The sequence below is a fragment of the Daejeonella sp. H1SJ63 genome, from assembly GCF_029360775.1.
Lineage (GTDB): Bacteria > Bacteroidota > Bacteroidia > Sphingobacteriales > Sphingobacteriaceae > Daejeonella.
The window spans coordinates 1-57,671 of record NZ_JARKMZ010000035.1; the positions used below are offsets into that span (position 1 = coordinate 1).

Sequence of the window (57,671 nt, forward strand, 5' to 3'; positions counted from 1 at the left end):
AATAATATCCATGTTTTAAAGGCCAAAACAAAGTTTTTTTATTCGTTCTAAATTTAACCGGACACTAGTGATCGTTTAATTATTGCAATGCATTGACTCATAAAAGAGTATCAGCAAGCTAATCCGGCAAAAAAATACTTAAATTTGCATTTTATTTACAGGAGCGGGTGTTTGTATTCAGAATAATGCCCCCAACAAGCCATACTATATGTTTAATACCATTGAGGAAGCCATAAGCGATATTAAAGAAGGTAAAGTTATTATTGTTGTTGACGATGAGGACAGGGAGAATGAGGGCGATTTCCTTACTGCAGCATCTAATGCCACACCCGAAATTATAAATTTCATGGCAACACATGGCCGGGGACTGATCTGTGCACCTCTTACAGAAGAGCGCTGCAGGGAGCTGAATCTTGAATTGATGGTTGGCAAAAATACAGCTGCATTTGAGACTAATTTTACAGTTTCAGTAGACCTGATTGGACATGGTTGTACTACCGGTATTTCTGCATCCGACCGCTCCAAAACAATTATGGCGCTGATTAATCCGGCAACTTCAGCTGATGAGCTTGGCCGTCCGGGACATATTTTCCCCCTGATTGCCAAGCGTGGCGGGGTTTTGAGAAGGGCCGGACATACAGAGGCTGCGGTGGATCTGGCAAGCCTGGCCGGCCTGGAGCCTGCCGGTGTGCTGGTTGAAATTTTAAAAGAGGACGGGGAAATGGCACGTCTCCCGGATTTGCTGCTTATTGCTAAACAATTTAATCTGAAGATCATTTGTATCAAAGATCTTATTTCCTACAGACTAAAGACTGAATCATTGATTAAGAAGGAGGTGTCTGTGAAGTTGCCTACTGAATGGGGCGATTTTGAGATGGTAGCCTACACTCAGATCAATACCGGTGATCAGCACCTTGCGCTTATTAAAGGAAGCTGGGATGAAGAAGAACCGGTTCTGGTACGTGTTCACAGTTCATGTATTACCGGCGACATATTCGGATCATGTCGTTGCGATTGCGGTCCGCAGCTTCATAAGGCCATGGAAATGATAGAAAAGGAGGGTAAGGGTGTGATTATTTATATGAATCAGGAAGGCCGTGGAATTGGATTGATCAATAAGCTGCATGCTTATAATCTTCAGGAAAATGGTCTGGATACTGTAGATGCTAATCTGCAGCTTGGTTTCCCGATGGATCAGAGAGATTATGGAATCGGGGCACAGATATTAAGAAGTCTGGGTATCAAGAAAATGAAGCTGATGTCAAACAACCCAACTAAGCGTTCCGGTCTGATAGGTTATGGGCTTGAAGTTGTTTCGAATGTTCCGATTGAGATTAAATCAAACATTCATAATGAACTCTACCTGAAAACTAAAAGAGACAGGATGGGGCATACCATTATGAAGAACAGCTGATCTATTTCTTTTTGATCTTTGTTTCTTCGGGTTTTAATGCAGTGGTGTCAGGTATTGCCTTTGTTTCAGTATTCTGTCTTTCGTCCTTTCGTTTATTCCCGAGCAGGAAGCTTAGTAATTCTTTAAAGCTGTCGAAATCTCTTCGGTACACAAGGCCGATTGCACTGACATAATCATCATAATTTAGATTGCTCATGTTCAGGAAGCTTCTGTTATTAAGCCTGTTTGATGCCCTGAGTACCAGATCTCCATTCTTCTTGATCAGGTAAAGAGCTTCTACGTCACGGGCAATCATATTACCATTGCCCATCATACTGAAATCAGACACCGCTTTATTTCCTCTCATCGTTCGGTCTGTTACACCACCGGTAAGAATCAGCCTGTCATTCAGTAATCTGAAAGAAGCGCTTGCATCGTTCAGCGAACGGATATTAAAGTCGACAAAATTCAGGTTAAGCGATTGGGTCAGAATCGTATTCAACTGGTTGAAAAACAACTCAGTTCCTGCATTGATAAATGTTGATGTTGCCATTCCCCCGATATCTGCCGTTCCTTGTGCAAATGAACGCCTTACAATCAGGCTTAATGCCTGTTGGTTGGTATTATTAACATCACCCAGGTAAGATTGCAATTCATCTTTTATATATGCATTAGCCGGGAAATTAATGTCGAAGGCAATATTTGGAGTAAGAAGCGGACCGCTCAGGTTCATTACAGCTTCAACAGGAACTTTTTCTTCCCTTGCAGGTCTGCCCGCCGCCTGATACAGGGGTGAAGTGCTTGTTCGTACTTCGTAAAGGGCCTTCATGTTGATAGCAGCCTCCATCGGATCGCCGGTCCAGCGGATAGATCCACCCTGATTGATTTTAAAGTTCTTATTGATAAAGTCCTGTGCAGTAAACTGAAATTTACCACTTGAAATCAGGTATTCGCCGTACAGCTCAAAGTCGCCGAGACTAGTAATATTCAAGTTTAATTCCGACTTCCCTCTGCCGCTGAGTTTCCCGAGGTCAGTGAAAATATTGACTTCGGAATTTTCATCTATTTCCAGGTCGAAATCCATCGTCAAACCCTTGAAGGTAGAGAACTGCTGTTTATTCAGGGTAGTGTCTTTGCCAATAAAACTGATAAAGTCATTTTTACTGACTGTAGCCGATGAGTTCAGAGGGATGTTAAATACTGTTCCGGCCTCTGCTTTGGCATCAATAACAATCCGCATATCATTTGTAGGGCCGTTAAATCTGAAAACCCCTGTGCCATATGCCACGCCATAATACAGCGGGTTATCTTTTGCAGTTGTATTTAGGGCCATAAATCTCCTTGAAACAAGGTTTACATGGATTTCAGGATTTCTGAGGTTATTGAGATTTACTGTTCCATTAGCAATGGCCTCATTATTTTTGATATCTCTTAACTTGAGATTGTTTAATTTAATGACCGTATTTTCAACCTCTACCTTATCTGATATCTTATAAGGGGTTTTCAGATAATTGACCGTCATGCCGGCATCTTTCAGGGTAAGGTTGCCATTGATTTGAGGAGTTCTCAGTTTGCCGCTTACTACAAGATCTGCCGAGACACGCCCAAACATATTTGAAACCAGATTTTTTAAAAATGGCTGAAATAATACCACATCGTTATCATACATCAGAACTTTCAGATCCAGCGTATTCTGATCATCATTGGCATTGTAGGTGCCATCAATATCCAGCGTGGTCCCGCCCTTATTTTCAACATCTATTTTAACATTGATTAGTTTAGTGGCATTGTCGAGTCCCGCAGTCATGCTTAGGTTACCTACCGCGATATTATTGTAGTTGAGGCTGTCAATATTAATACCGGCAGTTAGGTTGGGTGTAGCTCCCAGACCTGAAAGTTTGGCATTCCCATTCAGTAAGCCTTTCAATGTAATGCCCGCCGGTTTGGTCAGTGAATTAAATGTAGTCAGCTTGAAATTTTCAAATCCGATCAGAAGTTCATCTTCAGGATTTTTGGATATGATTCCGTTTATGGTCATCATTTGATTGTCTTTGAAAAGCTCAAAACCTTCAATCCTGGTTCTTCTGAATAGGCTGAATTCCTGATCTTCTTCCCTGCCTTCATCGAAGCTGAAGCTCACTTTCTCCTGGATCTTCCAGGTCTCATTATTGATAATTACATCAGATGGCAGAATACTCAGGGCAATTCTCCTGTCTCCGCTGGCATTGAACTCTACCAGAGAGTTTAAGTCGAGCTGGTTGATGGCATTTTTATCTGAAAGTTTAATGTTCAGATTAAGACTGTCTTTCTTTAAGATATTGGCAATGTTAACATTTTTGATGTAAAGACTGTCTGTAAAATTAATTCTGTCTGACGTGATGAAAACGTTCATCGCTTCTTCAGAAGTACTTTCGTCGATGATCAGATTATTAATTTTATACTTCCTGAATTCTACAAGTTTAATGAAGCCGTTAAGGTTAGCAATATTTTCATCCGATACAAACTTGCCGTTGAAGTTTGCCTGCTGCGGGATTTTCATCTGCGGAATAAACAGCATGCTGATCGGGTCGAAATACTTGATGTTCAGACTGAATTCGAAATTCTGTTTCCCCGGAGTGATAAACTTCAAACCCAGAGAAGGGATATACTTATTGGCAACAGATTTGAAATAGGATGGCAGTGTTTTTAAATCATATTCACCGTTTATGCTTGCATCAAGAATGTCAGAACCTATGGTAAGCGATCTCTTTGTACCTCTGCCCATCGCTTTCAGATAAACCGAATCAACGATGAAAGAGTTTTTTGTTCCGGTAAGCTGGGTGTTATTCAATGCAACCACACCCTCAATATTGTCGAGGTTTGAGCCTGAAAAATTGGTGCTGAGGTCTGCATCAAACTGAATGGTGTCTTTAGTTAAGTTCAATTGTTTTAACCTGGCACCACGAATCTTTGCATTAAAGTTAAATTGGGGAAGTTCTTTGTTCAGATCGATATTGCCATCAAAATCGAGGTTAAGGTTGCTGTCATCAATGTTTATCTGACCCTTGAAAACCTTATTGCTGAAGTTACCATCGATGTCAATATTGGTGTAGGTATATGATTTGAATTCCAGATATTTAATTGAACTTTTCACCTGTTCGTTCAAACTGCTGATCTTAAATCCTTTGCCTTTAACACTGGCAGTTAGCGTTGTTTTTCCCAGATATTTAAGTCCCGTAAGTTCTCCAAGATTAAAATCGATTGTTTTAACTGTTCCGCTGTATGCAGGAATTGAATTGCCCTCAATTTTCATATTCAGATCGGTAATCAATCTTCCCGCTTTTGTTTTAAACTCTCCGTATGCTATAAAATCATTGATAAAGCCACTAAAGCGCCCTTTGAAATTTATTGTTCCCAATTTATTGGCAAATTCAGGAATTAAGGATTTTTTGTTAATACCTGCACGGCTTAGTATCAGATCAAGATCCTTTTTATTGGTTGAGATCTGCTCAAAATTCAGATCCATTAAAGTCTGCTTTATATTTGGCAGTCCGCTTAATGCAAAATTTCCCTTAATGTATGTTGCCTGTCCACTTTGAATCATCAGGCTTCTGGCTTTCAGATCGGTTACCCGTCCGGATATCTGTCCGTTTATCTGCAGAATAACCGATGTTGTTGAGAGGTTGGGCGAGAAATAGGCAATATCAGAACTGTTCAGTAAAGTATTTTTGAAATCAGATTGCATCACAACTTTACTGACGAACTGGTTGAAATCTTTGAAAGAGGAATATTTCATCCTGAAATAATCGCCCACTCTGGATTGCGGAGTTTCAATCAGTAATTGTCTGAACTCCATCTGGTCTTTGTCAATAGTAGCAAAGCTGCTCAGGTTCTTCAGGTAGAATCCGCTTTTTTCCCTGAAGCTCATGTTTTTGATCTGCCCCTGAATAATATGTTTTTTTGTATCCAGATTTAGTAAAGTTGTGTTCAGATTTCTGACTTCTATATCGTTAAAGTTTATTCCACGCTTAGGGCTGGTATTATTGAAGTTTTTGTATTTGAAAGAAAGCTCCTTTAAAACAATCTGATTGAGTTCAATATTAAATGGCTTTTTCTTTTTCTGACTTTTGCTCCCTGATTTAAAGTAGTTAAGTATGAAAGAAAGGTTAGTGCTTTTATTTGTGTATTTTTTCAGATAAAATTTTCCGCCATTCAGTTCCAGCGATTTTATAGTGATCTTTCGCTTTTCCAATGAAAAGTAGCTCAGCTTTGCAGAAAATTTAGGGGAGAATAAGAGTGTGTCTTTTTGTTGATCCTGAATGTACAGGCTGTCGAGCACAACGGAATTGAAAGGGACAATATATAAGCCGCCTACTTCTACGCGGGTATTAAGCTCTTTTGAGAGGTAAGCTGCTGCTTTTTTGGCAACATAAGTCTGTACACTCCTGAATTGCAGTGAAAAAACAATCAAAACAAGCAACAATAAAAATGTTGTCAGTGTCCAGAGGCTTATTTTTAGAGCTTTTTTGATAAATTTGTACTTTAAATTATCTACAACAATTTTACAATATAGTTTTGGCAATCATCCTCGGCATTGAATCTTCCTGTGACGACACTTCCGCAGCAATTTGTATAGATGGCAAGATCTGTTCCAATGTGATCGCAAGTCAGGCAGTCCATCAAAATTATGGCGGTGTAATTCCTGAACTTGCTTCAAGGGTTCATCAACAGAATATCATTCCTGCCATTCATCAAGCTATCGATGTGGCAAAAATACACAAAAATGATATTGATGCTGTAGCTTTTACACGCGGACCGGGATTATTAGGATCACTTTTGGTGGGCACTTCTTTCGCCAAATCCTTTGCCCTTGCAAAAGGTCTGCCTCTTATTGAGGTAAATCACATGCAGGCACATATTCTTGCCCATTTTATTGAAGAGAATAAGCCCTCATTTCCTTTCATCTGTCTTACCGTTTCAGGCGGGCATACCCAGATCGTTCTTGTAAAGGATTATTTTGATATGGAGGTTATTGGCGAAACTAATGACGATGCGGCAGGCGAAGCTTTTGATAAAACAGCAAAACTGCTCGGTTTGCCTTATCCGGGCGGGCCGCTTATTGATAAATATGCAAAGCAGGGAGATAAATTTGCATTTAAATTCCCTGAACCTCAGGTCGACGGACTCAACTTTAGCTTCAGCGGCTTGAAAACCTCTATCATGTATTTTGTGCGCGACAGGATTAAAGAAGATCCTGAATTTCTGAAAAATAGACTTTTCGATATTTGCGCATCAGTGCAGGAGCGAATAATTTCCATTTTGCTGAACAAACTGAAGAAGGCATCGGTTCAATATGACATTAAAACTATTGCAATTGCCGGTGGTGTATCAGCTAATTCCGGTTTGAGGACAGCACTGAATGAGGCCGCATTGACCGAAGGCTGGAAGGTGTATATTCCCAAGTTTGAATATTGTACCGATAATGCTGCTATGATTGCTATTGCAGGTTATTACAAATTTCTGAATAAGGATTTTGTGGGGCAGGATATAGCACCATTAGCCCGAATGTTGTTTTAATAATATTTAGCTGATTTAAATAATAAAACACGAGATTTACTTTGATTATGAGTGCATCCAGTATAATTTTCTTTTCCATATTTCTGATACCGCTTACAGGTTTGCTGATCTGGGTGATGCGTCAGGACAAACGTAAGGCCACTACAGGGCTGTTCGTTCTTGCCTTTATAGTTATCATCGGTATCATGTTTATGTACATGATGACCAAAGGTAAATAAACGCTCTGCCTCCCATTCTTTTTTCATTTTTTGCCCTTCCCTCTTTAGAAATTTTCAGCGAAAATAAATTTGCTTTCAATTCTATTAATCCCGAATTTGAGCGGTATATACTGCTTATTTACAGATACAAACAGGATAGTTTTTGATAAACTGAATGTTTGCTAACCCCGATAAATCTAAAAACAATGAAAAAAATCAATCCGGTATTTTTTATTCTTTTCCTGTTCCTTTCTGTCTTTGAAGGTATTGCACAACCTGTAGAGCAAAATGTTAAGGTTATTGTTGCTCCTGATCATTCAGACTGGCAATATAAAACAGGAGAGAAGGTTAAGTTTAATATTACCGTACTTCAGTATGGAAATCCTTTAAAGAATGTGAAGATTAAATATGAAATCGGACCTGAAAAAATGGTGCCTGAATTGAAAGATTCGCTTCTGCTTGCCAATGGAGTACATATAATCAATGCCGGTACAATGAAGAATCCCGGATTTTATCGTTGTATTGTTACTGTCGAAGTAAATGGGAAGAAATACAGAGGTCTTTCTACTGCCGGGTTTGAGGCTGCTCAGATCAAACCTGCTTCTGAAAGCCCGGTAGATTTTGCACAGTTCTGGGACGCTGCAAAAGCTGATCTGGCAAAGATTCCTGTTGATGCCCGTCTGACTCTTTTGCCTGAAAGAAGTACAGAAACTGTAAATGTTTATCATGTTAATATGCAAAATTTCCGTTTAGGGAGCAGATTGTACGGTATTTTATGTATGCCTAAGAAGCCCGGTAAATATCCTGCATTGCTGCGTGTTCCTGGCGCAGGTGTAAGACCTTATAACGGAGATGTTGCCACTGCCGAGAAGGGAGTGATTACTCTTGAAATCGGAATTCATGGTATACCGGTGAATATGGATGCCGGAGTTTATGCTAATTTGCTTGCAGGTGCCTTGTCTGGTTATCCTATGTTTAACCTTGAAGACAGAGACCGGTATTATTTTAAACGGGTTTATATGGGATGTATAAGAGCGAATGACTTCTTAACCTCATTGCCTGAGTTTGACGGAACTAATTTAGGAGTTACCGGAGGCAGTCAGGGAGGAGCATTATCAATCATTACTGCAGCTCTTGATTCCAGGGTTAAATTTCTGGGAGCTTATTATCCGGCTTTAAGTGATCTTAGCGGTTACACGATTGGACGTGCAGGCGGATGGCCACATATGTTTGTTAAGGATGATGTAAATGCCGGCAGTACTCCTGATAAGATTAAGACTGCAGGATATTATGATGTAGTAAATTTTGCCAGATTGCTGAAAGTTCCGGGCATGTACAGCTGGGGTTTTAATGATGAAACCTGTCCGCCAACCTCTATGCATGCTGTATACAATGTCATTAAGGCTCCTAAATCTTTGTTTCTCGCGCAGGAGACCGGGCACTGGATGTATCCCGAACAAAGGGAGAATATGGATAACTGGCTTCAGAAGCAGTTAAAAGTTAAATAAGTATTTTGGTCATATAAAAAGCCCGCTTATATTATATTATGTAAGCGGGCTTTTATTTTAGATTCAGGAATTTATTTACTTTTCTTCGAGATGATTGGCTGTTACTGTTGCTTTAATTTTTGCTTCCAGTTCATCCATCAAATCAGGGTTGTCAAGCAATAATTGTTTCACTGCATCGCGTCCCTGTCCAAGTTTGGTGTCTCCATAGCTAAACCATGATCCTGCTTTTTTGATGATGTCAAAATCAACACCCAGATCGATAATCTCACCTGCTTTCGAAATACCTTCTCCGAACATCACATCAAATTCGGCGATGCGGAAAGGCGGAGCAAGTTTGTTTTTTACAACTTTTACTTTAACCCTGTTTCCTGAAACCTCATCTGAATCTTTGATTTGTGAAATTCTGCGGATATCTAAACGTAATGAAGCGTAGAATTTCAGGGCATTACCTCCGGTTGTTGTTTCAGGGCTGCCGAACATTACTCCGATTTTATCACGCAGCTGGTTGATAAATATACAGCAGCATCCTGTTTTGGATATTGTTCCGGTTAATTTTCTGAGTGCCTGAGACATTAAGCGGGCATGAAGACCCATTTTTGAATCGCCCATTTCACCTTCAATCTCAGCCTTTGGCACCAAAGCCGCAACAGAGTCGATTACGATGATGTCTATAGCGCCGGAGCGGATCAGGTTATCAGCGATCTCAAGTGCCTGCTCTCCGTTATCAGGTTGCGATATTAAAAGGTTTTCGATATCAACACCCAGTTTGCTGGCATAAAATTTATCAAAGGCATGCTCTGCATCGATGAATGCAGCAATACCTCCTTTTTTCTGAGCTTCTGCAATCGCATGAATTGCCAGAGTGGTTTTACCTGAAGATTCCGGGCCGTAAATTTCAATGACACGGCCTTTTGGAAAGCCTCCGATTCCCAGCGCGATGTCCAGGCCTATAGAACCTGTGGAGATTGCCTCAACCGGTTCTACAGCATTGTCGCCAAGCTTCATAACGGTGCCTTTACCGTATGATTTTTCAAGTTTATCCAGCGTAAGCTGTAAAGCTTTTAATTTATCTGCGTTGCTCATTATTTTAGTTTAATATGATCAAAATTAGAATAAAAAATTAAAAATGCTAAAAAAATTAGAAAAAATATATTTCTGTTTTTCTCAACTCTGAAGTTATTTAATAATTATCTCAAAAAATTATAGTGGATAATTACTTTGCAATGAATCTTTTCAACATTGCTGCGGTTTGTGTTGCCTGTTTTTTCTTTTTTAACTCTTTAGCTTTTTTCAGCTGAAGACTTTCTGCTTTCTTTAATGCAGTTTCTGTCTGGCTTTGAGCGTAATACTTGCAAAAAGAACTCAGCGGGCATATTGAACATTTGGGATTTCGTGCAATGCAAACATATCTGCCGTGAAGGATAAGCCAGTGATGGGCGATATGTATCTTATCTTCGGGAAGAAACTGAACCAATTGTTTTTCTACGGCCAGGGGTGTTTTGGCATTTCTAGTCAGGCCTATCCGGTTGGCCACGCGGAATACATGCGTATCAACTGCCATTGCCGGAGCACTGAATATGACAGAGGCAATCACATTGGCAGTTTTTCTGCCAACTCCCGGCATTTTCTGAAGATCATCGATGTCGGATGGAACTTCGCCATGGAACTCAGAAATAAGTTTTTGAGCCATTCCTACCAGATGCTTTGCTTTATTATTGGGATAACTTACACTTCGGATGTATTGAAATACCTCATCCGACGTAGACGCGGCCAAACTTTCCGGAGTGGGATAACGTTCAAATAGACGTGGTGTAACCAGATTGATTCGTTTGTCTGTGCATTGGGCAGAGAGAATTACGGCAACCAGCAATTGGTACGGGTTATCGTAATGCAATTCGGTTTCTGCTTCCGGCTGGTGGGAAGAGAAATAATCTACAAAGGCTTTATACCGGTCTTTTCTTAACACGCAACAAATATAGCTCTGATCAGTGTATCCTGGTATAGTAAAGATCAAAAAGCCAAATGGATATTTGTGCCTGAATAATTCTTAAAGAGACCTGGAGTATTCGAGTATTCTTCTGACTGATTCCTTAGCCGGTTCAGAAACAATCGAATTCAGCTCCGGCTTGATGGACGTGTAGAAAGATTGTTCTTCTTCCCCAAGGTCTTCAGTCCGAAAACTGCTTTCGGCTTTAATTTCCTTTAATGAACTTGTTTTATGTGTAGATGTTTCTATCATAAGCAGATTAAATTTTTACTTTAAACGTACTTATGTATTTAATGTTTTACAAATAAATTTTTTTTTGTTCTTTTTTTCAGATGTTCTTCAGGCTTAATTCTTTGGTTAACATCATTTTACGCAAATTGCTTAATGCATAGCGCATTCTTCCTAAAGCAGTATTAATACTGACATCTGTAATATCAGCAATTTCTTTAAAGCTCAGATCTCCATAATGTCTCATAATAAGAACTTCCTTTTGTTCTGAGGGGAGATGATGGATCAGCTCCCTGAGATCGCGATGGGTCTGGTCGCGGATCAGCCGGTCTTCAGCACTTTCATCATAAAACTTCAAAACTTCAAAGATGTCGAAGCCTTCGGTAGTAGTAACCAATGGGGTGCGTTTCTCTTTTCTGAAATGATCAATAACCATATTATGGGCAATGCGGATTACCCATGGAAGAAATTTACCTTCTTCATTATATCTGCCAGCCCTCAGAGTGTTGATTACTTTGATGAAGACATCCTGAAAAATATCCTCTGCCAGGTATGAATCTTTAACCAATAAATATATAGATGTGTAAATCTTTGATTTATGTCTTCGGATTAATTCCTCCAGACTTTGTTCATGACCCTGAATATACTGATGTACTAAATCCTGATCGCTGACCGTTTGAATATTTATAGCACTCATACTTATAATCCCTCTTAATGTAAAATCCCGAAAAATGTTCAAGTAGAGTTTATCCGATAGCCTGTCTCCTTTTTGATTGAAAAATAATTGGTCCTTGTTTCAAATGAAACAAATATTTTGCCAAAATCAAAGAATATTTCATCAAGCCAATGTAATAAACTACTTATAGCCGTATTTTTGCAATTCTATTCATAGCCTTTATATAATATACGTACAACACAGCCCTGACTTTTAGAATGAATAAAGAATCGGAAAAAGACCCTAAAAAATATATCATCATAAAAGGTGCCAGAGTTCACAACCTAAAAAATATTGATGTAGCTATACCGAAGAACAAGCTGGTTGTAATTACCGGGATGTCGGGCTCTGGTAAATCTTCACTGGCATTTGATACCCTGTATGCAGAAGGGCAGAGACGTTATGTTGAAAGTCTTTCTTCATATGCCCGACAGTTTATGGGCCGGATGAATAAGCCCGATGTAGATTATATCAAGGGAATAGCACCGGCCATTGCTATTGAACAAAAGGTTATTACCAGCAATCCCCGTTCAACGGTTGGCACATCTACTGAGATTTATGATTATTTGAAGCTACTGTTCTCCAGAATTGGTAAAACGGTTTCGCCGGTTTCGGGAAAAGAAGTAAAAAAGGATACGGTTACCGATGTGATCAATTTTATTGGCAGTCTGGAAGCAGATAGCACAGTAACCATACTTTGTCCATTACACGCACACAATAACCGTTCTTTGAAAGAGGAACTTGCCGTTCTGCTTCAAAAGGGCTTTACACGTATCCTGATGGATGGTACACTGGCTAAAATTGAAGATATTCTGGAAGATAAATCTACCGGGAATAAAAAATCAGGAACAGATACAGAAATCAAAATAGTGATCGACAGGGTGAGGGTGAGTGATGATGAAGAAACTTTAAGCCGGATTGCAGATTCTGTTCAAACTGCCTTTTTTGAGGGCAGGGGCGATTGTCTGGTGGATGCAGATGGCGAGATTCATGTGTTTTGCGACAGGTTTGAGCTGGATGGAATTCGATTCGAGGAGCCAAGCCCAAACTTTTTCAGTTTCAATAATCCCTTTGGTGCCTGTAAGCGTTGTGAGGGTTATGGAAAGATTATCGGGATAGATGAGGATCTGGTTATCCCGGATAAAAGCAAGTCTGTTTACGATGGGGCGATAGCACCGTGGCGGGGCGAGAAGATGGGCGAATGGTTAAATAGTCTGGTCAGAAATGCAATCAAATTTGATTTTCCGATTCATCGTTCATATAGTCAGCTGACTGATGAGCAGAAAAAATTATTATGGACCGGAAATTCTTATTTCAGCGGGTTGGATGATTTTTTTAAAGAGCTTGAAACGCAAACGTATAAAATACAGTACAGAGTGATGCTTTCACGATACAGGGGGAAGACAAACTGTCCGGAGTGCCTGGGAAGTCGCCTGCGACAGGATGCCTCTTACGTAAAGATCGAAAGCCTTTCAATTACTGATATTGTATTAATGCCTTTGGATAAGGCCCTGCAATTTTTTCAAACACTTGAGCTTGATCCGTCACGGATGAAAATTGCAAAACGTCTGTTGATGGAAATCAGCAACCGGCTTAAGTTTTTGAATGATGTGGGTTTAAGTTACCTTACTCTGAACAGATTGAGTAACACCCTGTCGGGAGGCGAATCGCAAAGGATCAATCTGGCAACTTCTCTGGGAAGTTCATTGGTTGGATCTGTTTATGTTTTGGATGAGCCGAGTATAGGTCTGCATCCAAGAGATACACAGCGTTTGATAGAAGTGCTGAAATCATTGAGAAATGTGGGTAATACAGTGCTTGTTGTTGAGCATGAAGAAGAAATTATGCATGCTGCCGATCATATTATTGATATTGGTCCGGAAGCGGGAACACATGGCGGCAATCTTGTATTTACCGGTACTTTCGATGAGATATTAAAAGATAAAAACAGTCTTACCGGTCAGTACCTTAGCGGAAGACAATCTATTGCAATTCCTGAACATCGCCGCAAATGGAATGATGCTATTGTCATCAGAGGGGCAAGGGAGAATAATCTTAAAAATATTGATGTAAGCTTCCCTCTGAATGTGCTTTGTGTTGTTTCGGGTGTATCCGGTTCAGGAAAGACATCATTGGTAAAACGTATTCTTCAGCCTGCTTTACAAAAGGCTTTAGGTAATTATTCAGGAGAGCAGACCGGAGCTTATGATTCTATCGAAGGCGATTTTGGAAGAATTGAGCAGGTTGAAATTGTCGATCAGAATCCGATAGGGCGGTCGTCACGCTCCAATCCTGTTACTTATGTGAAGGCCTGGGACGAGATCAGAAATCTCTATGCATCGCAGGGAGCGGCAAAAGCTGCCGGTTTGAAACCATCGGCCTTTTCGTTCAATGTAGAAGGCGGACGCTGTGATACCTGTCAGGGAGAAGGTGAAGTGAAAATAGAAATGCAGTTCATGGCTGATATTTTCCTTCCCTGTGAAGCCTGCGATGGAAAAAGATTTAAACAGCATGTGCTTGACATTACCTATAAAGACAAGAATGTATTTGAGGTACTTGATATGACCATTGATGAAGCTCTGGAGTTCTTTGACAAGGAGCCTAAGATCTTGTCTAAAATCAAACCTCTTGCTGATGTTGGCCTTGGTTATGTTCATCTCGGGCAGTCGTCAAACACGCTTTCAGGAGGCGAAGCCCAGCGTATCAAACTTGCATCTTTCCTTGTAAAAGGTAATAACAGCAGCAAGACTCTGTTTATTTTTGATGAGCCTACTACCGGACTGCATTTTCATGATATTAAAAAGTTGCTTAAATCATTTGACGCATTGATAGAGCAGGGTAATTCAATTATTGTGATAGAGCATAATATGGATGTGATCAAATGTGCCGACTGGGTAATAGATATTGGTCCGGAGGGTGGTGATAAAGGCGGAACCCTGGTATTTGAAGGTGTTCCTGAAGACCTGATCCGGGAAGGTAAATCTTATACCGGACAATTTTTAAAGGAGAGGTTCAAATAAAGATATCATCAGCAGATAAATACCAGATATTCATCTGCTGATGATTAGCTTATTATTTGATTTTCAAATAGTTTTTATCAAAATTCTCTATCAGGTAATCAGCCATTCTCATAAAACCGAGGTCGGTCATGTGAACACCATCAACAGTCGCTTCATTATCATATCCAATTGCTCCATTATTGTTAATATAATGCAGGTTCTTCATCCCGCTTTTTCTGAGTTTCTCAAATTCTGTTTTCAGCGCATTATTCTTGTCGTTGATCAGGCTTTTGGTCTTCTCTTCATAAAAGGACTTGGAATAGACAATGTTTTCTACAAATACGATCGGGGTGTTTGAATTTTTCTCTCTTATTTTCGTAGCAAGTGGTGCCACCCTTTGCCGGACTTCTTCCACCGTCATGTTAGGCAGGCAGTCGATTACGTAAAATGAAGCATTAATTCCGGCAATCACATCAACAACCGGATCTTCCATTTTTCCATTACCGCTGAATCCTAAATTAATGCAATCGACATCCATCTTGCGCGAAATGATGGTTGTATAGGCCATCGCCGGACGGGATGCACATCCGCCCTGAGTAATGCTGGTACCGTAAAATACAATTGGCAGAGTTCTGGAGGGTGCAGGTTTTTCAATACTTGCCAATGTGTCGATACCAATTTCAACTTTGGTTACACCATCGTAAAGTGGCAGCCAGACTTTATATTCACGTTTTTCGGGTGAAAGTGTACTTACGAGCAGTGCCTCATTATTCTTTGCAGTAGGTCTTCCTGTATTCACATATAACCATGAACCATTTACCCTGGTATAAAGATCAACGCCTTTGATGCCGGTTTCAGCCATATGATTCATTTTAGTATCGTTCAGCAGCTCCCATTTTATTTTAATCAGACTTGAATTTGAAAAGAACCTTACTGTAATGCCCGCAGAGTTTTTGGAAAGGTCCCATACTGCTTTTCTTACTTTATCTTTAGAAGAGGCAGGCAGTCTGTCATATGGACTTTCTTTAGCTGATTCTGCAACACCGGTTCCTTCAATAATGAAGTGTTCCTTGTCAAAATATTTTACATTTTCCTTTTTTACTGCTGTTTCCTGTGAGAAAACAGAACTGCTGAATACAGTCAGTATCAGCAGGTATAAAACTTTACGCATGGCCTTAATTTTATGTGTTTAGTAAAGATATAAGAACAAAGGATACGGAACAAGGTTCAGACCCTACTGAGCGAAATATGTTAAAATTTAATCGGTATATTGCCTGCAACGTTATCTGGAGGTAATATATTCCTGAAATGTAGCTTAAAATGAATTCCGGTACTTCAGTTAATCATGCAAAGTTTAGTGCTTACGAGATCTTCGTGATCCTGTTGCTTACTTTGACCCAATTTACGGTAGTACTCGATTTTATGGTGATGTCTCCGCTGGGAGACCTGTTAATGAAGTCAGTTGGCCTCAGTACTACTCAGTTTGGCTTAACTGTTTCTGCATATGCTTTAAGTGCCGGAATATCTGGTCTGCTGACCGCCGGCTTTGCCGATCGCTTTGACCGTAAGAATTTATTACTGTTCTTCTATGTTGGTTTTATTATCGGGACACTTTTTTGCAGTCTGGCCGATTCTTATCTGACTTTACTGTTTGCAAGAATTTTTACAGGTTTGTTTGGAGGCGTAATAGGCTCGATATCTATGGCAATTGTTACTGATCTTTATCCGATAGAGAAAAGAGGCAGAGTTCTTGGATATCTGCAGATGGGTTTCGGCGGAAGTCAGGTTCTGGGTATTCCGATTAGTTTATATATATCCAATATCTGGGGCTGGGAATCTCCCTTTCTGATGATTGTTGTGTTGGCAAGCATAATCTGGTTGTTTATTTTACTGAAGTTAAAGCCAGTAAACGAGCATCTCGTGTATAAAAGCGAGCACAATGCTATTGGTCATCTATGGAATACTTTGGCAAAGCGCAGGTATAGAATTGGATTTCTGGCCACAGCTTTTTTGTCATTAGGCGGCTTTCTTATGATGCCATGGGGCAGCGCTTTTGCCATCAATAATCTCCATGTCACTGCTGAGCAGCTTCCTTTCCTTTATATGTTTTCCGGGATCTGTGCACTGGTAATTTTGCCCCAGGTCGGTAAACTCAGTGATCGCTTCGATAAACTGATGATTTTTACTGTGTCGTCTGTATTCCTGAGTATTGTAATTGTTATTTACACTAACCTTGGACCGGTGCCATTTTGGTTAGTCTTATTGCTCAATTTAGCATTTATGCTTGGCATCATGAGCAGAATGGTTCCGGCAGTGGCACTTAATTCAGCTTTATCTGAGAAACATGACAGAGGAGCTTTTATGGGAATCAATTCTTCGCTTCAGCAAATCGCCGGCGGTATAGCAGCTGCTTTGGGCGGTTTGATTGTTGTACAGAAGGATAAGCTTAGTCCTTTGGAGCATTATGACACCATTGGTTATATTATAGTTGTTATTTCTGTGCTGTCAGTCTTTTTGCTTTACAGGGTAAGTAAACTTGTTAAATCTTCAGGGTAATTTTGCATTACTCTTCATTTTAAATTCTCAGGCATTTTTATATCTTCATCAATTAATGGAAATGATCTTTATCATTTATTTCATAAAGTTTTTCCGTTAATTTGCTTCTTTAGTTAGAATTAGATTTAAATATGCTTTCCAAGAAAACCCGCTATGCCTTAAAAGCCCTTGTTGTTCTGGGCAAGAACTTTGGTGGAGCACCTATGCAGATTTCCAAGATCGCATCGGAGGAGCATATCCCCAAAAAATTTCTCGAGCAGATTTTGCTCGATATGCGGAACGCCGGCTTATTATACAGCAAAAAAGGTTCAGGTGGCGGATATGGTTTGGTAAAGGATCCCGCTGAAATTTATATGGTTCAGGTATTAAGATTAACCGGCGGACCGGTAGCATTGCTTCCATGTGTCAGTTTGAACTTTTACCAGAAATGCGATGAGTGTACAAATGAAGCAACCTGTGGTGTACGCGATGTTTTTGTAGAAGTAAGGAATGCAACTTTGAAAATATTGAGCGAAACAAGTATTGCCGATGTAATTAATCGTGAGGAGATTTTGATCAAAAATTTTGAAGAATAAAAAAAATTTAAATAAAAGACTACTAAATCTATATACTTTATATTATATTTGTCCGATGTTAATGCAAAGCCTGTATATGATGAATATGATAACAATGCATAATTGTTGCAGGGGTAGGTCGTAACATTGAAGAAGATTAGATATAAATGATTTATACATAAACCTCTTCAACCATGGTAGAAGAGGTTTTTTTTGTTAAAGTTTAATGAACAGTTTCAGAACAGAATTAGAGGATCCAATCGTCCAGAAGGATATTATTGATCTCGAGAGAAAGATCAGGGAATTTCGTGAAGGTAAAATTCATGATGAAAAATTCCGTAGTCTTCGTTTGGCACGCGGCATTTACGGACAGCGACAGCCTGGTGTGCAGATGATCAGAATAAAGCTTCCTTTTGGGAAGGTTACATTCAGGCAGATACTGAGGATAGCTGATATCTCTGATGAGTATGCAAGCAGTAATCTGCATTTGACTACCCGTCAGGATATACAGATTCATTATGTAAGTCTTGACCGTACCCCTGAGCTTTGGGCTAAGCTTGAGCAGGATGATATCACTCTTCGCGAAGCATGTGGTAATACAGTCAGAAATGTGACTGCCTCGCCAACTTCGGGTATTGATCCGAATGAGCCTTTTGATGTTTCGCCGTATGCACATGCTACCTTTAAGTATTTTCTGAGAAACCCGATCTGTCAGGAAATGGGCAGAAAGTTTAAGATTGCATTCTCCTCAAGTGATGCTGATACGGCATTCAGCTATATACATGATCTTGGATTTATTCCAAAGCAGATCATTAAGCAGGGTAAAGAATACCGTGGATTTAAGGTATTGTTTGGTGGCGGTCTCGGAGCCCAGCCTTCCATTGCCCACATGGTTAATGAGTTTCTGCCTGAGGATGAACTCATACCTTTTATTGAGTCGACATTAAGGGTATTTGATCGTTATGGCGAGCGAAATAACAGAAATAAGGCAAGAATGAAGTTTTTGGTGGCCAAGTTAGGCTTGGAGGAGGTCCTCAGACTGATAGAAGAGGAAAAGCTTGCCAATAAATCCAAAATATATACAATTGATCGTGGTGCAGTTGATCTGCCTCAGATTCCTGAACCACAACTATTGCCTGAAGCGATAATTTCAGACCAGTTCATGTATCAAAGATGGTTGGATACCAATGTTTTTGAACAGAAGCAGGAGGGTTTTTACGGAGTTTATATTAAGGTTACTACCGGCGATATTCCTACTTCAAAGGCAAGAAAATTTATTGCGGCAATCAGCGGACTTGTAGCTGATGAGATTCGTGTAACGATCAATCAGGGTTTGCTGCTTAAATATGTAAGGAAAGAAGCACTTCCGGTTTTATTTGAAAGACTTAAGGAATTGGATTTTGTTAAGCCCGGTTTTGACAGCGTAGCTGATGTGACCACTTGTCCGGGAACAGATACCTGTAACCTTGGAATTTCAAACAGTACAGAGCTTGCCCGTGTTCTGGAAGATCTGATTGCAGATGAGTATGATGAACTGATCGAAAATCAGGATATAAAAATTAAGATCAGCGGCTGTATGAACAGTTGTGGTCAGCATGGACTTGCACAGATTGGCTTTCACGGAAGTTCATTGAAGGCTGCAGGAAAGGTTGTTCCGGCGGCACAGGTTTTACTCGGAGGGGGTACACTTGGTGATGGTGCAGGTAGAGCAGCAGATAAAGTGATTAAGGTTCCAAGTAAAAGAACAAAAGATGTGGTACGATTTATTCTTGATGATTTCAGTGAAAGGAAGATCGGGGACGAACTCTTTAATGATTTTTATGATCGGTTAGGGAAAGATCATTTTTATCAGTTGCTGAAACCGCTCGCCGATCTGAGTACCTTAAGCCCTGAAGAGTTTGTAGACTGGGGGCATGAAGAGACCTTTGAAACGGCTATCGGTGTTGGAGAATGTGCAGGTGTAATGATAGACCTTGTCTCAACTTTATTGCTTGAGGCCGAAGAAAAGCTGCAATGGGCTGTAGATTCATTTGAAAGCAAGGCGTATGCTGATTCAATTTATCATTCATACAGTGTATTCATCAGCAGCGCAAAAGCCATGCTGCTTGATAAAGGAATTAACAGCAGCACTCAGGTTGGAATTATTCGTGATTTCGATGAGCAATTTTCAGGAAATATTGTGCCTGCAGAGTTTGCAAGTTTCAATGAACTGATACTTCAGATCAATAAAAATGAACCATCGGCAGAGTTTGCCGGGAAATATCTGGAGTCAACAGTTGATTTTATTAAAAGGATTAAAGAATATAAGGAGTCAGTGCAATTATGATACTCAATCAGATAAAAAAGGAAATTAAAGAACCAAGGATTACTTTGGTAGGAGCAGGTCCGGGTGATGCGGAGCTGATCAGTCTGAAAGGCGTTAGGATACTAAAATCAGCTGATGTAGTATTATATGATGCTTTGGTGAACAGTGAATTACTTGATTTTGCACCCGAGAATGCTATTAAAGTGTACGTTGGAAAACGTTCAGGTGATCATTCTTATTCGCAGGCTGCTGTAAATAAGCTGATGATTGATTATGCACTCAATTTTGGGCATGTTGTTCGTTTAAAAGGTGGCGATCCCTTTGTGTTTGGCCGTGGTTTTGAAGAACTTGAAATGGCGGCATCATACAGTATTCCGGCAGAGGTTGTGCCCGGAATTTCGAGCAGTATTTCTGTACCTGCACTGCAGGGAATACCGGTCACACATCGTGGGGCGAGTGAAAGTTTTTGGGTAATAACCGGTACAACAAGCTCCGGAACAATTTCAAAAGATCTCTATACAGCGGCTAAAACCGATGCTACTATTGTGGTATTGATGGGTATCAAAAAGCTGAAAGAAATCGCTGAGATTTTTGTTGCCGAAGGGAAAAGCCGTTTGCCGGTAGCAGTGATACAGAATGGTTCAATGGAAAACGAAAAGGTGGCTGTAGCTACTGCAGGTACAATTTTCGAGGCAGCCCAGGATAAAAAAATAGATTCTCCGGCATTAATAATATTCGGTGAAGTTGTGGGTCTGCATTCTTTGTTTCAGCCGATTAAAGCATTTTATGAGCTCTCAGAGCAGGAATGATATTGAATCTGAATCAGGAAATCAATTATTTCCGGTATTCCTTAAGCTGAATCAGCTTAGGGTTTTACTGGTTGGAGCCGGCAATATTGGCTATGAAAAAATCAGGGCCTTGCTGAGTAACAGTCCTGAAGCATCTATAGATATCGTTGCAGAGACTTATTTGCCGGAGCTTCTTGATTATGTGTCATTATTTCCAAAGGTTAAGCTTCATTTTAAAAGGTTTGAAAAAAGTGATTTGTCAGGGCATGATTTAGTGATCATTGCAACAGGGAATAATGAACTGAATGTAGCCATCAGAGAGTCGGCCAGAGAACTGAATCTTCTGATAAATGTTGCCGATAAACCTGATTTGTGCGATTTCTATCTCGGTTCTGTTGTTAAAAAGGGCAACCTGAAGATTGGTATTTCTACCAATGGGAAATCGCCTACGATTGCAAAAAGATTAAAAGAGCTTTTTCAGGAAAGCCTGCCTGATGAACTGGATCAAACTCTGGATCAGATGAATAAGTTAAGAAATAATCTGAAGGGTGATTTTGCTCATAAAGTAAATGAGCTTAACAAAGTAACTTCGGTTTTGATTAGTGAAACAGCAGCGAAAAATAAAGCCAAAAGCAAATGGTATCTGATGCTTGCACTGTTATTTGCAGGCCTTATTTTATCTGGCTTAGTACTATGGTAATTTCTTTGTCGAAAAAATCTGCATTTTAAATCAGTAATGAACATCTGTTATAATTTATTTAATTAAGTATTTTTGCCGAAACCCATCTTAAAAATGAAACAACAATCCAAGCTTATCCGGACTCAGGCAAACAGATCTTATAACAGAGAGCATTCAGTGCCTTTATATTTAACATCGAGTTTTGTGTTTGATGATGCAGAACATGGCAGGGCTATGTTTGCTGATGAAATTGAAGGCAATATATATTCACGATATTCCAACCCAAATACCACTGAATTCATAGAAAAAATCCGTGAGTTTGAAGGTGCAGAAGCTGGTTTGGCCTTTTCATCGGGAATGGCGGCAGTTTTTGCATCCATTGCAGGACTATTGCGCAGCGGAGATCATATTGTGGCATTCCGCTCTATTTTTGGTTCCACACATCAGCTGTTTACTCAATTACTTCCGCGCTGGGGTATCACCACAACTTATGTGGATGCATCCAGACCTGAAGATTTTGAAGCGGCATTACGCCCTGAAACGAAAATGGTATTTCTGGAGACCCCTTCAAACCCGGGTTTGGAGCTGGTTGATCTGGAATGGCTTGGTAAGCTTAAGCAGAAGCACAATTTTATACTTAATGTGGATAATTGCTTTGCAACCCCATATCTGCAAAATCCAATCAAGTTTGGGGCCGATCTGGTAAGCCATTCAGCTACAAAATATATGGATGGACAGGGAAGGGTTCTGGGAGGTGTGGTTGTAGGCCGTCAGGATCTGATGAAAGAACTGATGTTTTTTATCCGTCATACAGGTCCGGCGATGTCGGCATTCAATGCCTGGACAATTTCAAAGAGTCTGGAAACACTCGGTGTAAGAATGGACCGTCATTGCAGTAATGCTTTGAAAGTAGCCGAAACGCTTGAACAGCATGCCGAAGTAGAGGTGGTTCGCTATCCTCATCTGCCTTCGCATCCTCAGTATGAATTGGCTAAGCGTCAGATGAAACAGGGTGGAGGTATTGTAACCTTTATTGTTAAAGGTGGTTTTGATCGTGCCAAAAGATTCATGGATGAATTGAAGATGATCAAATTGTCGCCAAATCTTGGAGATACCAGATCGATTGTTACTCATCCGGCATCAACCACACATTCTAAATTAAGTGATGCAGAACGTGCCCAAATAGGAATTTATCCGGGTAGCATAAGAGTTTCGGTAGGTATTGAAGATATTGAAGATATCCTTGCAGATATCACAGGTGCATTAGATAATTCTAAATAAATGAACAGATCAGAGGAAATACTAAAGGAGATTAAGGGATTTGGAATAGAGCAAAGCCTTGAATATTTTGCTTCACAGTTTCCTGAACAAGTTGTATTCTCAACCAGTTTCGGATGGGAAGATCAGGTAATTTCTCATATGATCTTTTCAAATAAACTCCCGATCAAGGTCTTTACCCTTGAAACGGGAAGATTGTTTCCTGAAACTTACTATGTCTGGAATCGCACCCTCGAAAAATATGCTACTCATATTCATGCTTTTTATCCGGATACGGAGGCAGTAGAGAAAATGGTTAGTACTAAAGGTCCGAGCAGCTTTTATGATTCAGTTGAAAATCGTAAGGAATGCTGTGGGATAAGAAAGGTAGAGCCTTTGAAAAGGGCTCTTGCCGGAAATTCATTATGGATTACCGGGATCCGTGCCGAACAATCTATGAACAGAGAGCATATGCTTTCTGTAGAATGGGATGAAGCTAATCAGATTCATAAGTTTCACCCTATTTTCGACTGGACACTCGATCAGGTAAAGGAATATATTAAAGAACACAATATCCCTTATAATCCTCTGCATGATAAAGGTTTCCCAAGCATTGGATGTGCTCCATGTACCAGAGCGGTTAAGGAAGGAGAGGATTTCAGGGCAGGCCGTTGGTGGTGGGAGGATCAGAGTAAGAAAGAATGTGGATTGCACTCTTCCTGATACAATAGAATTTATCGCAGATGATGCGCTATTTATATATAATTTATGACTAAACAAGACACTACTTATTTAGACCAGCTGGAGGCCGAAGCAATTTATATATTGCGTGAGGTTGCCGGCCAGTTTGAAAAGCCCGCATTATTATTTTCGGGTGGAAAAGACTCTATTACCCTGGTTCGGCTTGCCGAAAAGGCATTCAGACCGGGAAAATTTCCATTCCCGCTGGTTCATATTGATACCGGACATAATTTCCCGGAAACAATCCAGTTCAGGGATGATATGATTGAGAGAATTGGAGAAAAACTAATCATTGGCCATGTTCAGGATTCAATTGATCAGGGAAAAGTGATTGAACAGACAGGTAAAAATGCCAGCAGAAATGCTTTACAGACGGTTACTTTGCTGGATACAATTGCAGAGAATAAGTTTGACGCCTGTATCGGTGGTGCACGCAGAGACGAGGAAAAAGCACGCGCCAAGGAAAGAATTTTTTCTGTACGTGATGAATTTGGTCAGTGGGACCCTAAGCGTCAGCGCCCGGAACTTTGGAATATTTACAATGGAAGAATTCATAAGGGAGAGAATGTAAGGGTATTTCCGATCAGTAACTGGACTGAGCTTGATGTTTGGAATTATATCCGAAGGGAAAATATTGATCTGCCTTCAATCTATTTTGCACATGAACGCGATGTGATTACCCGTAATGGTCAGCTAATGGCTGCAGCAGATTGTTTGAATATGGATGCAGATGATATCATTGAACGCAGGAATGTTCGTTTCAGAACAGTTGGTGATATGACCTGTACTGCTGCCGTTGAATCGGATGCTGATCAGATCGATGATATCATTGAAGAAATAAGAATGTCAAAAATTAGTGAACGCGGAGCCAGAATGGATGATAAAGTATCTGAGGCTGCCATGGAAGACCGTAAGAAGGGGGGATATTTTTAATATGGATTTACTTAAATTTTTTACCGCCGGAAGTGTTGACGACGGAAAGAGTACATTGATTGGAAGATTGCTGTATGACAGCGAATCTATATTGGCTGATCAGCTGGAGGCTTTACAACAGTCGAACAGAAAAAATGATGATGGTACCATCGATCTTGCGATTTTAACTGACGGACTTAAAGCTGAACGTGAGCAGGGAATCACTATTGATGTTGCATACAAATATTTCCAGACAGACAAAAGAAAGTTTATCATTGCAGATACTCCGGGGCATATTCAGTATACCAGAAACATGGTTACCGGTGCTTCTAACTCGGATCTTGCAATTATTCTTGTTGATGCCCGTAATGGTGTGGTTGAGCAAACCATTCGTCATTCGTTCCTTGTATCATTACTAGAATTGAAGCATGTGGTGGTATGTATCAATAAAATGGATATGGTTGATTACAGCGAATCTGTTTTTAATACCATCAAGGATGCATATTCTGATATTGCTGCCAAATTAAAAATCAAAGAAGTAACCTATATTCCTGTCAGTGCGCTGAAAGGGGATAATATTGTTAATAAATCAGAGCGTATGCCATGGTTTAGCGGTAAAAGTCTGCTCGACCATCTGGAAACAATCGAAGTTAATGAAGCTGAACTTTCAGCTCAGGCACGTATGCCTGTTCAATGGGTTATCAGGCCTCAGACAGATGAACTGCATGATTATCGCGGCTATGCCGGTCGTGTATTGAGCGGTTCTTTTAAGGTTGGCGAGAAGATTACTGTGCTGCCTTCGGGTATTCATTCTGAAATCAGCAGGATTGAAACTTCCCTGAAAGATCAGAATGAAGTTCATAGCGGAATGTCTGTGACATTACATCTGAAAGATAATATAGATATCAGTCGTGGTGATATTGTTGTGAACTCATCAAATGAACCAATGGTTTCTCAGCAAATTGAAGCAGATCTCTGCTGGATGGATACCAGAGCTCTTGATCCATCCATAATGTACCTTGTTCAGCACAACAGCAAGCTAAGTAAGTGTAAAGTACAGGAGATTCTTCATAAAGTAAATATTAATACCCTTGAGAAAATCGATGCTGATGCATTTCAATTGAATGACATTGGCCGTATTATTCTAAAGACTGCTGAACCTCTGGCATTTGATCCTTATCAGGACAATAAGCTGAACGGTGGGGCAATTCTGATTGATCCGCGTACAAACCTTACTGTTGGTGCTCTGATGTTCAGGGCTAATGCCGGATAAATACTCCTGATTATTTTCAGGCAAAGCACCTGCTCATCTATTGAGGAGGTGCTTTGTGTTTATATGAGCATTTTATTGCAGGGAGCTAATGCCTGAATAAGGCAATATTCACTAACTTTGCATAAATATTTCAAACCGTGAAAGTAGAATTAAAAAGAGTGAATGATGCGGTTCATTTCGAGGCATCATCACCGTCATCAACAGTAAAAGTACATATCGATGGTTCAGCTGAAATTGGCGGACAAGGATTAGGTGTTCGTCCGATGGAAATGGTGCTGATGGCGCTGGGTTCCTGCAGTTCACTCGATCTGGTGTCAATTCTAAAAAAGCAAAAACAGGAGATTAAGGATTTTTCAGTCACAGTTGAGGCTGAGCGCAGAGAGCAGGTTCCAAGTGTTTTTACGAAGATTCATATGAATTTTAAGCTTACAGGAGAAATCGATACTGCCAAAGCAGATCGTGCTGCTGAGCTTGCAGTTAAAAAATATTGCTCTGTACATGATATGCTGGTTGCCGGAGGAGTAGAAATCAATTACTCTCTGGAAATAAATCAATAATAAGATTTGCGTATCTATCTGATTTAACCTTTCCATTTTGTTCAGAATATAAGCTATTCCAGCCAGCCGGGGGTACTCTTTAGAATCCCCGGCTGGTTTATGCATTTCCCATTTCGTTGAATTGCATCTCTGTTATTTTCCTCCCTCATCGGGACTTTAATTACCTCTGATTGCATGTGATTAACAAATGACTTTTCAATTACATGTTTAAACATCTATTTGTTTTACCTTTGTATCATCAAATCAAAATCAAACAAATGGAATCAGCAGTAAAAACTAAATGGGTTATAGATCCCTTACACTCAGAAGTTCACTTTAAAGTAAAACACCTTGTAATTTCAACAGTTACCGGAACTTTCAAATCATTTGACGGAAGTCTGGAAACAGAAGATGCCGATTTTCAGAATGCATCTATTGAATTTACCCTTGATGTAAACAGTATTGATACTAATCAGGAACAGCGTGATGTACACCTTAAATCAGCAGATTTCTTTGATGCAGAGCAGTTTCCAAAAATTTCATTCAAATCTGCATCCTTCACTAAGGATGGTGATGATTATGAATTAAGCGGAGATCTTACGGTAAAGAATGTAACTAAACCGGTTAAATTGAATGTTGAATACGGCGGTACTGCTACTGACTTCTACGGAAATGAAAAAGCAGGTTTCGAAGTTTCCGGAAAGATCAGTCGTAAAGAATTCGGACTTACCTGGGACGGTATTACCGAAGCGGGTGCGATTGTTGTTGGTGATGATATCAAACTGAACATTAATATTCAGTTAGCAAAGGAAGCATAATAACCAATTATATAGTGAAAGCCATTCTGAAAAGGATGGCTTTTTTTATGCCCTTTAATTAATATCTGAGCCTGAACTAAAGAGGGGAGCTATCTTAAATTCTTCATTCCATATCACTTAACCTGATCTGCCGGATCCGGATTGGAGCATTGCTGAATATAAAATAGAGATCAACAATGCCTGTCGCTTCACTTAAAATTGTTTTTATCCGGGCCTGTTCATTAGCTTCTACAGTAAATGTGCCAAGTAATTTCCCTTCGGGGGATCCGGAGCGGACTTCTATTTTAGCCTGAGGAGGAATTGGAGTTCTGCCCCGCAATGCAATAATCTCAATTTGCTTTACTGAGGTAAGATCTACATTATTGAATTTTAAGAAGCTACCTGTGGCCGAAGTGGTGGCTATTGTTTTATCACCATTAAAATTTACATCTTTCACCTGCTCGGCATCAGCAACAGAAAGCTGTGGACTGCGCAAAACAAGCACTTTTTCAGTCATCTGTCCTGCAATTCCGTTTGCGCTCCGATCGGTATAAGCAGCGCGTATGATAAAACTTCCGTCAGTATTTTCGCCTTCAGGAACAACAGTGGTAAAGCTGCCCTGTGCAGGCAGAGTTTTTGCACTACGGGGAGGATAAGCCATACTTAAAATATAACTGGTGATGGTCTTTGCATCATTTTCAGTCATTGTAGGATGTGCGGGCATCATAGTATGACCCCAAACCCCTGATCCGCCGTTAATGATCTTTTTTATCAGGTTTGAAGGCGCCATAACATCGCCTTTATATTTTTTTGCGATCTCTACGAATGCGGGACCTAATGATTTGGTTTCCTTAGCATGACAGATATTACAATCGCTTTTATTGATCATTGCCATAGCGCCAGCAAACTGGGCCGTAACATCAGTGCTGATTTGTTTTTGCGCTACATCCGTTAAATTGAATCCTTCAGAGAGGTAGTTTGCACTTACAGATACCTGTGAAGGCGATATCTTTTTATTCAGCAGGCTGCCATCTTCGGCATCGTTAACACTTACTGCATATTTAATGGACTTTCCCGGGAAAAAGAAACTTTTATTGCCGCTTAATACCGCCAGATTTACTTTAGGGGGTTCGTTTCCGGCCTTAATTTCCAGAGACTTAGAATTTTTAGCTCCGGTCTGATCTGTTACGGTAAGTGTGGCCTTGTATGTGCCGGGGCTAATTAAAGTTAGGGCAGGAGTAGATTGATTAAACGTTTTATAGGCTGCGCCGTTCCTTGTGACTTTCCATTCATATTTTAATTGGTCCCCCTCGTCAAAATCGCGCGTACCTTCAGAAGATAAGGTAACTTTCAAAGGAGTAGCCCCCGCAGTTTTACTTGCTGAAGCCTGAACCTGCGGTTTCCTGTTGCCTCCGTTATACTCGATCCGTATGAGCTCTGCTTCCGGATTATTCTTAAAATATCCGTTACCATATTCAATCGCATAGAGATCCCCTTCAGGTCCAAATTTCATATCCAGAGCACCGTTCAACTTAATGTCCGGAAGAAAGCGTTCCATAGATTTATACTCTCCATTCTCATCTAATTCTATCACATTTATCCAGCCGCGTGCGAAATCAGTAATAAACCATTTCCCTTCATAGTAAGCAGGGTAGGGTCGCTTTGCATCTTTAAAATCCCCAAGCCTGTATATCGGGCCTCCAACGGCACTGTTACTTCCGCTTCCTAAAAGCGGAAATTCTGTGCTTATGCCTTTTCCATACCAAACCATAGCCGGTATAGCCGCAGGCAGGTTTTTCATTCCAGTATTGTTGGGAGACTCATTCTTTGTATTTGCCGGATCAAAGAATTCGCCGGAAACTTTTGTATCGAAATTATAATCGCGGTAAGCTTTATTGTTTCCTATAAAATAAGGCCAGCCATAATTTCCGGGTTTTTTAGCGATATTAAATTCATCATAAGATTGCGGACCACGCTTTTCCATATCATCTCTTGATCCGTCAGGACCCACCTCACCCCAGTAAAGCCAGCCTGTTTTACTGTCTATGGTAAGTCTCCAGGGGTTTCGGTTGCCCATAGTATAGATCTCGGGGCGTGTTAAAGGAGTTCCCTGAGGGAATAGATTTCCTTTGGGAATGGAGTATGTGCCATCCTGTTCAGGATGTATGCGTAATATCTTTCCCCGAAGATCATTGGTATTAGATGAACCCTTTTGGGAGTCTTCGCCAGATTTACCAGGCCGCTCATCCAGGGGCGTAAATCCGTCTGATGCTCTTGAAAATGTATTATCGCCCGTACTAAGGAATAGGTTCTTGTCTTTATCAAAAAGCATACCTCCGCCTACATGGCAGCATTGTTCACGCTGTACAACAACATCCAACAAAACTTTTTTCGAGTCCATGAGAAGTTCTTTGCCATGCCATACATAACGTTCTAAGACATTTTTCGCTTCAGTTCCTGCCGGTGAATAATAGACATAGATCCAATGATTTTTCTCAAAATCCGGATCCAGGATCACTCCCTGCAATCCATCCTCACCTTCGCTGACCTCGCCTGTTTTACTAACATATTGCGTGCTTACAGGAAATTTTGCTACAAGATTTACCTTACCTGTAACAGGATCATAAACTTCAAGTTTACCATGACGTTGGGCAAAGATGACCCTGCCATCCTTGAGTACCTGAAATTGCATAGGCTCTTCCAGACGCTGAGCTAAAACTACCTTGGTGAACCTGTTGTCTTCTGGCTTTTTATTGGTTTGCGCATGTAAAGCAAGGCTGCACGAGAGAAGTAAAAAAAAAGCAGAAATCGATTTTAAAAGCATAATGATAATATTCTGAAATAAAGAAGATAAAAATGGGTAAGTGAAAATGGGTAAGAGAAAACTAGGCTCTGATCCTTTCCAAATAATCCATATTATACTTCATACTTTCTATAGGATTCTTTGCATACTCTTCCTGCTCGATAAAAAGATATTTTAAGCCCGATTCTCCCTGATGCTGCAGGATCTTTGCAATATCCAATCCCCCTTTACCAAATTCTGTACTTTCTTTTTTCTGAAGGTTCATATCTTTTAAATGCCATAATGGGAAACGTCCCGGGTATTTAGAAAAATAATGGAAAGGGTCTTGTCCGCTGGCAATCACCCATCCAAGATCCAGTTCCATGTAAACAAATTTTGGATCTGTATTATCCATCAGCACATCATAAAGAATTTGTCCGTCTACTTTGTCGAACTCATAATCATGATTATGATATCCAAATTTCAGGTTAAGTTTCCGGCATTCTTCACCATTCTTGTTAAATATATCGGCTGTTCTTTTGTAATTATCAAGTGTTTGTCCAGAGCTTGGCATACTAGAACAGATCAGATATTCCTGGCCTGATTCTGCAGCTTCCTCCATGGTTTGCTGCCACTTAGCATCTACCCCGACGTGTCCGCTGCGTAAAGTCATTCCAAGATCTTTACAGGCTTGTTTCATTTCCTTTGCGGTGAGACCGTAATAATTGCCTTTGGCGCTTCTGGCAGATTCTATCTGCTTAATTCCCAGGTCGGCAAGTTTTTTTAAGGTACCGTGCGCATCCGCAAGCATTTCGGCGCGTACAGTATATAATTGTATACCCGGGTTTTTAATCTTTATCCTTGCTGAAACTAATGATGGCAATATCATTGAGCCAAGAGCTACGGTCCCAACTGTTTTTAAAAAATGACGGCGTGTTTTCATGCGTGTTTTATATGGGCTTTAATTTAGGAATTTGGGAGGAGATATGGAAACTTTTTGTTGTGTTGGTGCGATTAAGTGTGGGTGGGCAGGCTTAGGCAATCTCATTTCAGAGAATCATGAATGTAAGTAGAATACTCCTTTTCTTATTTGCTTAAATCTTTTATAAATTAACGTGAGTTCGATATAAAATAATAGAGATTTAATAAGAAAGTAGTGGATAATTTAGTATATTTAAGTGCTTGGTATTTAAATAGTTAACTAAAAAATAGCTATACTTTCAACAGATAAAATTACCGAAATTTTTGTTTCAGTCGATGACTTTTGTAAACATTTTGAGACTTTTCTAGCTAAGAAGCTCATCGGCAAAGCCAAATTAAGGAATAAACCTACCAACCTTTGTATGTCGAGGGCATGACCATCCAGATCGCTTTTCACCATTCAGGCTTCCGCACGTTTAAAGACTTTTATCTGGGCTACGTATGTAAGCATCTCAGGAGCTTTTTCCCCAATACCGTCAGTTATAACCGGATGGTCGAACTTGTTTCGGGTAGCATGTTGCACTTATTTGCTTACCTGAAAAGCTTTGGATTGGGTGATTGTACCGGGATAGTTTTGTAGATTCAACCCCTCTTAGAGTATGTCACAATAAGCGGATCCATCACACAAGACCTTTAGAAATATTGCTCAGAGAAGGCAATGGGATTAATCAGGCGATATATCAGGGATATTTATGACAATGAGAAAAAAACTCTTCCGATTGAAAATTTAAAATTTTCAGGAATGGTGATCTTCAGGTTTCGTAATATAAAAGATTACCGGAGGGTTAAGTAGATTCTGCTTCAGCCTGATTTTCTGGATAAGATCAGATATGGCCTTTTTAAAAATGGAGCCTATCCTGATTATCAGGGTAATTTGTTTAATTGAAAAGTCGCACAAGGCATGCAACCTCCTTTCTATGGCTTTTGTTTCAATTTTAATTTAGCCAAGGCAGATTTTTTACAAGATAGGAATTATACTGGCAGGTATAGAACGCTACGGGCTGCTGTTTCGTCTTTGATCAGTTGTTTTCTGAGTTCTTCGAGCGAATTGAACTTCTGGTCATCGCGCAGATATTCAAGGAATCTAACTCGTATGATTTGTCCGTAAATTTCTTTATCGAAATCAAAGATGTTTACTTCAATGTTACGGCTCATGCCATTAATTGTTGGTCTGTGGCCAATATAAGCCATGCCGGTAGCATGTTCATTTTTCATGCTATCATCCATAAATTCCAGCCTTACGGCATAAATTCCATCTGAAGGGATCAATTTATAGTTCTCTTCAATAAATAAATTTGCTGTAGGGAAACCGAGTTTTCTGCCTATCTGATCGCCTTTGATCACTTTTCCTGTTAGCTGAAAAGGATAGCCGAGAAAGTCCTGTGCAGTTCTTACATCTCCGCTAAGGATCGCATTCCTGATTTTGGTCGAACTGACGGCAACATCATTGATATCCTGTTCAGGGATTTCTTCAACCTCAAATCCGAAATCTGAGGCATAATGCTGAAGTTCCTCAAGCCCGCCTTTACGATCTTTACCAAAGCGATGGTCATATCCGATGACGATCTGTTTGGTTCCGATTTTTTTGACAAGTATTTCGTTGATATACTCCTCCGGACTGAGATTCGAAAAATCACGGGTAAATGGCGTAATGATCAGGTGATCAATCCCAAGTTCAGCAAGTCTTTCTGCTTTCTCATTAAGGGTGCTGATCAGTTTGATATTCTGATCGTCGGGATGAAGTATCATCCGGGGATGAGGGAAAAATGTAAGAATAACAGTCTCCCCGCTATTTTGTGCCGCAACCTCCTGCAAACGGCTGATGATCTTCTGATGGCCAATATGTACGCCGTCAAAAGTGCCAATAGTTACAACGGCATTTTTGATCGGTCTGAACTCATCAATATGGTTATAGATCTTCATTATTTCTGAGAGCGTACAAATTTAATTATTTATTATCAATCAGCTTTCCCTGCTCTTTGAGCTTACGGATGTGATTAACAAGCTCCATAACCTCAAAAGCATTTTTTACTTCAAAATTGCCACTTTTTGTCCGGCGCAGCGCACTCAGGTGTGCAGCATTGTCCAGAGATTTTCCAAAGTCATGTACAAGTGAACGGATATAGGTTCCCTTGCTGCAAACTACTCTGAAATCTATTTCCGGAAGTTCTATTCTCGTAATTTCAAATTCAGAGATACTTACCTTTCTGGTTTTTAATTCTACTTCTTCACCTCTGCGGGCTTTCATGTAAAGTCGTTCTCCGTCTACTTTTACTGCAGAATGTGCTGGCGGATACTGATCCAGATCTCCGAGAAAATTCAGTGTGTTTGCTCTGATCTTTTCTTCAGTTATATGGCTGATGTCAAAGCGTTCATTGATTTCTGTTTCCAGATCGTAAGAGGGAGTTCCTGCCCCCAGAACCATAGTTCCGGTGTACTCTTTCTGCTGTGCCTGGTATTCGTCGATTTTCTTGGTCATTTTTCCGGTGCAGATGATCAGAAGTCCGGTGGCCAATGGGTCAAGAGTGCCGGCATGCCCGACTTTTAATTTAAGGGGTTTAAAGGAGTTACGGATTTTTCCTACCACATCAAAACTCGTCCATTTATAGGGCTTGTTGATAAGCAGAAGTTCGCCTTCGGCAAAATTGAACTCCGGAAATTCTTTTTCTGTTTTTTCGTTCATCAGATCACGTGAAGGTCGTATCCGGCAGCAAGCAGCACTAAAATAATGCCACCTACAATGATGCGGTACCATCCGAATATTCTGAAACCTCTGGTTTGCAGAAAGGTGATAAAGTAACGGATAGCGAGCATAGCCACTATAAATGCAGCAATATTGCCAATAATCAGCAAACGTGTCTCATCAGCACTGATCACATAACCATCTTTATAAAAATCATATAACTTCTTAGCTGTAGCCCCAAACATAGTTGGAACAGCAAGGAAAAATGAAAATTCAGCGGCCGCTTTACGGCTCAGTTTCTGAGACATACCTCCAACAATGGTTGAAGCAGACCGGGATGTTCCCGGAATCATGGAAAGACACTGGAATAGCCCGATTTTGAAAGCAGTATTATAACTTATCTCATCAGTATTGTCAATGTTGCCTTCCCTGAACCATTTGTCAACAAAAAGCAGAATAATACCTCCGATAAGCAGAGCAATAGCAACACCAAGAGGGCTTTCAAGCAATTGGTCGATCTTATCACTCAGAAGTAATCCGAAAAAGACTGCAGGTATAAAAGCAATCAGTAATTTGAAGTAAAAATCAAGCGACTGGAAAAATCGTTTGAAATAAAGAACAATTACAGAAAGAATTGCCCCCAGTTGAATTGCAACGGTAAATAGTTTAACGAAGTTGTCTGACTGGATTCCCATCAGGGATGAGCCTATGATCATGTGCCCGGTAGAAGAGACCGGCAAAAACTCAGTAAGGCCCTCAATAATAGCCAGAAAAATAGCCTGAAAAGTATTCATTACTTATTGCCGGCAGGCTTCTTTAGAATTGCATAAAAGCCTATGCCAAAGCCTGCAAGGACAACAAGCGGAGCAAGCACGATCTTACGTGAACTGTAAATGTCTGTTTCGCCGGTCATTAGTACAAAGCCGATAATTACAACTGCGATACTAAGGATCATCATAGTATAATTGCTTTTTTCGAACACAAATGCCTGTTCTTCTTTTTCTTCCTTAATAGGAGTGTTTTTTTGTGCCATTATTTATAGAGGTCGTAAATTTTTAAACGAAGAAACTTGCTAACAGCAAAATAAGTGCTTAGTCCGGATATCAGAATTCCGATACCGATAACTGAAATAAATACAATACTGAACTCAGTCCAGTTACGAAGAATAATCATTTCAGGAACCTGTTGCTGTGCAAAGTATAATGTGATGAGCAATAGTATTACGGCTATTAATCCGCCTAAAAGCCCGTGCAGAATACCATAAGTTAAAAATGGTTTACGGATAAAATTCTGCGTTGCACCCACAAGCTGCATACTTTTAATCAGGAATCTCTGTGAGTAAATAGCAAGGCGTATTGTATTATTGATTAGTGCAACAGCGATAATCAACAGGATAGAAGCAAAGGCCAGTATCACAAGCCCTATCCCTCTTATATTCTGATTCACCATATCAATCAGTGATTTCTGATAAATTACTTCTTTAACCAGAGTGTTTTGGCTCAACTGTGAAGTAAAGGTTTGAATACTTTCGTTATTTGCATAATCTGCTTTCATGTACACATCAATTGATGAAAGCAGAGGGTTGTATCCAAGAAAATCTACAAAATCCTCTCCAAGATCTTTGGTCAGGTTTCTGGCTGCCAGTTCTTTACTTACGTATTGGGTTTTTAATACATAGGGATTGGAATCCAGTTGCTTCTGCAGGGCGGTGATATCCACTTCCTTGGCTCCTTCATTTACAATAATGTTCAGAACAATATTTTCTTTGACATATTTTGAAAGGTTTTTAGCATGAACCAGAATGAGTCCTAAAAGACCTGTCATCAATAGAACCAGTGCAATGCTGATTACAGTTGAAACGTAAACGGTCTTGGTTTTACCTGCGGATGTACTTCTTTCAAATTCTTCCATGAGCAATTTATGTGTTGCGAAAATAAAGATTTCAGTCTGTAAAGGTAAAAATTATATGTACCTATATGCTCTGAATTCAAGTTAAACTTTGTTAAAAATAAGAGATATGTCTGATATTGATAAATAAAGGATAGTCAGGTTTTAGCTTATGCTTCAATAAAATCGCAGATTTTAGTATTTTCGCAGCTTATCAGATTTTAAGATGGACTATCAATTCAGGGATATAGAGCAGAGGTGGCAGAAATTTTGGGCAGATAATCAGACGTTTAAAGTAGAGAACAATTCTGAAAAGCCTAAATATTATGTTTTGGATATGTTTCCTTACCCTTCAGGGGCAGGCTTGCATGTCGGTCATCCGCTCGGATATATAGCTTCCGATATTTTTTCACGTTACAAGCGTCTCAAAGGATTTAATGTGCTGCACCCAATGGGATACGATTCATTTGGATTGCCGGCAGAACAATATGCAATTCAAACCGGTCAGCATCCGGCAATTACTACCGAGGCCAATATCAATCGCTACCGCGAGCAACTGGATAATTTAGGTTTTTCGTTTGACTGGAGTCGTGAAGTACGTACCAGTGATCCATCCTATTATAAGTGGACTCAGTGGATATTCATGATGCTTTTCAATTCTTGGTATAACCTTGAAAGTGACAAAGCTGAGAGTATTGAGGTACTGGTGAAAAAGTTTGAAAGCAATGGCTCGGAAGGAATTAAGGCTGTAAGTGATGATGATGTGGCCGTTTTTACAGCCGATGAGTGGAAGAATAAATCAGATGCAGAGAAGCAGAACGAATTGCTGAAATACCGTCTGACTTATCTGCGTGAGAGTACTGTGAACTGGTGCCCGGCCCTGGGAACTGTTCTGGCCAATGATGAAGTGAAGGACGGATATTCAGAGCGTGGCGGACATCCGGTAGAGCAGAAGAAAATGATGCAGTGGAGTATGCGAATTACAGCCTATGCTGATCGGATGCTTCAGGGATTAGACTCGATCGACTGGCCCGAGCCTTTGAAAGAAATGCAAAGAAACTGGATCGGTAAAAGTGTTGGGGCTTTGGTTAAATTTAGCCTCACCCCCACACCCTCTCCGAAGGAGAGGGGAGAACCGGGCGGAGAACAACCGGGTTATATGACGGCTGATCCTGCTATTTGGGATATTCTGAAAGAGCACTCAAGGCAGCATCGCAAAGATTCAACTCAGGCCGAAGATATCCTGTGGCAGCATCTCAGAAATAGTAAAACCGGTTATAAGATCAGGCGTCAGCATGCTATTGGGACATATATAGCAGACTTTATCTGTTTAAAAAAAGGCCTGATAATTGAAGTGGATGGGGGCTATCATACCGAAATTAAAGATCAGGATGAATTAAGATCCGAAGCCTTGAATAATCTCGGTTTTGAAGTAATCCGATTTTCTAATGAACAAGTTGTTTCTGATCCAACAGGAGTTAGCGGAAAAATTAAAGAAAAGTTAAATACACTACCTGACCGGATTTTAGGCGATTCAGACTCCCTCTCTCTTGGAGAGGGGCGGGGTGAGGCTTATATAGAAGTTTTTACCACTCGTGTTGATACCATTTATGGTACAACTTTCCTTGTTCTTGCCCCGGAGCATGAACTGGTTGAAGGTTTAACTACTCCTGATCGCAAAGAGGAAATTCAGAATTATATCGATCAGACCAGGAAAAAGTCGGAGCTCGACAGAATGGCTGATACAAAAACAGTTTCAGGAGCCTTTACCGGAAGTTATGCCAAACATCCGATAAGCGGGGAGCCTGTACCTGTATGGATTGCAGATTATGTACTGGCAGGATATGGAACGGGTGCGGTTATGGCTGTTCCATCGGGAGATCAGCGCGACTGGCTTTTTGCAACTAAATTCGGCTTGCCAATCGTAGCTATTTCAGATGCTCAGGTTAATCTTGACCAGGAAGCTGATCCAACTAAAGAAGGTAAATACATTAATTCAGGCATTGTAAACGGACTTACGTATAAAGAAGCTACCGGGGTGCTGATTGCAAAACTCGAGGAGCTCGGCGCCGGTAAAGCGAAAGTGAATTATCGTTTGCGGGATGCTATTTTTGGTCGTCAGAGATATTGGGGTGAACCGGTTCCGGTTTATTTCAAAGACGGACTTCCTTATCTGATTTCAATAGAAGACCTTCCATTGCTTTTACCCGAAGTAGATAAATATCTGCCTACAGAAAGTGGTGAACCGCCTTTGGGAAGAGCAGAAAACTGGAAATACAAGGGCGAACTGGAGTATGAGCTAAGCACCATGCCCGGATGGGCAGGTTCAAGCTGGTACTGGTACCGTTATATGGCTTCTCCTGAAGACAGGAAGCAGGATGTTTTTGCTCCGGCAGATGCTATTGCCTACTGGAAAGATGTGGATCTGTATATTGGTGGGTCAGAGCATGCTACAGGACATTTGCTGTATAGTCGTTTCTGGAATAAGTTCCTGAAGGATCTTGGATATGTGGTGGAAGAAGAGCCATTTAAGAAGTTGATCAATCAGGGGATGATTCAGGGAAGGTCGAATTTTGTTTACAGAATTATCGATGAAAGCGGACGCGGAACCAATAAGTTCGTTTCCCATGGACTGAAGTCTCAGTATACTACCTCTGCAATCCATGTGGATGTGAATATTGTGTATAATGAGATTCTGGATCTTGAGAAGTTCAAAGCTTTCAGGCCTGAGTTTGCTGAGGCTGAATTTATCCTTGAAGGAGGTAAATACATTTGCGGTGTTGAGGTTGAGAAGATGTCGAAATCTAAATTCAATGTTGTAAACCCGGATGACCTCATCGAACGTTACGGAGCAGATACCCTAAGAATGTACGAGATGTTCCTTGGTCCGCTGGAGCAAAGCAAACCATGGAATACCAATGGAATTGAAGGTGTATTCAAATTCCTTCGTAAGTTCTGGAAACTTTTCCACGATGATGAGTTTAACTTCAGGGTGTCAGATGAAGAGCCTTCAAAAGCAGAATACAAAGCATTACACAAGATTATCCGTAAAGTTGAAGAAGATATTGAACGTTTTTCATTCAATACTTCGGTATCAAGTTTCATGATCTGTGTAAATGAACTGACTGACCTGAAATGTAATAAGAAACAAATACTGGAACAGCTTGTGCAGGTTCTTGCCCCATACGCTCCGCATATTACAGAAGAGCTCTGGACATTACTCGGAAATCCTGCAGGTTCATTATCAGCATCTTCTTATCCGAAATTTAATCCTGAATACCTTGTAGAGAATGAATTCTCCTATCCGGTTTCAGTGAATGGAAAGACCAGAATGAATCTTAGTATTTCGCTAACACTGACTCAGCCGGAAGTAGAAGAGATTGTTCTGGCTAATGAAGATCTAAGAAAATATCTTGAGGGTAAGAGTCCGAAAAAGATCATTTTCGTTAAGGGTAAAATAATCAATGTGGTAATTTAAGTTTTTTAAATATGGGAAGGCTGGCAATTTTGTCGGCCTTTTTTTGTTTAAGTCTGTAATTGTTCTGCCTGTCATTCAGTCTGATAGGAACCTGTTTTACTTTCAGCTAACAATTCACGACGCTTTTACTGTAACATTCGCTGTACTTTCGCGACTAATTCGAAAACCAATTTCATGAAACGTATTTTATTGCTTTTAACTTTATTTTCCGGAATTTCTTTGGCCTCGGCACAAGGTATTGGAGGAGCGGCTGCTTCATCAGTAACAGGAAGAATTTCCGGGGTCATTTTAGATTCTTTAACTAAATCTCCAATTGATTATGCAACCATTTCACTAAGTCGTGCAGGTATAGCCAAAACCACTAACGGATCAGTATCTGATGAAAAGGGCGTATTTAAGATAGATAATATTGCCGCAGGAACATATCGTATTACCATCGCTTTTCTTGGATATCAGACTAAAATCCTGGATTCAATCAAAACAACCTTGCAAAAGCCCGACTTAAACCTGGGCCGTATTTATCTGTCGCCAAATAAGCAAATGCTGAATGAAGTAATTGTAACCGGAACAACTCCTGTTGTTGAGAATAAGATTGATAAACTGGTTTACAATGCAGAGCAGGATGTGGCTATTGCCGGAGGTAATGCAACTGATGTATTGCGTAAGGTACCATTGCTTTCAGTCGACTTTGAAGGTAATGTTTCACTTCGCGGAAGTCAGAATGTAAGGGTGCTGATTAATGGAAAGCCTTCGGGAGCTATGGCCAGTAATATGGCAGATGCATTAAAGGCAATCCCGGCAGATCAGATCAAGAATGTGGAAGTAATCACATCGCCTTCCGCAAAATATGATGCAGAAGGTACTTCAGGGATTATAAATATTATTACCAAAAAGAATAATCTGGCAGGTGTTAGCGGTTCTGTAAACGGGGGTGTCGGAACACGTCAGAATAGCGGGAACGTTAATTTAAATGCCAAAACCGGCCGTTTAGCAGTAACAGCAAACGGAGGCGGTTTTTATTCTTGGCCTCAAACCAGCACCATATCATTTAAAAGAAGCAGTAATGATGGCACGCAGGTAATCAGTCAGATTGGTCAGAGTAAGACCGATCGCCTTGCTGCAAATGGATCAATAGGAGCTGACTATGATTTCAACAGCTTTAATTCCATTAGTACAAATGTGCGTCTGAATGGTTTTAATACCGGTGCAGACGGGAGTAATTCCAATCAGAATTTATTAAATGGTTCGGCAGTTAATTTTACACGTTTGAGTGATAATTCGATGCACATGAACGGAGTGGATTGGAGCAGTGATTTTCTTCATAAGTTTAAAAAGAAAGATCAGCAGATATCTATCGCTTATCAGCTTACCAATGGAAAACAGAGAAATTCTTACATAACTGATATTTCAAATACGGTGCTTGATGAGTACGGTAATAACGATGCTGATAATACTGAAAATACGGTTCAGATAGATTATACTCATCCATTCAAAAAAGTAACACTCGAAACAGGTATCAAGGGAATTCTCAGGGATGTTGTCAGCGATAACCGTACACGAAACTTCAATTCTCTGACCAGTATTTATTCTCCGATCAGCTCCCGGACTTATGTTTATGATTATAATCAGGACGTTTATTCTGCTTATGCTACCTTCGGCTTTACTTTAGCCAAGAAGTTTGGCATCAGGGCAGGAGCAAGGTATGAGGGAACAGAGATCAATGGAGATGCCAGATCAGCAGGAGCAGCCGCTTCACCATTCAGCAGCAGTTATAATAATCTGGTTCCTAGCTTTGTAGTATCACGAACCTTTAAAAACTTTTCTACAGTGAAGTTAAGCTATAATCAGCGCTTACAAAGACCAAGTTTGTTCTACCTTAATCCTTTCCTTAACAGTGCTGATGTTTACAATCAGTCGCAGGGTAACCCAACACTGAGACCTGAACTTTCACATAATATTGAGTTTAACTATTCAATGTTTGTGAAGACCTCAGTATTGAACACATCGGTTTATTATCGCCGTACGAATGATATCATCGAGAGCTTTGTAATGCCGGTTTCAATAACAGATCCCTCAAGCGGGAATATGGCTACAGGTTCCAGAACAACCTTCAGAAATGTTGGTAGTAATAATTCAGTAGGCTTTAATTTCTTCGGACAGATTAATCCGGTTAAACCGCTAACCTTAAGAGGTAACTTCAATATGTTTACCTATGATATCAATGCAAACAACGGATTAACTGTCACCAATACAAATACACAGTTGATTTACAATGCGTTCCTGAGTGGTTCATACGCATTTCCAAAGGGTTTGACTTTTGAAACTTTCCTCATTACCAATTCTCCCAGACGTACTTCACAGGGTAAAAATCCATCTTTCAATATGTGGAACTTAGGATTGAAGAAAGAGGTGATGAAGAAGAAAGGTAGTATCGGACTGACCATAATTGATCCATTCAATGAGAGTAAGAATTTCCGTTCGAGTATTGTGGGGGCTGATTTCACTCAGAGCAGCAATTTCTCTGTTCCTTTCCGTTCGTTCGGAACAAGCTTCAGTTACCGTTTTGGAAAACTGTCAATGCAGGCACCAAGGAAAAAGCGAGGTGTTACTAATGATGACCTGAAACAGGGTGAGCAGAATAATGGCAATCAGTAAAATCTGAAATTTCAATACAAAAGCCTGGCAATTACAGCCGGGCTTTTTTAATATTTGTACATTTGCCGAAATTCTGATCAATGCCTGAACAAAGAATAATATCGCTTCTTCCTGCCGCTACCGAGATCGTTTGTGCATTAGGCATGGAGCATCAGTTGGTTGGCCGTTCACATGAATGTGATTATCCGGAAAGTGTCAAAGTGCTACCCGTTTGTTCTTCTGCTAAATTCCTGTCAGGATCAGACAGTGCAGCTATTGACAGACAGGTAAAAGAGATCCTCTCTGAAACTCTATCGATTTATACCATTGATAAGGAACTGATCAGAAAGCTTGCTCCTGATGTAATTATTACCCAGGCACAGTGTGAGGTCTGCGCAGTTAGTCTGAGTGATGTTGAACTGGCTCTTAAAGATTTGCTGGATAAGGAGTGCAGGATCATCTCACTTTCTCCGAATAGTCTGGAGGATATATATAATGACATCAGTTACTTAGCAAAGCAGCTTGGGGTAGAAAAAGCAGGGGCTGAATTGCTTGAGCTGGCTGAAGAAAGAACAGATATTATCAGGCATAAGCTCAAATTTATTGTTCAGAAACCGAAAGTAGTTTGTATTGAATGGCTTTCACCATTGATGGTTGCCGGAAACTGGACTCCGGAAATTATTGATATTGCCGGTGGAACTCCCGTTCTGTCTGAAAAAGCCAAACATTCGCCTTATGTTGATTTTCAGTCGATCAGAGAAGAAGATCCTGATATTCTGGTGATTATGCCTTGCGGATTTTCTGTTCAGAGAACTCTGCAGGAGATCAGTCTCCTTTTGGAATTGCCGGGCTGGTCTGATTTAAAGGCTGTTAAAGATCAGCGGGTTTATATTGCTGATGGTAATCAGTATTTTAATCGCTCCGGTCCCCGTATTACTGACAGCATCGAAATTATGGCCGAGATTATAAATCCCAAACAGTTTATTTTTGGATATGAGGGAAATGGCTGGCTATCTTTTAAAGCTTAAAAGGTGATAAAATTCTCAATTTGCTGATTCACAAATTTCAGTGTATCCTCTTTGAAAAGATCTCCGTGTTCATCAAACTCCCTGCTGATAGCCGGTATGTGTATGCGGAGAGGCAATACATGTAAGTTTACATAATGGCAAATGCCGGTAAAGTGTTCAACGCCGCGGATGTTACCGTATTTCCCGGTGGATAGCCCCACAAGCGCTGCTTTCTTACCGAAAAAACTTTCCGGGAAAGTGCAGGCATCGATAAAGGTCTTCAGTACACCGGGAAAGCTTCCATTGTATTCAGGAATAATAAACAGGAATTTACTTGTTGCAGAAACTTTATCCTGAATAATTTTAAATGCATCGCTGCGTTTACCATACAGATCAGTGAAAATCAAATCATGAGGCAAATTACAAAGTGAAAACAACTCAGATTCAAAACCTTTTACTTTTAATTGCCGCCTGTAATATTCAGCGAGCCTCAGTGTATTACTTCCTTCGCGGTTGGTACCTGATATAATTGTTATCATTTTTGTTGATAAGATGTGCAAAACGAATATCGCCTGAAGGCGTAATTAGTTTTAAGTTTGTATCTTTAAAATTATTTGAAAAGCCTGTTAAATCAATTCAAAAGTACTGTTTTCATCTGTTTTGAATTGGTTTTGAAACGTTTTTAATATCACATATTTGTAATTATTTTTTGTAAAATGAGTAAAATCATCGCATTAGCTAACCAAAAGGGGGGCGTTGGAAAAACTACTTCTTCCATAAATCTGGCAGCCAGCTTAGCTGTGCTTGAATATCGGACATTATTGGTTGATGCGGATCCTCAGGCAAATACAACGTCAGGTATAGGTTTTGATCCCCGTACCATCAAAGCAAGTATTTATGAATGTATTATTAATGAGATAGATCCTGCTCAGGCAATTCAAAGTACAGATACCCCTAATCTGGATCTTTTACCGGCACATATCGACCTTGTTGGTGCCGAGATCGAAATGATCAATATGACAGACAGGGAGTACAAAATGAAAGCTGTACTGGATAAGATCCGCCATAATTATGATTTCATTATTATTGATTGCTCACCTTCTCTCGGACTAATAACCATTAATGCTTTAACAGCTGCTGATTCGGTAATTATTCCTGTTCAATGCGAGTATTTTGCTCTGGAAGGACTTGGTAAATTATTGAACACGATTAAGATTGTTCAAAGCAGGCTTAACCCAAATCTGCAGATTGAAGGGATTTTACTGACAATGTATGATGTTCGCTTACGTTTATCGAATCAGGTTGTTGAAGAGGTGAAGACGCATTTCCAGGATCTGGTTTTTGATACGATCATACAAAGAAATACACGACTTAGTGAGGCTCCAAGTTATGGTATTTCGGTTATTATGCACGACGCCAGTTGTAAGGGTGCTATTAATTATCTGAATCTGGCTCGGGAGATCATACGTAAGAATGGGTTGGTATCCAATGAGGAAGCTGCAAAACAAGCATTAGTATAATATGATTTATCAGAAGAAAACCGGATTAGGTAAAGGGTTAAGAGCACTGTTGGATGATTCGGATCTGCCTGATAATGACAGGCAGCAGATCAGTAATGAGAATCCATCTCTGGGATCTATCAGTACGATTAAGATCAATCAGATTGAGGTAAACCCTTTTCAGCCAAGAACTGAGTTTGATCCCGAAGCTTTGCAGGATCTGTCTGATTCCATAAAATTACAGGGGCTTATTCAGCCGATTACGGTTAGGCAGGCCGGTCAAAATTCATATCAGCTCATATCGGGTGAACGTCGTTTGCGTGCCTCAAAACTTGCCGGACTCACTGAAATACCCGCTTATGTTCGTACTGCGAATGATCAGCAGATGCTGGAAATGGCTCTTATCGAGAACATTCAGCGTGAAAACCTGAATGCGATTGAGGTTGCACTGAGTTTCCAGCGGATGATTGATGAATGTAATTTAAAGCAGGAAGAGCTTGGCGACCGTGTCAGCAAGAACCGTTCAACAGTAACTAATTATCTCCGCTTACTGAAATTACCTCCGGCAATTCAGGCTTCCATTCGCGACAAGGATATCTCAATGGGACATGCAAGAGCATTGATATCTGTTGAGGATCCGGTTAAGCAATTATATATTTTTCAGGAGATTATTAAAAACGGACTATCTGTAAGAAAAGTAGAGGAACTGGTTCGTGAAGTACAGAAATCAGGGAAACCGATGAAGTCGCCAAAGGCCGACGGTATTTCATTTCAGTATATGAAGGTTCAGGATGATCTGGCGTCGAAGTTCGGTACCAGAGTTAAACTGAAATTACGTGATAAGGGTACGGGATCAATCGAAATAGCATTCATGTCAGATGATGATTTGAATCGTATCCTGGAAATGTTAGACTGGTAATGTGTGTAAAAATCCTTTCAGGGTTAATTTTTGTGTGCCTTTTTGCGCATTCAAATGCCTTTTCTCAGAATAATACTATTCCTGCCAAACGGGATACGAATATTATTGCTCCGAAGAAAACAGAAGTTGTTAAGGATTCTGCAAGGCTTGCAATAGAAGAAATGCCGCGTATTGCAGCAAGAAGGTCGGCAATACTTCCCGGATTAGGTCAGATTTATAATAAACGCTGGTGGAAGGTTCCTCTGGTTTATGGCGGTTTCTTTGGAATCGGACTGGTTTATGAGTTTAATCAGAGAAATTATAAGATATTTCTTAAGGAAGCTCAATTTCGTCAGGAAAACCCGGGTGAAACACAGAATCCACTGTATGCGCCTTATACAACAGAGGGAATTATCAATATTAAAGATGCTTACAGGCGAAATCGCGACCTTTCTATTCTTGGAGGATTGGGATTTTATGCAATAAACATTATTGATGCCTATATTGACGCAAAGTTTTTTAGGTTTGATTTATCAGATGAACTGAGCATTCAGATTAAGCCCTCTGTAAACCAGACGCTTCCTGTACATGCTTCAGCCTCCGGTACAGCTGTTGGACTGAAACTTAAGATATCATTGTAAGCTGATTTTATTATAAAGTGTTAATTAACAAGTATATATAAATGAAAATAGCCATCCTTGGATATGGTAAAATGGGCCGTATCATTGAACAATTCGCTTTTGAAAGAGGGCATGAGGTTGTTTTAAAGGTGAATGTAGATAATACAGAGGATCTGAATATTGCCAATCTTAAGCTTGCTGATGTGGCGATTGATTTCAGTACACCTGATTCTGTTCTTAGTAATATTGATCTTTGCTTTGCAGCAGGGGTGCCGGTTGTTGTTGGTACTACCGGCTGGTATGCCAAATTGCAGGAAGTAAAGGATAAATGCACTGAAGGTAACAATACCTTATTATACGCGTCTAATTTTAGCGTTGGGGTAAATGTGTTCTTTTTTGTAAATAAAGTACTTGCAAAGATCATGAACCGTTATCCTCAGTATGAAGTACAGGTTGAAGAAATTCATCATACTGAAAAACTGGATTCTCCGAGTGGTACCGCAATGACCATTGCAGAGGGTATTTTAGGAGAACTGGAACGTAAAAATGAGTGGGTAAATGAACTGATAGGTTCAGGTGAAGAAGTAATTGCAAAACCGGAGCAATTATTGATCGAATCGCACAGGATTGAGGAAGTGCCAGGTACCCATACGGTAATTTACAGTTCTGAGGTCGATGATATTGAGTTTAAACATAAGGCTCACAGCCGGGCCGGTTTTGCGTTGGGAGCAGTGATTGCCGCTGAGTGGCTGGAAAAGAAAACCGGATTTTTTAATATCACTGATATGTTTGATTTTAGTGTATAAATAGATAAAATAGCAGCATGAATCTGAATTTGAAAAAGAGTACAGCTAAAGACAATAAGGCTAAGGTTAAAAAGAGTGCCGGAAGGGAATGGTTTGATGCCATAGTTTTTGCTGTTATTGCAGCAACCCTGATCAGGGGTTTATTTATCGAAGCATATACTATTCCAACAGGCTCTATGGAGAAAACATTGCTTGTTGGCGATTTCCTTTTTGTCAGTAAAGTAAATTATGGAGCACGTCTTCCAATGACACCTGTTGCATTTCCCTTTGCGCATCATACTATGCCAATTACCGGAACAAAAGCATATTCAGAGGTCATAAAATGGGATTACCGTCGTTTGCCCGGATTAAGTGAAGTTAAAAGGAATGATGTTGTTGTTTTTAATTATCCTATGGATGCAGATGCTCCGTTTAACCGTCCAGTTGATAAACGTGAGAATTATATCAAACGCTGTTTAGCAATAGGAGGTGATACGGTCAGTATCAAAGATGCCCGTGTTTATCTTAATGGAAAACCTGCAGAAATACCACAGTTTGGTGAGAAATATTATTATGTGAAATCTGACGGGACAGATTTTAATCCACAGGCTATTGAGGATATGAATATTGAAGCACAGCGTTCATCTTCGGATGAATATATTTTCAATATGACCGCAGAGGATGCCGCAGTAATCAAAAAATGGTCGAATGTTAAGACGGTAAGCCCTTATATCAGACCTGCAGGTGAGTTCGATTCTCAGATCTTTCCTCATGACTCTCAGTTTAAGTGGAATTCTGATAATTTCGGTCCATTGATTATACCTAAAAAAGGCTGGACCGTAAAACTCGACAGTACCAATTACGCATTGTATCAGCGAGCGATTTCAGTATATGAGAACAATACAATTGAGCGTCAGGGTAATGACATTCTCATCAATGGTAAAAAGACTGATTCTTATACTTTTAAGATGAATTACTACTGGATGATGGGAGATAATCGTGATAACTCTCTGGATTCGCGTTATTGGGGTTTTGTTCCAGACGATCATATCGTGGGTAAAGCGTTATTTGTATGGATGAGCTGGGATGCTAATGGTTCTTTTCTTAACAAAATCCGTTGGAGCAGAATACTTGACGGGATTAATTAAGTAATTAGTATTTAGACAGATAGTTTTGAGGGTTAGTAAGATTAATTGATCTTACTAACCCTCTTTTATTTATATAGCTTTGAAGCAGTGGCTTATATTTTTTCTTGATTTTGGTGCCGGGAGTATTCAGATTACTAAAATTTCGTAATTCGCAAATGAAAAGTATTGCGAAGTGAGTATTGCGTATTGAGATGATAAGCTTCTATGTTTGAAATTAGCTTCCCTCATCCAGATAACTGAAATTTCGTAATTGGTAATTGAAAAGTATTGCGAAGTGAGTATTGCGTATTGAGATAATAAGCTTCTATGTTAGAAATTAGCTTCCCTCATCCAGATTACTGAAATTTCGTAATTGGTAATTGAAAAGTATTGCGAAGTGAGTATTGCGTATTGAGATAATAAGCTTCTATGTTAGAAATTAGCTTCCCTCATCCAGATTACTGAAATTTCGTAATTCGCAATTGAAAAGTATTGCTAAGTGAGTATTGCGTATTGAGATAATAAGCTTCAATGTTAGAAATTAGCTTCCCTCATCCAGATTACTGAAATTTCGTAATTGGTAATTGAAAAGTATTGCGAAGTGAGTATTGCGTATTGAGATAATAAGCTTCTATGTTAGAAATTAGCTTCCCTCATCCAGATTCCTGAAATTTCGTAATTCGCAATTGAAAAGTATTGCGAAGTGAGTATTGCGTATTGAGATAATAAGCTTCTATGTTAGAAATTAGCTTCCCTCATCCAGGTTCCTGAAATTTCGTAATTCGTAATTGAAAAGTATTGCTAAGTGAGTATTGCGTATTGAGATGATAAGCTTCTATGATTGAAGTTAGCTGTCCTCATCCAGATAACTAAAATTTCGTAATTCGTAATTTTTAATTCGTAATTCTTAATTATTACTCCACCTTATACCGGTAAATAAACCTTGAAAGATTACCATCAATATCTGTTCCTTCAACAACGGCTTTGTAAGTTCCCTTGTTATCACCATTATAGAACTCAAAGTTAAATGTTCCGTTTTTGTCAGTAAACACTTTTGGATTCCAGTAAACTGTACTTCGGAAATCAGATCCTGCAGTTTTGCTTGCCGTTGTCAGATATTTTGGGGTATAAAATTCTTTAGTTTTAGCATATCCCTGTGGGTTAAAATTCAGGACATTATTTTGAGGGAATAGCTTTTTTAGCTCATCCGGAGTCAGGGCGGAACCCTTTGCCGCTTTTTTGGAGTTAATAACGAGAATCCCATTAGTATTGTATGTACGACTGACCATGCCCAGTTCGTCCTTGAGAAATACCTCTACATTGTCAACATCTGCCGGAATAATGTTATTCAGATAGTTAGCATCAACCGGCATCCCATTGTAAAAGATCTGAACAGGTACCCTCAGACCACTGTTATAAACCCGGGTTACATAAAAATTATTATCAGCATAGGTTAGTCCGGTAGCTGCCGACTGAAGACAATTCAGGAATACATTACAACCCTGGAACCGGTCAGATTCTATCAGATGATCAGGCATTGTAGCAAGACCCGAAAGTGCTGCATGATCCATATGACTTGGCTTCTTAATGGCAGTTGCTTTTACAACAACCTCCTGAAGCATTTGGGTAATCAATCGGTATTGCCGCTTACTGTTGTCCAAATAGGGGGCAAGCACACTGTCGATATTCAGTTTCTCATCAGCCCTGTTTATATTTTTGGTTACCACAGGAAATGCAGTTCCATCGAGGATAATCATCATGTTTTTTGCCGCAGTTGTACTTCTTGCACTGATGGTGACCTCTGCCGAGTCTGGAACGATCACCTTTTCAAATTTAAATTCACCTTTCAAATTCGATTTGGTTTCAGCATAAAAGCGGCTCGCAGGAACTACCAGTTTCAGACTTCCGTTTGATACAGGCATTCCATTAGAGGTACGCAATATGCCGCTGAACTCTATACCCTGCTCGGGAAGCATATTGATTACAGGTTTTTCATCTTTGAGTATTGCTTTATAAGAATATTTACGGTATCCCTGTGTCAGCATTAATAAGTCGAGATCAGCAACTTTCTTTTCACTGACCTGATTGAAGTAGTAGTTAGGTTTTTCTATGTATCCCTGTAATTCCGAAGAGATCAGGAATGAGCTCAGGATGGTAGGGAATTCATCGTCATCATGCGGAACTTTTGATTCATTGATAACTGCAACTGAGAAATTGCCTTCAACAGGTACATTTTTTGTCTTGGCTGTTACGTTCATCTTTACCGCTTGTCTCGTGCCGTAAACCTTTTTATCTGAGCTGAGGCTTAAGCTTGCGATATCATTATGCTTAACAAATACTAGGCGTTCTGTGAGAGGTTCGCCCGAAGTCGAGAAAACAGTAATCTGTGCAATTCCATCAGGGAATTTATTTTTTGGCATTGATGCACCAACAGAAATTGTACTTAATTTGGTTTGTGCCGCAAAGCAGATCACTCCCTTACTTCTGGCAACCAGATAATAAGTCTTATCCAGATTAGCGGCAAAATATGCCTGATTGCTGGCAATTTGCAGTAAAATATTAGTTGGAGTTGAGTTAATTACTGAAAGTGCAAGTCCGCTGGCTTTTGCCTTTGGAAGTGTAAATGATTTTTTAATTCCATTTGCAAAAGTAATATTGGCTGTATAGGTCTTACCTGCTTCAGGATTCAGCTTAAACGCACCCATACCCAAATGCTGGGATTCGATTTTACTGATCAGTTTCCCTGTATTATCAACAATTTCACCTTTTATATCAATGCCTTTCCCTTTTTCCTGGATTGCTTTAAATGCTACCTTGGAGTTCAGCCCTTCTATCAGATCACCACCTTCAGGGAAGAACTGAATGTCTGCTTCTGAAAATGAATTTTTTAGCGGGAATAGTGAAGTGATCGTTTTTTCTGTCTCTGCTTCAAGTACAGTTTCCAGAACTCCGGTATCAAGGGCAGCTTTTTCTGATGCAGTTAATTTTAGCATAACCGAACCTGTTGCATCGGTTGTTTCTCTTCCTCTGGCAATGGATTCAAACCTGGAAATGACTCTCCAGTTAATTTTTTTGTTCGCAAACGGAACACCTTCCGGATCTTTAAAAACGATTAGGGCATTAATCAGGGCAGAACTCCCTGAACTTTCGCCCTTAAGGCTGATATTGGTTATAATTTTTTTGTTGATCGCATCTCCTACAGGGATATTTCTGGTAAAGAAATATTCGTCACTGAAGTTCAGCATCCAGTAAGTATAAGCCCTGATCCGGTAGTTTCCGGGTTTGTAAATTGTTGGATCAAGTGTTATGCTGCCATAGGCTGAAGTATTAACGACAGGTAATTTCATCGATCTGATCAGACTGTCCTTTTCGGTAATCAGGTCAACATAAAGAACTTTGCTCAGGTCTGAAGGTATATCCTGTCCGGTTGCTACATAAGCCTTGTACCATATTGTATCACCCAGAGCATAGTAAGGTTTGTCAAAGTGAAGGTAAACCTTCTCCATTGGGTATTCTTCTACCAGTTTTTGGGTCTTGCCTACAAGAGTGTTAATGCTGAGGGTATCCTGAGCTAAAAGCCCGGGAGCTTGAAAAATGACAAGAATTGCAATAAATATGTATCGGAAAATTTTCATTTGCTCTGAATATGGAATATAATGCTAATATAGAGCAAATGAAGATTTAATCACACAGTTATCCGGTTTTTGAAATTTAAGTTTGAATATAGATACAGGGGTTCGTATTGCAGCTTAGTTTAAGGCAGATAAATCAGCAATTGACTGATCAGTATCTGTTTAAATAAGGGGTTCAATCCCCAGCTTCATTGCAACTTCATTCAGGTCTTTGCAAACCTCATCAATCAGAGGAATACCAAATGCAGACCGTTCTTTTTCAGCAAGGAATTCCGGCTGTCCCGGAATAATGACTTTTTGATCGGCAGAGATCTGTTTAGCAGAGCTGAACCGGTCTACCCAATTATCCAGATGAGATTTAAATTCATCAAGCGGTCTGAATCCATCTACCCGCATAGCACCCAGAAAGTGACCTATTCCCAGACCAACAGGATTGGCAGAAGGCTCCATGAATGCAACAAAAGGTGGAACCCAGGGGCCATAATTAGCTCCCGAAAGCACTGCAGATAAAATATCGACAGTTGCACTTAGTCCAAAGCCTTTATGACTTCCATGTTCACGGTCGCTTCCCAATGGAAGGAGTGAGCCGCCTTTTTTTAATTCATGCGGGTCAGTTGAGGGTTGGCCTTCAGAGTTTTGAATCCATCCGTCAGGAACCGGTTTCCCCATTCGCTGAGCAATCTCCAGCTTGCCATTAGCGGCAGCTGAGGTTGCCATATCAACAATTACAGGAGGATATTTACCCGCCGGAAAAGCATAGCACATTGGGTTTGTTCCCAGTAAGCGTTCGTTGGCGAATGTTGGTGCTACCAGCGGACTCGCATTGGTCATTGCAAATCCGATCATATCTTTTTCAACGGCCATCATGGTATGGTATGCTGCAATTCCGAAATGATTGGAATTTCTGACAGATACCCAGCCTGATCCATATTTTTCTGCCTTTTCAATTGCAACTTTCATCGCAAAGGGAGCTACAACCAAACCCAGACCTGCACCGCCGTCAATAGTTGCGGTTGTTGGGGTTTCGTGAACTATTTTGATATCCGGTTGCGCATTGATCCGGCCTTTCTCCCAAAGGCGAACATATCCGGTAAGCCTTGCAACACCATGTGAATCAATGCCTCTCAGATCCGACTTAATCAGTACATCAGTGGCAAGTTCAGCATGTTCTGCTGAACAACCCATTTTTTTGAAAATGGATTTCGTAAATTCTCTTAGTTTACTTTCGGTGAATGTATGGTAAGTCATGTAATTTCTACTCTTCAAGGATGGTGAATTTCAAGTCCAGCGGTTTGAAGTTTTCAATTAGAATTTGAATGAAGTTCTTCCCATGTTTAACATAGAAAGTGCCAAAATTCTCTTTTCTTTCCTGTAAACCTCCATTAGGGAATAGTTTTGTCTTAATCGTATCGATCTGTGAAAGTGCATCAGAAAAATTTCTTTTCTCTGCCTTCATTAATTTCGATTCCAGATTTTTGAATGCTTTTTGTAAGCGGACTTTAACAGCTTCTGCACTTGGGCCAAGGGTCGGATCTATTTTATAGGTCCGGAGATTGATCTTTTCAAAGATTGAGTTAATTTCCTGCCATTCATCGTGCAGGTTAAGGCTATGACTGCTATGATTCAGCACCCATTCCTTTTTCAGTATTTCAGACTCCTTGAAAATATCTTTAAAACTCAGATCAAGACGGTTGAGTTTAGCATTCAGGTTCATGCCTGTGATCATGGCCGAGTTTCTCAATAATAATATCGGGAAATCAATGCCATAATGATCGAAGTTCTGTTTCAGTTGAAGCCAGTAAATGATCTCTGCACCACCACCGATATAGGCAAGGTTAGGAAGAATTACTTCCTGATACATTGGGCGCATGACTACGTTCGGACTGAAACGCTCGGGATGCTCATTGATTTCCTGCTTTAATTCCGCTTCATTAAAGCTGATTTCAGAATTAAGCACTTTATACAATCCATCTTCAAAAACGATCCGCTCTCTGAGTCCGTCCAGTAGGTAAAAGAAATTAATCTCCCTTGGATTTACCTGCGCTTCAATTCCTTTCTTGAGGAGATTCTGATTGGTTTCAGTTATATTCTTAAAACTGCTGCGTTTGATAATATCTTCAGTAATGACAGGAGAGAATTGCTTCTTTAGTCTCGCATCATCGGCATCCAGAATCACCAGTCCATATTCTTCGAATAAGGTGTTCACCAGCTGCCGTGTAGCATCAGCCAGATTTTTGTTTCCTGTATATGCAGATCTGATCAGATTGCCTAAATATTCAGCATTTGCTGATAAACCCAGTATTCCGGTGTACTCTTTAATAGCATTTTCAATTCCCTTTATCTCTAATCTTCCGGTAGCACCTGATGCCGCATGCAGCCAGCTTATTTTTTTATCGGAGATATAGGTATGATTGATTTCGGCAAAGTCGTGATCTTCTGTTGCCATCCAGTATACAGGTACAAAATTTTTATCAGGGAAATTGCTTTTCAGTTCTTTGGCCAGATTAATGGCGGTAACGATCTTAAAGATAAAATAGAGCGGGCCGGTAAAAATATTCAGCTGATGCCCGGTGCAAACAGTATAAGTATTATCCTGAAGCAATGATTCAATATTCGCGCTAACCTGCTGATGAGCTTTTGAAGGCAATTGTGAATATTGTTCTTTAAGAACGTCAGCGAGGATAGTCCTTGAGGAACTGAATTTTTTGTTTTGCAGCAAATCATGGAAACCTTTAATATCGGCTCTGTATGACCGGAAGTCATCAAGTTCAGGGTCGTTGGCTAAAAAGCGGATCAAAGCTTTTGAAAAACTCTGGGTTTCGCTGTAATCAATATAAGTTGCCTTCATCAGAAACGAAATTAGAGGAAATTACGGAATTCCTCTTAACAGATCTATATTTTGACAATCTGACCATACAGATCAAAGTCTTCTGCACGGTCAATTTTTACCTGTACAAAATTTCCGGGAGTGGAGTAGCTGATTCTTGCGTCAATCAAAACTTCATTATCTACTTCCGGAGAGTCGAATTCAGTACGTCCTGTCAGGTAATTACCCTCCTTCTTGTCTATCAGTACTTTGTAGGTCTTGCCTACTTTATCCTGATTAATATCAAATGAAATGGCCTGCTGAATTTCCATAATGGCATCTACACGCTCCTGTTTTACTTCTTCAGGAATATTATCGTTCAACTGGTAAGCATGTGTTTTTTCTTCATGCGAATAAGTGAAGCATCCCAAACGATCGAATTTTGTCTCAGCTACCCATTCTTTCATCTCTTCAAAATCTTTCCCGGTTTCTCCGGGATAGCCGCAGATCAATGTTGTACGAAGTGCAATTTCCGGAACTTTATCACGTATTGAATTAACCAGATCAATTGTTTTTTGTCTGGTAATTCCTCGTCGCATGGAGCTAAGCATATTATCAGAGATATGCTGAAGAGGCATGTCCAGATAGTTACAGATATTTGAACGTTCATTCATCACATCCAGAATATCCATCGGAAAACCTGATGGGTAGGCGTATTGTAATCTGATCCATTCTATGCCATCAACATCTGAAAGATTGCGCAGAAGATCAGCCAGATTACGTTTATTGTAAAGATCAAGTCCGTAATAAGTCAGGTCCTGGGCAATCAATATCAATTCTTTGGTACCGTTCTTCGCCAGGAACTTAGCTTCTTTCACCAGATCTTCAATTGGCTTTGAAACATGTTTCCCCCGCATCAGAGGAATGGCGCAGAATGAACAGGGGCGATTACATCCCTCTGCGATCTTGAAATAAGAGAAATGGGAGGGCGTTGTTAGCAAGCGCTCTCCAAGTAATTCATGCTTATAGTTTGCACCTATAGATTTAAGCAGATCCGGAAGATCATTGGTCCCGAAATAAGAATCTACATTCCTGATTTCGGCCTCCAGTTCTGGTTTGTATCTTTCTGAAAGACATCCGGTTACAATAACCTTGGCCACCTTTCCCTGTTCTTTCAGTTCGCTGTACTGTAAAATGGTATCAATTGATTCCTGCTTGGCATTGTCGATGAATCCACAGGTATTGATGACAATAATGTCATTTTTGTTTAGTTTTTCAGCTTCATGAACAACATCCATACTGTTACCCCGCAGCTGTCCCATTAAAACTTCTGAATCGTGAATATTTTTTGAACAACCCAGTGTAATGACATTTACCCTGGGCTTTACCTCTTCCGCCTGCTTACTGCTCTTTGTCTTCATTATTCTTTAGCCCTATCATTTAAAAAGGGAATCCACAAATTCTTTTTTGTTAAACAGTTGCAGGTGTTCAATACCCTCACCTACACCGATGTATTTCACCGGAATTTTAAACTGATCAGAAATTCCTATCACCACTCCGCCTTTGGCAGTGCCGTCTAGTTTTGTTAAAGCCAGTGCATTTACTTCAGTTGCCTGAGTAAATTGCTTGCATTGTTCAATGGCATTTTGTCCGGTTGAGGCATCAAGTACCAAAAGGATCTCATGCGGTGCACCCGGAACCACTTTATTCATTACCTGCTTGATCTTGGTCAGTTCGTTCATCAGGGCAATCTTATTATGTAAACGACCGGCGGTATCAATAATGGCAACATCTTCACCATTAGCTACAGCAGATTGCAGCGTGTCGAATGCCACAGATGCAGGATCTGAGCCCATTGGCTGTGCAACAACACGAACATTCACACGTTCTGCCCAGAGTTTCAGCTGATCAACTGCCGCAGCACGGAATGTATCTGCAGCTCCTAAAACTACTTTATTGCCTGCCTGCTTAAGTTTATGGGCAAGTTTTCCTATGGTGGTAGTTTTTCCTACTCCATTAACGCCAACCACCATAATTACGTAGGGCTTATGGTTACCATATTCGAAATTTCTGAAATCATTGCTGTTATTTTCAGACAGCAGGCTCTGAATTTCTGAACGAAGAAGCTCATTCAGTTCGGATGTATTGATGTATTTGTCTCTGGCAACACGTGCCTGAATTCTGTCTATAATCTTCAGGGTAGTCTGTACGCCAACATCCGAATTAACCAGAATCTCTTCCAGATTATCAAGCACATCATCATCAACGGTAGATTTGCCTACCACGGCTTTGGTAATTCTCGAAAATAAGCCTTCCTTGGTCTTCTCTAAACTCTTATCCAGTTCAGCCTGTTCCTGTATATCGCTTTCTTTCTTTTTAAAAAAGTCAAATAATCCCATAGGTGTCAGTTTAAGATTTCCTGTTTATAAGCTTAAAGTTCATAAGCAGGGTATAAGCGAAAAACAATTATTTTTATATGAAAAAAGCCCCCCAACGATGTACGCGGGCGGCTTCTTAAAATTCACTGAACTTCTTATTGAGCGTTTTTAGATGCAGCAATAGCGTCCTTTACGTGATCGTTATGAACGATGATTTCTTTGAATGAATAAGCACCGCTTTTAGGAGACTTAGTCATTGTGATAACTTTTGAGTATTCTTTACCAGCACCTGTTTTCAGGGTTGCAACTACTTTCTTTGCCATTTCTGTGTATGTTTAGTTTATTGATCTGTGAGTAAAACCCGCTTTTCAATAAATATTACTTAATTTCTTTGTGAACAGTCACCTTTCTCAGAACCGGGTTGAATTTTTTCAACTCCAAACGCTCTGTGGTGTTTTTCTTATTTTTCGTCGTTACGTAACGAGACATTCCAGCCATGCCGCTCTCTTTGTGCTCAGTACATTCTAAAATAACCTGAACTCTATTACCTTTCTTAGCCATTGTATTATTTTTTATGTTGCAAGTTGTACGTATTACGTTGTACGTTTTTTTACGTATAACTTATAACGTATAACTTATATATACCCTTTTTTAAGGAATTTGTTAATTACGGCAGTAATGCCATTCTTACTGATGGTTTTAATGGCTGAAGAAGAAACCTTCAACGTAATCCATCTGTCTTCTTCTGGAATGTAAAACTTTTTTACATGCAGGTTAGGATAAAATTTACGCTTGGTTTTTACGTTCGAATTTGAAACGTTGTAACCGTTCATCGCCATTTTTCCTGTTAAATCACAAATTCTCGACATGACTATATGTGTATCTTTATATTAAATTCAAATCTTTAAAGAGTTTGCAAATATCAGGAGAAAAAATCAGATACGCAACACTTTGTAAATAAATTTAGACATTCGTTTTAAAAGCTGCCCCTGAGAGTGGGATAATGTAATTTTTTTGAGTCTATATTAGGCTAAGAAGACTGAATATGATATAATTGCACTCTAATATTATAAGTTTACTGAACAAAAATTAAAAAATGGATCTCCGTATTAATTCCTTTGACGATTACAAGCGTGTTTATGACTACAGTGTAGCAGAGCCCGAAAGTTTCTGGGGCGATGTTGCCAGCACTTTTCAGTGGCAAAAGAAGTGGGATAAAGTTCTTGAATGGAACTTTACAGAACCCAATGTGAAATGGTTTAGTGGTGGTAAATTGAACATCACGGAGAACTGCCTTGACCGTCATCTTGTGAACGATGCTGATAAAACAGCAATGATCTGGGAACCAAATGATCCTGAGGAGCATTACAGAGCGTTTACTTACAAAGAACTTCATTTCAAAGTAGTTCAGTTTGCAAATGCACTGAAAAATAATGGAGCAAAGAAAGGCGACAGAATCTGTATTTATATGCCAATGGTTCCTGAACTGGCTA

The 57,671-nt window shown here is 40.0% G+C and carries 47 protein-coding genes (1 of these 47 running past the window's edge); 25 read left to right on the plus strand and 22 right to left on the minus strand.

What is annotated here, in order from left to right:
• Positions 1-208 precede the first annotated feature (208 nt).
• A complete protein-coding gene (locus P2W72_RS12155) occupies positions 209-1,414 on the plus strand; it encodes a bifunctional 3,4-dihydroxy-2-butanone-4-phosphate synthase/GTP cyclohydrolase II (RefSeq protein ID WP_276362843.1) in 1,206 nt (401 codons plus the stop codon).
• Between the two features lies 1 nt (position 1,415).
• Here the strand turns inward: P2W72_RS12155 and P2W72_RS12160 are convergent, their stop codons facing one another.
• The gene (locus tag P2W72_RS12160) at positions 1,416-5,843 is read right to left on the minus strand and encodes a translocation/assembly module TamB domain-containing protein (RefSeq protein ID WP_276362846.1); all 4,428 of its coding nucleotides are present in this window, start codon (positions 5,841-5,843) and stop codon (positions 1,416-1,418) included.
• Between the two features lie 104 nt (positions 5,844-5,947).
• Between P2W72_RS12160 and tsaD the strand changes: the two genes are divergently transcribed.
• From tsaD to P2W72_RS12175, 3 genes are all read left to right on the plus strand, one after another.
• Positions 5,948-6,949: a tRNA (adenosine(37)-N6)-threonylcarbamoyltransferase complex transferase subunit TsaD gene (tsaD, locus tag P2W72_RS12165; RefSeq protein ID WP_276362849.1), complete on the plus strand. Its 1,002-nt coding sequence runs from the start codon at positions 5,948-5,950 to the stop codon at positions 6,947-6,949.
• A gap of 47 nt (positions 6,950-6,996) precedes the next feature.
• A complete protein-coding gene (locus P2W72_RS12170; protein WP_276362851.1) occupies positions 6,997-7,167 on the plus strand; it encodes a hypothetical protein in 171 nt (56 codons plus the stop codon).
• Between the two features lie 185 nt (positions 7,168-7,352).
• The gene (locus P2W72_RS12175; protein ID WP_276362854.1) at positions 7,353-8,654 is read left to right on the plus strand and encodes an acetylxylan esterase; all 1,302 of its coding nucleotides are present in this window, start codon (positions 7,353-7,355) and stop codon (positions 8,652-8,654) included.
• A 75-nt stretch (positions 8,655-8,729) separates the two neighbouring features.
• Here P2W72_RS12175 and recA read toward each other — a convergent pair whose 3' ends face one another.
• The 4 genes from recA to P2W72_RS12195 all read right to left on the minus strand — a co-directional run bounded on the left by recA (position 8,730) and on the right by P2W72_RS12195 (position 11,566).
• Positions 8,730-9,737: a recombinase RecA gene (gene recA, locus P2W72_RS12180; RefSeq protein WP_276362857.1), complete on the minus strand. Its 1,008-nt coding sequence runs from the start codon at positions 9,735-9,737 to the stop codon at positions 8,730-8,732.
• A 130-nt stretch (positions 9,738-9,867) separates the two neighbouring features.
• Positions 9,868-10,620 carry an endonuclease III gene (gene nth, locus P2W72_RS12185; protein ID WP_276362860.1) on the minus strand — a complete coding sequence of 251 codons (753 nt, stop codon included), beginning with the start codon at positions 10,618-10,620 and terminating at the stop codon, positions 9,868-9,870.
• A gap of 81 nt (positions 10,621-10,701) precedes the next feature.
• Complete coding sequence (locus P2W72_RS12190) at positions 10,702-10,893, minus strand: hypothetical protein (protein WP_276362863.1); 192 nt, start codon at positions 10,891-10,893, stop codon at positions 10,702-10,704.
• A 76-nt stretch (positions 10,894-10,969) separates the two neighbouring features.
• Positions 10,970-11,566: a sigma-70 family RNA polymerase sigma factor gene (locus P2W72_RS12195; RefSeq protein ID WP_276362866.1), complete on the minus strand. Its 597-nt coding sequence runs from the start codon at positions 11,564-11,566 to the stop codon at positions 10,970-10,972.
• Positions 11,567-11,802: 236 nt separating this feature from the next.
• On the opposite strand from P2W72_RS12195, the gene uvrA reads away from it, so the two are divergent.
• Positions 11,803-14,604, plus strand: coding sequence for an excinuclease ABC subunit UvrA (uvrA, locus tag P2W72_RS12200; RefSeq protein WP_276362868.1), 2,802 nt, complete (start codon positions 11,803-11,805; stop codon positions 14,602-14,604).
• Between the two features lie 52 nt (positions 14,605-14,656).
• On the opposite strand, the gene P2W72_RS12205 is transcribed toward uvrA, so the two are convergent.
• Complete coding sequence (locus tag P2W72_RS12205) at positions 14,657-15,754, minus strand: SGNH/GDSL hydrolase family protein (RefSeq protein WP_276362871.1); 1,098 nt, start codon at positions 15,752-15,754, stop codon at positions 14,657-14,659.
• Positions 15,755-15,903: 149 nt separating this feature from the next.
• Here P2W72_RS12205 and P2W72_RS12210 point away from each other — a divergent pair, with 149 nt between their 5' ends.
• The 11 genes from P2W72_RS12210 to P2W72_RS12260 all read left to right on the plus strand — a co-directional run bounded on the left by P2W72_RS12210 (position 15,904) and on the right by P2W72_RS12260 (position 27,002).
• On the plus strand, positions 15,904-17,139 hold the full coding sequence (locus tag P2W72_RS12210) for an MFS transporter (protein WP_276362874.1): 1,236 nt from the start codon (positions 15,904-15,906) through the stop codon (positions 17,137-17,139).
• 131 nt (positions 17,140-17,270) lie between these two features.
• A complete protein-coding gene (locus P2W72_RS12215; RefSeq protein WP_276362877.1) occupies positions 17,271-17,714 on the plus strand; it encodes an Rrf2 family transcriptional regulator in 444 nt (147 codons plus the stop codon).
• Between the two features lie 205 nt (positions 17,715-17,919).
• On the plus strand, positions 17,920-20,019 hold the full coding sequence (locus tag P2W72_RS12220; protein ID WP_276362879.1) for a HEPN domain-containing protein: 2,100 nt from the start codon (positions 17,920-17,922) through the stop codon (positions 20,017-20,019).
• Entirely contained in the window at positions 20,016-20,807 is a 792-nt protein-coding gene (gene cobA, locus P2W72_RS12225) for a uroporphyrinogen-III C-methyltransferase (RefSeq protein ID WP_276362882.1), read from the plus strand. Before P2W72_RS12220 ends, cobA begins: the two co-directional genes overlap by 4 nt.
• Entirely contained in the window at positions 20,785-21,486 is a 702-nt protein-coding gene (locus P2W72_RS12230) for a bifunctional precorrin-2 dehydrogenase/sirohydrochlorin ferrochelatase (RefSeq protein ID WP_276362885.1), read from the plus strand. Before cobA ends, P2W72_RS12230 begins: the two co-directional genes overlap by 23 nt.
• A gap of 93 nt (positions 21,487-21,579) precedes the next feature.
• A complete protein-coding gene (locus P2W72_RS12235) occupies positions 21,580-22,746 on the plus strand; it encodes an aminotransferase class I/II-fold pyridoxal phosphate-dependent enzyme (RefSeq protein WP_276362888.1) in 1,167 nt (388 codons plus the stop codon).
• On the plus strand, positions 22,747-23,445 hold the full coding sequence (locus tag P2W72_RS12240) for a phosphoadenylyl-sulfate reductase (protein ID WP_276362891.1): 699 nt from the start codon (positions 22,747-22,749) through the stop codon (positions 23,443-23,445).
• Positions 23,446-23,490: 45 nt separating this feature from the next.
• Entirely contained in the window at positions 23,491-24,396 is a 906-nt protein-coding gene (cysD, locus tag P2W72_RS12245; RefSeq protein WP_276362894.1) for a sulfate adenylyltransferase subunit CysD, read from the plus strand.
• Between the two features lies 1 nt (position 24,397).
• On the plus strand, positions 24,398-25,648 hold the full coding sequence (locus P2W72_RS12250; RefSeq protein ID WP_276362896.1) for a GTP-binding protein: 1,251 nt from the start codon (positions 24,398-24,400) through the stop codon (positions 25,646-25,648).
• Positions 25,649-25,785: 137 nt separating this feature from the next.
• Positions 25,786-26,205, plus strand: a complete 420-nt coding sequence (locus P2W72_RS12255) for an OsmC family protein (RefSeq protein ID WP_276362899.1) — start codon at positions 25,786-25,788, stop codon at positions 26,203-26,205.
• 257 nt (positions 26,206-26,462) lie between these two features.
• Positions 26,463-27,002 carry a YceI family protein gene (locus P2W72_RS12260; RefSeq protein ID WP_276362902.1) on the plus strand — a complete coding sequence of 180 codons (540 nt, stop codon included), beginning with the start codon at positions 26,463-26,465 and terminating at the stop codon, positions 27,000-27,002.
• Between the two features lie 103 nt (positions 27,003-27,105).
• On the opposite strand, the gene P2W72_RS12265 is transcribed toward P2W72_RS12260, so the two are convergent.
• From P2W72_RS12265 to P2W72_RS12295, 7 genes are all read right to left on the minus strand, one after another.
• Positions 27,106-29,805 carry a PQQ-dependent sugar dehydrogenase gene (locus P2W72_RS12265; RefSeq protein ID WP_276362905.1) on the minus strand — a complete coding sequence of 900 codons (2,700 nt, stop codon included), beginning with the start codon at positions 29,803-29,805 and terminating at the stop codon, positions 27,106-27,108.
• A 61-nt stretch (positions 29,806-29,866) separates the two neighbouring features.
• The gene (locus tag P2W72_RS12270) at positions 29,867-30,706 is read right to left on the minus strand and encodes a sugar phosphate isomerase/epimerase (protein ID WP_276362908.1); all 840 of its coding nucleotides are present in this window, start codon (positions 30,704-30,706) and stop codon (positions 29,867-29,869) included.
• A 1,010-nt stretch (positions 30,707-31,716) separates the two neighbouring features.
• Positions 31,717-32,667 (minus strand): bifunctional riboflavin kinase/FAD synthetase, encoded by a 951-nt coding sequence (locus P2W72_RS12275; RefSeq protein ID WP_276362910.1) that lies wholly within the window; start codon positions 32,665-32,667, stop codon positions 31,717-31,719.
• Between the two features lie 25 nt (positions 32,668-32,692).
• Complete coding sequence (truB, locus tag P2W72_RS12280; RefSeq protein ID WP_276362912.1) at positions 32,693-33,427, minus strand: tRNA pseudouridine(55) synthase TruB; 735 nt, start codon at positions 33,425-33,427, stop codon at positions 32,693-32,695.
• Positions 33,427-34,221 carry an undecaprenyl-diphosphate phosphatase gene (locus tag P2W72_RS12285; protein WP_276362915.1) on the minus strand — a complete coding sequence of 265 codons (795 nt, stop codon included), beginning with the start codon at positions 34,219-34,221 and terminating at the stop codon, positions 33,427-33,429. The genes truB and P2W72_RS12285 overlap by 1 nt, the downstream gene beginning before the upstream one ends.
• Entirely contained in the window at positions 34,221-34,460 is a 240-nt protein-coding gene (locus tag P2W72_RS12290) for a DUF3098 domain-containing protein (protein WP_276362918.1), read from the minus strand. The genes P2W72_RS12285 and P2W72_RS12290 overlap by 1 nt, the downstream gene beginning before the upstream one ends.
• Positions 34,460-35,338, minus strand: a complete 879-nt coding sequence (locus P2W72_RS12295) for a permease-like cell division protein FtsX (RefSeq protein WP_276362920.1) — start codon at positions 35,336-35,338, stop codon at positions 34,460-34,462. The genes P2W72_RS12290 and P2W72_RS12295 overlap by 1 nt, the downstream gene beginning before the upstream one ends.
• Before the next feature lie 202 nt (positions 35,339-35,540).
• Here P2W72_RS12295 and leuS point away from each other — a divergent pair, with 202 nt between their 5' ends.
• The 3 genes from leuS to P2W72_RS12310 all read left to right on the plus strand — a co-directional run bounded on the left by leuS (position 35,541) and on the right by P2W72_RS12310 (position 42,454).
• Positions 35,541-38,792 carry a leucine--tRNA ligase gene (gene leuS / locus P2W72_RS12300; RefSeq protein ID WP_276362924.1) on the plus strand — a complete coding sequence of 1,084 codons (3,252 nt, stop codon included), beginning with the start codon at positions 35,541-35,543 and terminating at the stop codon, positions 38,790-38,792.
• 174 nt (positions 38,793-38,966) lie between these two features.
• On the plus strand, positions 38,967-41,447 hold the full coding sequence (locus tag P2W72_RS12305) for a TonB-dependent receptor (RefSeq protein WP_276362926.1): 2,481 nt from the start codon (positions 38,967-38,969) through the stop codon (positions 41,445-41,447).
• A gap of 80 nt (positions 41,448-41,527) precedes the next feature.
• A complete protein-coding gene (locus P2W72_RS12310) occupies positions 41,528-42,454 on the plus strand; it encodes a cobalamin-binding protein (protein WP_276362929.1) in 927 nt (308 codons plus the stop codon).
• On the opposite strand, the gene P2W72_RS12315 is transcribed toward P2W72_RS12310, so the two are convergent.
• Entirely contained in the window at positions 42,451-42,972 is a 522-nt protein-coding gene (locus P2W72_RS12315; RefSeq protein WP_276362933.1) for an NADPH-dependent FMN reductase, read from the minus strand. The genes P2W72_RS12310 and P2W72_RS12315 overlap by 4 nt on opposite strands.
• Before the next feature lie 177 nt (positions 42,973-43,149).
• Between P2W72_RS12315 and P2W72_RS12320 the strand changes: the two genes are divergently transcribed.
• From P2W72_RS12320 to lepB, 5 genes are read left to right on the plus strand one after another with little or no spacing between them, the layout of a single operon-like run.
• Entirely contained in the window at positions 43,150-43,953 is an 804-nt protein-coding gene (locus P2W72_RS12320) for an AAA family ATPase (protein WP_276362936.1), read from the plus strand.
• 1 nt (position 43,954) lies between these two features.
• Positions 43,955-44,851, plus strand: a complete 897-nt coding sequence (locus P2W72_RS12325; RefSeq protein WP_276362939.1) for a ParB/RepB/Spo0J family partition protein — start codon at positions 43,955-43,957, stop codon at positions 44,849-44,851.
• A complete protein-coding gene (locus tag P2W72_RS12330) occupies positions 44,851-45,471 on the plus strand; it encodes a DUF5683 domain-containing protein (RefSeq protein ID WP_276362941.1) in 621 nt (206 codons plus the stop codon). The genes P2W72_RS12325 and P2W72_RS12330 overlap by 1 nt, the downstream gene beginning before the upstream one ends.
• Positions 45,472-45,512: 41 nt before the next feature.
• Positions 45,513-46,256, plus strand: coding sequence for a 4-hydroxy-tetrahydrodipicolinate reductase (gene dapB / locus P2W72_RS12335; protein WP_276362944.1), 744 nt, complete (start codon positions 45,513-45,515; stop codon positions 46,254-46,256).
• Between the two features lie 17 nt (positions 46,257-46,273).
• On the plus strand, positions 46,274-47,383 hold the full coding sequence (lepB, locus tag P2W72_RS12340; RefSeq protein WP_276362946.1) for a signal peptidase I: 1,110 nt from the start codon (positions 46,274-46,276) through the stop codon (positions 47,381-47,383).
• Positions 47,384-48,276: 893 nt separating this feature from the next.
• Here lepB and P2W72_RS12345 read toward each other — a convergent pair.
• From P2W72_RS12345 to rpmB, 8 genes are all read right to left on the minus strand, one after another.
• The gene (locus tag P2W72_RS12345; protein ID WP_276362949.1) at positions 48,277-50,997 is read right to left on the minus strand and encodes a carboxypeptidase regulatory-like domain-containing protein; all 2,721 of its coding nucleotides are present in this window, start codon (positions 50,995-50,997) and stop codon (positions 48,277-48,279) included.
• Between the two features lie 159 nt (positions 50,998-51,156).
• Positions 51,157-52,242: an Ldh family oxidoreductase gene (locus P2W72_RS12350; protein WP_276363104.1), complete on the minus strand. Its 1,086-nt coding sequence runs from the start codon at positions 52,240-52,242 to the stop codon at positions 51,157-51,159.
• A gap of 7 nt (positions 52,243-52,249) precedes the next feature.
• Entirely contained in the window at positions 52,250-53,842 is a 1,593-nt protein-coding gene (gene bshC, locus P2W72_RS12355) for a bacillithiol biosynthesis cysteine-adding enzyme BshC (RefSeq protein ID WP_276362952.1), read from the minus strand.
• A 44-nt stretch (positions 53,843-53,886) separates the two neighbouring features.
• Entirely contained in the window at positions 53,887-55,221 is a 1,335-nt protein-coding gene (gene rimO / locus P2W72_RS12360) for a 30S ribosomal protein S12 methylthiotransferase RimO (RefSeq protein WP_276362955.1), read from the minus strand.
• A gap of 15 nt (positions 55,222-55,236) precedes the next feature.
• Positions 55,237-56,199 (minus strand): signal recognition particle-docking protein FtsY, encoded by a 963-nt coding sequence (ftsY, locus tag P2W72_RS12365; protein ID WP_276362958.1) that lies wholly within the window; start codon positions 56,197-56,199, stop codon positions 55,237-55,239.
• A 134-nt stretch (positions 56,200-56,333) separates the two neighbouring features.
• Entirely contained in the window at positions 56,334-56,501 is a 168-nt protein-coding gene (locus P2W72_RS12370) for a DUF4295 domain-containing protein (protein ID WP_276362961.1), read from the minus strand.
• A gap of 55 nt (positions 56,502-56,556) precedes the next feature.
• Positions 56,557-56,739, minus strand: a complete 183-nt coding sequence (gene rpmG / locus P2W72_RS12375; RefSeq protein WP_079703649.1) for a 50S ribosomal protein L33 — start codon at positions 56,737-56,739, stop codon at positions 56,557-56,559.
• Between the two features lie 74 nt (positions 56,740-56,813).
• Positions 56,814-57,047: a 50S ribosomal protein L28 gene (gene rpmB / locus P2W72_RS12380; RefSeq protein WP_276362963.1), complete on the minus strand. Its 234-nt coding sequence runs from the start codon at positions 57,045-57,047 to the stop codon at positions 56,814-56,816.
• Between the two features lie 227 nt (positions 57,048-57,274).
• Between rpmB and acs the strand changes: the two genes are divergently transcribed.
• On the plus strand, positions 57,275-57,671 hold the beginning of the coding sequence (gene acs / locus P2W72_RS12385) for an acetate--CoA ligase (RefSeq protein ID WP_276362967.1). The gene runs 1,511 nt beyond the window's last position; the window shows 397 of its 1,908 coding nt (coding positions 1-397); it begins with the start codon at positions 57,275-57,277; its stop codon lies off the right edge, out of view.

What these genes read in the sequence shown, in the direction of transcription:
- P2W72_RS12320 (WP_276362936.1), top strand. Translation starts at nt 43,150, where the DNA reads ATGAGTAAAATCATCGCATTAGCTAACCAAAAGGGGGGCGTTGGAAAA.
- lepB (WP_276362946.1), top strand. Translation starts at nt 46,274, where the DNA reads ATGAATCTGAATTTGAAAAAGAGTACAGCTAAAGACAATAAGGCTAAG.
- rpmB (WP_276362963.1), bottom strand. Translation starts at nt 57,047, where the DNA reads ATGTCGAGAATTTGTGATTTAACAGGAAAAATGGCGATGAACGGTTAC.
- P2W72_RS12315 (WP_276362933.1), bottom strand. Translation starts at nt 42,972, where the DNA reads ATGATAACAATTATATCAGGTACCAACCGCGAAGGAAGTAATACACTG.
- P2W72_RS12220 (WP_276362879.1), top strand. Translation starts at nt 17,920, where the DNA reads ATGAACAGTTTCAGAACAGAATTAGAGGATCCAATCGTCCAGAAGGAT.
- dapB (WP_276362944.1), top strand. Translation starts at nt 45,513, where the DNA reads ATGAAAATAGCCATCCTTGGATATGGTAAAATGGGCCGTATCATTGAA.
- cysD (WP_276362894.1), top strand. Translation starts at nt 23,491, where the DNA reads ATGACTAAACAAGACACTACTTATTTAGACCAGCTGGAGGCCGAAGCA.
- P2W72_RS12175 (WP_276362854.1), top strand. Translation starts at nt 7,353, where the DNA reads ATGAAAAAAATCAATCCGGTATTTTTTATTCTTTTCCTGTTCCTTTCT.
- P2W72_RS12325 (WP_276362939.1), top strand. Translation starts at nt 43,955, where the DNA reads ATGATTTATCAGAAGAAAACCGGATTAGGTAAAGGGTTAAGAGCACTG.
- P2W72_RS12170 (WP_276362851.1), top strand. Translation starts at nt 6,997, where the DNA reads ATGAGTGCATCCAGTATAATTTTCTTTTCCATATTTCTGATACCGCTT.
- P2W72_RS12270 (WP_276362908.1), bottom strand. Translation starts at nt 30,706, where the DNA reads ATGAAAACACGCCGTCATTTTTTAAAAACAGTTGGGACCGTAGCTCTT.
- recA (WP_276362857.1), bottom strand. Translation starts at nt 9,737, where the DNA reads ATGAGCAACGCAGATAAATTAAAAGCTTTACAGCTTACGCTGGATAAA.
- P2W72_RS12155 (WP_276362843.1), top strand. Translation starts at nt 209, where the DNA reads ATGTTTAATACCATTGAGGAAGCCATAAGCGATATTAAAGAAGGTAAA.
- rimO (WP_276362955.1), bottom strand. Translation starts at nt 55,221, where the DNA reads ATGAAGACAAAGAGCAGTAAGCAGGCGGAAGAGGTAAAGCCCAGGGTA.
- P2W72_RS12240 (WP_276362891.1), top strand. Translation starts at nt 22,747, where the DNA reads ATGAACAGATCAGAGGAAATACTAAAGGAGATTAAGGGATTTGGAATA.
- uvrA (WP_276362868.1), top strand. Translation starts at nt 11,803, where the DNA reads ATGAATAAAGAATCGGAAAAAGACCCTAAAAAATATATCATCATAAAA.
- P2W72_RS12310 (WP_276362929.1), top strand. Translation starts at nt 41,528, where the DNA reads ATGCCTGAACAAAGAATAATATCGCTTCTTCCTGCCGCTACCGAGATC.
- cobA (WP_276362882.1), top strand. Translation starts at nt 20,016, where the DNA reads ATGATACTCAATCAGATAAAAAAGGAAATTAAAGAACCAAGGATTACT.
- P2W72_RS12195 (WP_276362866.1), bottom strand. Translation starts at nt 11,566, where the DNA reads ATGAGTGCTATAAATATTCAAACGGTCAGCGATCAGGATTTAGTACAT.
- P2W72_RS12205 (WP_276362871.1), bottom strand. Translation starts at nt 15,754, where the DNA reads ATGCGTAAAGTTTTATACCTGCTGATACTGACTGTATTCAGCAGTTCT.
- truB (WP_276362912.1), bottom strand. Translation starts at nt 33,427, where the DNA reads ATGAACGAAAAAACAGAAAAAGAATTTCCGGAGTTCAATTTTGCCGAA.
- ftsY (WP_276362958.1), bottom strand. Translation starts at nt 56,199, where the DNA reads ATGGGATTATTTGACTTTTTTAAAAAGAAAGAAAGCGATATACAGGAA.
- P2W72_RS12210 (WP_276362874.1), top strand. Translation starts at nt 15,904, where the DNA reads ATGAATTCCGGTACTTCAGTTAATCATGCAAAGTTTAGTGCTTACGAG.
- P2W72_RS12215 (WP_276362877.1), top strand. Translation starts at nt 17,271, where the DNA reads ATGCTTTCCAAGAAAACCCGCTATGCCTTAAAAGCCCTTGTTGTTCTG.
- P2W72_RS12350 (WP_276363104.1), bottom strand. Translation starts at nt 52,242, where the DNA reads ATGACTTACCATACATTCACCGAAAGTAAACTAAGAGAATTTACGAAA.
- P2W72_RS12305 (WP_276362926.1), top strand. Translation starts at nt 38,967, where the DNA reads ATGAAACGTATTTTATTGCTTTTAACTTTATTTTCCGGAATTTCTTTG.
- P2W72_RS12235 (WP_276362888.1), top strand. Translation starts at nt 21,580, where the DNA reads ATGAAACAACAATCCAAGCTTATCCGGACTCAGGCAAACAGATCTTAT.
- P2W72_RS12370 (WP_276362961.1), bottom strand. Translation starts at nt 56,501, where the DNA reads ATGGCAAAGAAAGTAGTTGCAACCCTGAAAACAGGTGCTGGTAAAGAA.
- leuS (WP_276362924.1), top strand. Translation starts at nt 35,541, where the DNA reads ATGGACTATCAATTCAGGGATATAGAGCAGAGGTGGCAGAAATTTTGG.
- P2W72_RS12345 (WP_276362949.1), bottom strand. Translation starts at nt 50,997, where the DNA reads ATGAAAATTTTCCGATACATATTTATTGCAATTCTTGTCATTTTTCAA.
- P2W72_RS12275 (WP_276362910.1), bottom strand. Translation starts at nt 32,667, where the DNA reads ATGAAGATCTATAACCATATTGATGAGTTCAGACCGATCAAAAATGCC.
- P2W72_RS12285 (WP_276362915.1), bottom strand. Translation starts at nt 34,221, where the DNA reads ATGAATACTTTTCAGGCTATTTTTCTGGCTATTATTGAGGGCCTTACT.
- P2W72_RS12250 (WP_276362896.1), top strand. Translation starts at nt 24,398, where the DNA reads ATGGATTTACTTAAATTTTTTACCGCCGGAAGTGTTGACGACGGAAAG.
- P2W72_RS12295 (WP_276362920.1), bottom strand. Translation starts at nt 35,338, where the DNA reads ATGGAAGAATTTGAAAGAAGTACATCCGCAGGTAAAACCAAGACCGTT.
- P2W72_RS12260 (WP_276362902.1), top strand. Translation starts at nt 26,463, where the DNA reads ATGGAATCAGCAGTAAAAACTAAATGGGTTATAGATCCCTTACACTCA.
- P2W72_RS12330 (WP_276362941.1), top strand. Translation starts at nt 44,851, where the DNA reads ATGTGTGTAAAAATCCTTTCAGGGTTAATTTTTGTGTGCCTTTTTGCG.
- P2W72_RS12290 (WP_276362918.1), bottom strand. Translation starts at nt 34,460, where the DNA reads ATGGCACAAAAAAACACTCCTATTAAGGAAGAAAAAGAAGAACAGGCA.
- P2W72_RS12190 (WP_276362863.1), bottom strand. Translation starts at nt 10,893, where the DNA reads ATGATAGAAACATCTACACATAAAACAAGTTCATTAAAGGAAATTAAA.
- bshC (WP_276362952.1), bottom strand. Translation starts at nt 53,842, where the DNA reads ATGAAGGCAACTTATATTGATTACAGCGAAACCCAGAGTTTTTCAAAA.
- rpmG (WP_079703649.1), bottom strand. Translation starts at nt 56,739, where the DNA reads ATGGCTAAGAAAGGTAATAGAGTTCAGGTTATTTTAGAATGTACTGAG.
- P2W72_RS12230 (WP_276362885.1), top strand. Translation starts at nt 20,785, where the DNA reads ATGAGCTCTCAGAGCAGGAATGATATTGAATCTGAATCAGGAAATCAA.
- P2W72_RS12265 (WP_276362905.1), bottom strand. Translation starts at nt 29,805, where the DNA reads ATGCTTTTAAAATCGATTTCTGCTTTTTTTTTACTTCTCTCGTGCAGC.